The organism is Myxococcus sp. RHSTA-1-4, assembly GCF_020037125.1.
Taxonomy (GTDB): domain Bacteria; phylum Myxococcota; class Myxococcia; order Myxococcales; family Myxococcaceae; genus Myxococcus.
The window spans coordinates 1-57,671 of record NZ_JAIQDG010000032.1 but is presented as its reverse complement, the minus strand read 5'-3'; the positions used below and the strand labels follow the sequence as shown (position 1 = coordinate 57,671).

36 protein-coding genes (1 of these 36 running past the window's edge) are annotated in these 57,671 nt (G+C 70.9%); 19 read left to right on the top strand and 17 right to left on the bottom strand.

The genetic code is table 11. The features are described 5' to 3' along the window. From rplC to K8638_RS34105, 6 genes are all read right to left on the bottom strand, one after another. Positions 1-177 carry the 5' portion of a 50S ribosomal protein L3 gene (gene rplC / locus K8638_RS34130; RefSeq protein WP_223758879.1) on the bottom strand. Its footprint begins 495 nt before the window's first position, so only the first 177 of its 672 coding nucleotides appear in the window; it begins with the start codon at positions 175-177; its stop codon lies off the left edge, out of view. A gap of 150 nt (positions 178-327) precedes the next feature. Further along, positions 328-1,098, bottom strand: coding sequence for a hypothetical protein (locus tag K8638_RS34125; RefSeq protein ID WP_223758878.1), 771 nt, complete (start codon positions 1,096-1,098; stop codon positions 328-330). A gap of 70 nt (positions 1,099-1,168) precedes the next feature. Further along, the gene (locus tag K8638_RS34120) at positions 1,169-1,642 is read right to left on the bottom strand and encodes a hypothetical protein (protein ID WP_223758877.1); all 474 of its coding nucleotides are present in this window, start codon (positions 1,640-1,642) and stop codon (positions 1,169-1,171) included. 57 nt (positions 1,643-1,699) lie between these two features. Then, positions 1,700-2,818: a HupE/UreJ family protein gene (locus K8638_RS34115; protein ID WP_223758876.1), complete on the bottom strand. Its 1,119-nt coding sequence runs from the start codon at positions 2,816-2,818 to the stop codon at positions 1,700-1,702. Positions 2,819-2,870: 52 nt separating this feature from the next. Then, positions 2,871-3,437, bottom strand: coding sequence for a hypothetical protein (locus K8638_RS34110; RefSeq protein WP_223758875.1), 567 nt, complete (start codon positions 3,435-3,437; stop codon positions 2,871-2,873). Then, positions 3,434-3,592 (bottom strand): lmo0937 family membrane protein, encoded by a 159-nt coding sequence (locus tag K8638_RS34105; protein ID WP_223758874.1) that lies wholly within the window; start codon positions 3,590-3,592, stop codon positions 3,434-3,436. Before K8638_RS34105 ends, K8638_RS34110 begins: the two co-directional genes overlap by 4 nt. Positions 3,593-3,844: 252 nt before the next feature. Here K8638_RS34105 and K8638_RS34100 point away from each other — a divergent pair, with 252 nt between their 5' ends. The 7 genes from K8638_RS34100 to K8638_RS34070 all read left to right on the top strand — a co-directional run bounded on the left by K8638_RS34100 (position 3,845) and on the right by K8638_RS34070 (position 13,202). Continuing rightward, positions 3,845-4,582, top strand: a complete 738-nt coding sequence (locus tag K8638_RS34100; protein WP_223758873.1) for a lytic transglycosylase domain-containing protein — start codon at positions 3,845-3,847, stop codon at positions 4,580-4,582. 234 nt (positions 4,583-4,816) lie between these two features. Then, on the top strand, positions 4,817-5,140 hold the full coding sequence (locus K8638_RS34095; RefSeq protein WP_223758872.1) for an STAS domain-containing protein: 324 nt from the start codon (positions 4,817-4,819) through the stop codon (positions 5,138-5,140). A 109-nt stretch (positions 5,141-5,249) separates the two neighbouring features. Continuing rightward, on the top strand, positions 5,250-6,230 hold the full coding sequence (locus K8638_RS34090; RefSeq protein WP_223758871.1) for a MoxR family ATPase: 981 nt from the start codon (positions 5,250-5,252) through the stop codon (positions 6,228-6,230). Further along, on the top strand, positions 6,227-7,195 hold the full coding sequence (locus tag K8638_RS34085; protein WP_370644194.1) for a DUF58 domain-containing protein: 969 nt from the start codon (positions 6,227-6,229) through the stop codon (positions 7,193-7,195). The genes K8638_RS34090 and K8638_RS34085 overlap by 4 nt, the downstream gene beginning before the upstream one ends. Beyond that, a complete protein-coding gene (locus K8638_RS34080) occupies positions 7,192-9,213 on the top strand; it encodes a DUF3488 and transglutaminase-like domain-containing protein (RefSeq protein ID WP_223758870.1) in 2,022 nt (673 codons plus the stop codon). The genes K8638_RS34085 and K8638_RS34080 overlap by 4 nt, the downstream gene beginning before the upstream one ends. Positions 9,214-9,667: 454 nt before the next feature. After that, a complete protein-coding gene (locus K8638_RS34075) occupies positions 9,668-10,555 on the top strand; it encodes an RNA polymerase factor sigma-32 (protein WP_223758869.1) in 888 nt (295 codons plus the stop codon). A gap of 169 nt (positions 10,556-10,724) precedes the next feature. Then, complete coding sequence (locus K8638_RS34070; protein WP_223758868.1) at positions 10,725-13,202, top strand: OPT family oligopeptide transporter; 2,478 nt, start codon at positions 10,725-10,727, stop codon at positions 13,200-13,202. An 87-nt stretch (positions 13,203-13,289) separates the two neighbouring features. On the opposite strand, the gene K8638_RS34065 is transcribed toward K8638_RS34070, so the two are convergent. Continuing rightward, on the bottom strand, positions 13,290-13,661 hold the full coding sequence (locus tag K8638_RS34065; protein ID WP_223758867.1) for a hypothetical protein: 372 nt from the start codon (positions 13,659-13,661) through the stop codon (positions 13,290-13,292). Positions 13,662-13,842: 181 nt separating this feature from the next. Here K8638_RS34065 and K8638_RS34060 point away from each other — a divergent pair, with 181 nt between their 5' ends. Together K8638_RS34060 and K8638_RS34055 are read left to right on the top strand one after the other, a co-directional pair. Then, the gene (locus tag K8638_RS34060; RefSeq protein WP_223758866.1) at positions 13,843-15,609 is read left to right on the top strand and encodes a HEAT repeat domain-containing protein; all 1,767 of its coding nucleotides are present in this window, start codon (positions 13,843-13,845) and stop codon (positions 15,607-15,609) included. Between the two features lie 3 nt (positions 15,610-15,612). Next, complete coding sequence (locus K8638_RS34055; RefSeq protein WP_223758865.1) at positions 15,613-16,923, top strand: HD-GYP domain-containing protein; 1,311 nt, start codon at positions 15,613-15,615, stop codon at positions 16,921-16,923. Here the strand turns inward: K8638_RS34055 and K8638_RS34050 are convergent. The 9 genes from K8638_RS34050 to K8638_RS34010 form a co-directional block, all read right to left on the bottom strand. Further along, entirely contained in the window at positions 16,904-17,923 is a 1,020-nt protein-coding gene (locus tag K8638_RS34050; RefSeq protein WP_223758864.1) for an RluA family pseudouridine synthase, read from the bottom strand. The two genes, K8638_RS34055 and K8638_RS34050, sit on opposite strands and share 20 nt — an antisense overlap. A gap of 11 nt (positions 17,924-17,934) precedes the next feature. Then, positions 17,935-18,198 (bottom strand): hypothetical protein, encoded by a 264-nt coding sequence (locus tag K8638_RS34045; protein WP_011553384.1) that lies wholly within the window; start codon positions 18,196-18,198, stop codon positions 17,935-17,937. An 81-nt stretch (positions 18,199-18,279) separates the two neighbouring features. Continuing rightward, positions 18,280-20,040, bottom strand: coding sequence for a helix-turn-helix domain-containing protein (locus K8638_RS34040; RefSeq protein WP_223758863.1), 1,761 nt, complete (start codon positions 20,038-20,040; stop codon positions 18,280-18,282). After that, complete coding sequence (locus tag K8638_RS34035) at positions 20,037-21,014, bottom strand: P-loop NTPase (RefSeq protein WP_223758862.1); 978 nt, start codon at positions 21,012-21,014, stop codon at positions 20,037-20,039. Before K8638_RS34035 ends, K8638_RS34040 begins: the two co-directional genes overlap by 4 nt. A gap of 137 nt (positions 21,015-21,151) precedes the next feature. Continuing rightward, positions 21,152-22,834: a hypothetical protein gene (locus tag K8638_RS34030; RefSeq protein ID WP_223758861.1), complete on the bottom strand. Its 1,683-nt coding sequence runs from the start codon at positions 22,832-22,834 to the stop codon at positions 21,152-21,154. Between the two features lie 167 nt (positions 22,835-23,001). Then, positions 23,002-23,595, bottom strand: coding sequence for an HNH endonuclease (locus K8638_RS34025; RefSeq protein ID WP_223758860.1), 594 nt, complete (start codon positions 23,593-23,595; stop codon positions 23,002-23,004). Continuing rightward, the gene (gene selA / locus K8638_RS34020; protein WP_223758859.1) at positions 23,592-24,989 is read right to left on the bottom strand and encodes an L-seryl-tRNA(Sec) selenium transferase; all 1,398 of its coding nucleotides are present in this window, start codon (positions 24,987-24,989) and stop codon (positions 23,592-23,594) included. The genes K8638_RS34025 and selA overlap by 4 nt, the downstream gene beginning before the upstream one ends. A gap of 140 nt (positions 24,990-25,129) precedes the next feature. After that, on the bottom strand, positions 25,130-25,333 hold the full coding sequence (locus K8638_RS34015; RefSeq protein WP_223758858.1) for a cold-shock protein: 204 nt from the start codon (positions 25,331-25,333) through the stop codon (positions 25,130-25,132). A gap of 216 nt (positions 25,334-25,549) precedes the next feature. Beyond that, positions 25,550-27,958 (bottom strand): transglycosylase SLT domain-containing protein, encoded by a 2,409-nt coding sequence (locus tag K8638_RS34010; protein ID WP_223758857.1) that lies wholly within the window; start codon positions 27,956-27,958, stop codon positions 25,550-25,552. Positions 27,959-28,062: 104 nt separating this feature from the next. Between K8638_RS34010 and K8638_RS34005 the strand changes: the two genes are divergently transcribed. Then, the gene (locus K8638_RS34005; protein ID WP_223758856.1) at positions 28,063-30,303 is read left to right on the top strand and encodes an ATP-binding protein; all 2,241 of its coding nucleotides are present in this window, start codon (positions 28,063-28,065) and stop codon (positions 30,301-30,303) included. A 23-nt stretch (positions 30,304-30,326) separates the two neighbouring features. On the opposite strand, the gene K8638_RS34000 is transcribed toward K8638_RS34005, so the two are convergent. After that, positions 30,327-31,265, bottom strand: a complete 939-nt coding sequence (locus K8638_RS34000) for a hypothetical protein (protein WP_223758855.1) — start codon at positions 31,263-31,265, stop codon at positions 30,327-30,329. A 73-nt stretch (positions 31,266-31,338) separates the two neighbouring features. Between K8638_RS34000 and K8638_RS33995 the strand changes: the two genes are divergently transcribed. The 9 genes from K8638_RS33995 to K8638_RS33955 all read left to right on the top strand — a co-directional run. Continuing rightward, positions 31,339-32,079 carry a zf-TFIIB domain-containing protein gene (locus K8638_RS33995; protein ID WP_223758854.1) on the top strand — a complete coding sequence of 247 codons (741 nt, stop codon included), beginning with the start codon at positions 31,339-31,341 and terminating at the stop codon, positions 32,077-32,079. A gap of 859 nt (positions 32,080-32,938) precedes the next feature. Beyond that, positions 32,939-33,238, top strand: coding sequence for a hypothetical protein (locus K8638_RS33990; protein ID WP_370644193.1), 300 nt, complete (start codon positions 32,939-32,941; stop codon positions 33,236-33,238). Positions 33,239-33,385: 147 nt separating this feature from the next. Beyond that, a complete protein-coding gene (locus tag K8638_RS33985) occupies positions 33,386-33,826 on the top strand; it encodes a hypothetical protein (protein WP_223758852.1) in 441 nt (146 codons plus the stop codon). Between the two features lie 117 nt (positions 33,827-33,943). Continuing rightward, on the top strand, positions 33,944-36,562 hold the full coding sequence (locus tag K8638_RS33980; RefSeq protein WP_223758851.1) for a MupA/Atu3671 family FMN-dependent luciferase-like monooxygenase: 2,619 nt from the start codon (positions 33,944-33,946) through the stop codon (positions 36,560-36,562). Between the two features lie 254 nt (positions 36,563-36,816). Then, a complete protein-coding gene (locus K8638_RS33975) occupies positions 36,817-40,362 on the top strand; it encodes a condensation domain-containing protein (RefSeq protein ID WP_223758850.1) in 3,546 nt (1,181 codons plus the stop codon). Continuing rightward, the gene (locus K8638_RS33970; protein WP_223758849.1) at positions 40,359-41,414 is read left to right on the top strand and encodes a TauD/TfdA family dioxygenase; all 1,056 of its coding nucleotides are present in this window, start codon (positions 40,359-40,361) and stop codon (positions 41,412-41,414) included. Before K8638_RS33975 ends, K8638_RS33970 begins: the two co-directional genes overlap by 4 nt. Positions 41,415-41,469: 55 nt before the next feature. Beyond that, positions 41,470-44,718, top strand: a complete 3,249-nt coding sequence (locus tag K8638_RS33965; protein WP_223758848.1) for a non-ribosomal peptide synthetase — start codon at positions 41,470-41,472, stop codon at positions 44,716-44,718. Continuing rightward, on the top strand, positions 44,715-51,506 hold the full coding sequence (locus tag K8638_RS33960) for a type I polyketide synthase (RefSeq protein ID WP_223758847.1): 6,792 nt from the start codon (positions 44,715-44,717) through the stop codon (positions 51,504-51,506). The genes K8638_RS33965 and K8638_RS33960 overlap by 4 nt, the downstream gene beginning before the upstream one ends. Positions 51,507-51,527: 21 nt before the next feature. After that, the coding region (locus K8638_RS33955; protein ID WP_223758846.1) for a non-ribosomal peptide synthetase at positions 51,528-57,671 on the top strand (6,144 nt) is incomplete at its 3' end.

Here is a 57,671-nt window from a genome sequence, read left to right as displayed (position 1 = left end):
AATCTTCTCGCGGATCTCACCAAAGCCCAGGGTCACCGCGGAGTACTTGTCCTTCTCCGGGGTGCGCTTGCCCACGACCTGGCAGGTGCCCACATCGATCACGGTGACCGGGACGAGGTTGCCCTCCTCGTTGAACACCTGGGTCATGCCGATCTTCTTGCCAATCAGACCCTTCACGTCGTCCTCACACTGCCAGCGCGCGTCGTGGCGCGGAAAAACCCAATAAAATCAATGACCTGGACTGCTCGCGTCCCCGCGGTTGCCAGGAAGCGGCGCAATGTAGCAAACGCGCCCCTCACGTCAAGCACTACGGGCGGGGGGGCTCCCTCACTGGGCGCGATCCAGCCGGGGGTAGAACGGTGCGAGCTGCGGATCAGAGAGGCGCTGAGCGTACACGTCCTCGCCGAGCAGGAACAGCGCCTGGTCCAGATAATCCTCCGCGGCCTTGACCTGTTCCTCCTTGGCCGCGATTGCCTGGTCGAGCTCCGCCATCCGCCCGTCGTGCTCCAGCCTGCGTGCCTCCTCCTCGTCCTCCATCTCCAGCATGCGCTTGTGCGCCAGGATGCCGGGCGCACCGGGCTGGCCGGGCTGGGGGGTGAGGGCGTTGGACACGCGGATCTCCAGGTCCTCCACCTCGCGGGCCAGGCGCATCTGCGCGAGCCGGCTCTTCTTGAGGTTGGTGCGGGCCAGGTCGATCTTGGCCGGGTCCTGCCCGGTCAGCTCCATGTCCTTGATCTTCGCCTCCAGCTTCTTGAGGCCGTCGTGGGAGTAGCGCAGCTCGGCGCGGCGGGTGGACAGCGTCTTGCGCAGGTCCTTCACCTTGCCCTCGATGGCGTCCACCGCCTTCTTCCATTTCTTCACGATGGCCTGATGCCCGACGCGCTCCTCGTCCTGCTGGGCGAGGAAGTCCTGGAACGCCGCGTCCTCGTCGTTCATCTCCTGCTCAAGCGCGGCCAGCTCGTCCCGGCGCGCCACCACCGCCTCCTCGGCGCGGTAGACGCGGTCCATGGAGCGCGGGCAGTTGGGCTTGCCGGGCAGCCTGTCTCGCGCCAGGTCGCCGAGCTGGAAGATGAGGTCGTTGTAGCTCTCCTTCGCCATGGGCGGGTTTCTACGCCCAACGCGCGGGGACTGTCACCGGGAGAGCAACCGGAAGGCGGCGTTCCGCGCCTCAGGAGCCGGCGGGCGCGTCCGCGGCCGGGGACGCACCATGGGAGACGGCGGCCAGGGCGCCTTCGGCCAGGGCGAGCAGCTCGCGGGCCCGGTCCTGCTCCTCGGTGCGGTTGAGCTCGCAGACCCAGGCGGAGGACAGGTCCGCCTGCTGGCGGGCCAGCTCGGCGGTCGTCTCGTAGCGGGCGGCGGAGGCGCGGGCGAAGCAGCCCTCGCGGCGCAGCTCGAGGATGGTGTCGGGGTCCAGCTCGATGTCCTCCGGCGGGACGGGCAGCGGCCCCCGTCCCAGCGCGGCCAGCCGGGCCAGCAGGCGCGAAGCGTGCGCGCGGCAGAACGCGGCCAGCACCATCAGCCGCGCGCGGACCCGCGCGTCTCCGATGCGCTCCGCGAGCGCTGTCATCCGCCGGGCGGAGACGACCTCCGCCTCCCATGCGGCGGCCAGCGCAGCGGCCAGCCGGGTATGCCTCGCACCCATGGACGTCCCCCGTTCCCTACCCTTATGCCGGCAACGTAGGGACGCCCTCCGCCGGATTCAACCGAGTGCCCGCTCGATCATCCAGTACCCACCAGCAGCGAGGATGCACACCGACAAGACGCGCACAGTCCGGAGGTGGAGCGCGGGCCGGCGGCGCACCATGCGCAGGACGGGCAGCAGGACGGCCACCACCACCGCCTGCCCCAGCTCCACGCCGAGGTTGAAGCCCAGGAGCCCCGTCACCACCGAGTCCCCCAGGCCGTACCCGGCCAGCACGCTGGCGAAGCCGAAGCCGTGCACCAGTCCGAAGAGGAAGGTGATGAGGACACGGTGGCGGTGCTCACGCAGGACGAGGTTCTCCACCGCCACATAGATGATGGAGGCGGCGATGGCGGCCTCCACCCAGCGCGCCCGCTCGCCGTCCAGCACCACCCAGCCCAGCGCGGTGGCTCCCAGCGTGAGGGAGTGCGCCACGGTGAAGGACGTCACCAGCAGCAGCACCCGCCTGAGGCCGCCCCCCACCAGCAGCACCGCCAGCAGGAAGGCCAGGTGGTCCACGCCCGCGAAGATGTGGCGCACGCCCAGCGACACCCAACCGCCGAAGCCGCTGACCGCCCCGGCGCCCTCCCCTCCTGCTTCCGCGGGGCCGGCAATGGCCACGCTCGGCTGCGCGGCGTCCGCGAAGATGGCGCCGGGGACCTCTCCGTCCAGGGAGCTGCCCAGGATCACCCGGTAGCCCGCCGGCAGCACCGACAGCACGGTGTACGTCTGCCGCAGCGGGCCCGGTGGACAGTGGAAGGTGGCGGACAGCTCCACGTACGTCTGGCGCAGCAGCGCGGAGTGGGCGGTGCGCGTGCAGGGCTGCCCGCCGGCGGTGAGGGGCATCGCATCCCATACGCCCACCTCGAGCGCCGCGCGGCGGGCGTCCAGGTCCGCCTGGGACACCGAGCCGTCCCCGTCCGCATCGGCGGGCAGCAGCAGGCCGAGCGTGCCCGCCGTCAGGGTGAGCACCTGGCGGACCTCCGGAGCCTCGGGCGGAGCCTCGGGCGAAGCCCGGGCGGCGTCCGGAGTGACGCGGCGGACCTGTGAATAGAGGATGTCCGCGTCGTGCGCGGAGGCCGCGCCCGCGGCGAGCAGCAGCGCCGCGAGCACCACCCGGGGGGAGGCCCTCGTCATGGACGCGCAGCCTGCCGTCATGGCGGGCCCGCGTCCACCACCCCGCTTCCGGCTACTCCTGGATGAAGCGCAGCTGCACCTGCTGACGGCCGCTCAGCCCCCCGTGCCGCGTGCCGCAGTAGGGGCAGTAGAGGGGCTGGTCCCAGTCCCACAGCACCTTCAGGTCCTCCCCGCAGCACAGCATGGGCAGGGTGCGCAGCAACTCGTCCGGCTCCGGGTCCATGGGCCCGGGCAGCGACTCCGGGGCCACCGCGACGAAGGTGGGCCGGGGGTTGAGCGACAGCGTGCGGGCCACGTGGGCCAGTTGCTCGTAGCGCACGTGGTTGGCCCAGGCGCGCGCCACCCCCTCCAGGTGCGTCTGCTGCGCGGGGGTGAGGAAGTCGTCCGCCGGGGCGCTCTGGCCGCAGTAGGGGCAGCGCCACCGCGGCAGCCCCTCCTCGCCCTCGTGCGCGTTCTCCAGGGTGAAGAAGGCCTGCAGCTTGTGCAGCACCGCGCGGGCGTCGAATGGGCCCGGCCGCATCTTGAAGGGGCGTGAGCAGTGCGGGCACTCGCGCCGCGTGAAGCCCGCGGTGTCCCGGGGCAGCTCCAGGCCGGTGACCTCCGGGCCGGTGCCGCTCATGACGTCGCCGTCCTGCGGCCGTGGGACGCCACCGCCAGCAGGAAGGCCACCATCGAGAACAGCAGCAGCAGGTGGACCCAGTACCCCTCCGTGGAGCCGGCCGTCAGCCCCAGGCACCACAGCACCAGCAGGATCATCCCCATCGTCCAGTACACGCCACACCTCCACGCCCCACACCCTGGCGCGGGCAAAGGTAGGAACGGGTACCGGACCGGGCAACCCGGTCCTTTTCACAGCCCCGGGCTGGGTAGAGCACTGCCCAACCCGGGCATTTTTTCCGGCCCGCGGAGGCACGTTCCGGCCCTTGCGTGGGGAGATCTTAAGGAGAGACAGGCGGTGAAGGGACGTGGCACGCCGCCTGCTTTGCCGCCAGACCATCCGAGGTGTCCTTGGATGGGGAGGGCGGGATGCGGGGCTGGACGGTGGCGATGACAACGGCGGCGATGCTGATGGGAACGGGAGCGCTCGCCTTTCCGGTGCAGGTTCCCGAGGGCCCCCAGGGCGAGGCGCCGGAGGTGACGGAGCTGCGCGCCCGGTTGTCCGAGCGCGAGGCCGAGCTCAAGGCGGCCCTGGCGAAGCTGCAGGTGTACGAGGACGAGGCCGACCTGGCCGAGGCGGACCGGCTGGGGGTGACGGAGCTGGTGAAGGCCTCCGGGCTGCCGGAGCGGCAGCAGCGGCGGCTGGCGGTGGCCATCGTCCGCGAGGCCCGGCGCAACAACATCGACCCGCTGCTGGTGGTGGCGGTCATCCGCTGCGAGAGCAGCTTCAACAACTACGCGGTGTCCCACGTGGGGGCCATGGGGCTGATGCAGGTGATGCCGGATACCGGCAAGTACCTGGCGGACAAGGCAGGCTTCCGGCTGGGGCGCTCCAGCAACCTCTTCGACGCGGAGACGAACGTGGAGCTCGGCACCGCGTACCTGGCGGACCTCATCCAGCGCTTCGGCACCGTGGAGCGGGCCCTCGTCGCCTACAACGCGGGCCCCGGGCTGGCCAGGCGCATCCTCGCCAGACCCGAGTCGCGCAAGAAGTTCATGGCCGGCTACCCCACCAAGGTGGTGAAGGAGTTCCGGAAGCTGAAGGCGCGGCAGGAGCGACAGCTCACCCTCCGCGCTCAGCAGGCAACGGACGACCGGCGGGGTTGACCGCTGCGCGACACGGGGGACGCCCGCTGCCTGACAGTCACCCTGGATTGAAGTCCAGGGGGGCTGACCTTCCTACGAGTCGGAGTGCAGTGTTTGCGCCCGGCTGAAGGCACTCCACGGGTTGTCTCCCTGCTGGAGCTTCGGGACCACGGTTGGCCCGGAGTGTGCTTGCAGCCGCCGTGCCCATCTCAACGGCACACCGTGCACACAGCATCTACTTGGGAGAGCACAGCAATGGCGGGTCTCCAGATCCACCGTGAAGAAGTCGCAGGCCGTGTCACCCTCCGTCTGGAAGGCATCCTGGACGGCAGGACAGCGCAGGAAGTGCACACCTCGCTGGCGTCCCTGAGTGGGCATGAAGTCGTCCTGGACTTCACGCACCTGAGGGAGTTCAAGGACAGCGCCGTGGGGGTGCTGACGAGGGACCTGGTGGAGCGGCCGGTGCAGCTTCGCGGCCTGGCCACCCACCACGAGCGGATGTTCCGGTACTTCGGCGTGGGCACGGGCACGTCCCCGCGCCGCGCGTACTACACGCCCGAGGACGTCCTCCCGGCGTGAGCGGGGCCCACGCCCCGAGAGAGCAGGCGGGCGTCCTGGATGGAACGAAAGAACGCCGCTCCTCCGGGGCGTGACCGTTCCGGGGGGGAGTCGGCTAGAGTGGCGGCGGATGAACCAGCCCGCCCGCGTCCTGTCCCCCGTCCCCTCCCCTGCTTCCGCGCGCTCGGTGATGGAACGGATCGCCACCCAACTGGGGCGGGCGGTCCAGGGCAAGGAAGCCCAGACCCAGCTCGTGGTGACCTGCCTGGTGTCAGGAGGCCACATCCTCCTGGAGGACGTGCCGGGGGTGGGCAAGACGACACTCGCCGAGGCGCTGGCCCGGGCCTGTGGGCTGAGCTTCGCCCGCGTCCAGTTCACCGCGGACCTGATGCCCGCCGACATCCTCGGGGCCCAGGTCTTCCACGCGCAGACGGCCACCTTCCAGTTCCGGCCCGGTCCCCTCTTCCGGCAGCTCGTGCTGGCGGATGAGCTGAACCGCGCCCCGCCGCGCACCCAGTCCGCGCTGCTGGAGGCCATGGCGCAGGGCCAGGTGTCGCTGGACGGGGCCACGTACGCCCTGCCCGGTCCCTTCATCGTGGTGGCCACGCAGAACCCGGTGGACTTCTCCGGCACCTACCCGCTGCCGGACTCGCAGCTGGACCGCTTCATGGTGCGCATGTCGCTGGGCCACCCGGCGCCGGACGTGGAGGCGCGGCTGCTGGCCACGCGGAGCAGCCTGCCGCCCCTGGACGGGGTGGAGACGGTGTCCGGGCCGGAGGAGGTGGCGTCGCTGCGCACCCTGGCCGCGGAGCTGAAGCTGGACGGGACGGTGGCGGACTACGTGGTGCGGCTGGCGAAGGCCACGCGTGAGCACGGCGACATCGAGCGGGGCGCCTCCACGCGCGCGGTGCTGGCGCTGGGCGCGGCGGCCCGGGCGCAGGCGCTGTGGGACTCCCGGGACTTCGTGACGCCGGGGGACGTGCGGGCGGTGCTGGTGCCCTGCTGGGCGCACCGCGTGCTGCTGCGCAGCGCCGTGCAGGGCGTGACGGCTCGCGACGAGGCGGCCCACCTTCTGGAGGAGATTTCCCGGAAGGTCCCGGCGCCCCGGTGAGACTGCGTCCCAGGCAGTGGTGGTCCCGGCTGCGCGCGCGGTTCCGGCTGCCGCGCACCCTCAAGGTGACGCGCATCGGCCGCACGTACCTCGTGGTGACGTTCGGCGTGGGCCTGGGCGCCCTCAACACCGGCAACAACCTCCTCTACCTCCTGCTGGGCATGCTGCTGAGCATGGTGGTGGTGTCCGGCGTCCTGTCGGAGCGCTGCCTGAGGGACTTGTCGGTGCGGCGCGTGGGCACCGACGCGGCCTTCGCCGGCGAGCCCTTCGCCTTCCGCTGGGCGGTGACGAAGAAGCGGGGCCATGGCTTCGCGCTCACCCTGTCGGAGGCGGACTCGCCGCTGTCGGGCGAGGGTGGCGTGGGCTACCTGCCCTCGGGCGTGGACCACGTGGTGCGGGCGGACCTCACCGCGCCGAAGCGGGGGCCGGTGCCGCTGGCGGGCGTGCGCGTCACCACCACGTGGCCGCTGGGCCTGTTCGCCAAGACGCGCGTCTTCCCGCTGAAGGGCATGCTGCTCGTCTACCCGCGGCGCGGCTACGCCTGCGTGGACCCGGGTGAGGCGGAGCGTGGGCCGGTGGGTGACGCGGGCAACCCGCGCCGCAACGACGGCACCGGGGACGTGGCGGGCCTTCGCGAGCTGATGCAGGGCGAGGACGCGCGCCGCATCCACTGGCGCAAGAGCGCCGCCCTGGGGAAGCTGCTGCGGGTGGAGCGCGAGCGCGAGGAGCGCCGCACCTGGGTGCTGGCCGTGGAGGCCGGGCTCGAGGGCGACGCGCTGGAGCGCCGCTGCGAGGAGGTGGCCGCGCTGGCCCACCGGCTCATCGAGGAAGGGCACGAGGTGGGGCTGGACACGGTGGACGGACGCCTGCGTCCGGCGGCGGGCTCCGCGCAGGAGCGGCGGCTGCTCCGGGCGCTGGCGTGGCTGGGCCATGAGGGGCCTCGCGGGGAAGAGGAGGCGGCATGAGGCCGGGCACGCGGCTGCGGTTGGCGCTGAGGGACCTGGGCTCCGGGGCCGCGTTCGCCTCCATGGCGGTGTCCGGGCAGCTCCCGGTGTGGACGCTGGTGCTGTACGCGCTGTCGCTGGTGTGCGCGCTGGCGGGGCGGCGCCTGTTCGCGAAGCGGGCGAAGCTCACCGCGCTGCTGCTGCTCGTCGTCGCCGCGGTGCTGGGGATGAACGTGCTGGCGGGCGCCATCAACCTCGTGGTGGCGGCGTGCTCCTTCGCGGGCCTCATCTCCGCGCACCGGCTCCTGTCCGCGCCGGAGCCCGCCACCGACGGGCAGGTCCACCTGTCCGGGCTGCTGATGGTGGCGGGTGGCGCGGCCCTGTCCGGCGAGCTCGTCTACGGCCTCTTCCTGGTGGCCTTCGGCGTGCTCTCCAGCATGGCGCTGGCGCTGGGCGTGGTGGAGGCCTCGGTGCCGGAGGGCGAGCCGGTGCCGGTGCGCCAGGTGATGCGCCCGCTGGCGACGGGCGTGGGCTTCGCGGTGGCCGGCGCCGTGGCCTTCTTCATCCTCTTCCCGCGCCTGAACTGGAACATGATGGGCCCGCGCGCGTCGCCGGGCCTGGGCCCCGCGACCACGGGCCTCTCCGACACGGTGCGGCTGGGCGGCGCGGGCACCATCAAGGGCAACCCGCGCATCGTGCTGCGCGCCACCCTCTCCCCGGACCCGGGGAAGGAGGCGCTGGACGCGTACTGGCTGGGCCGCACCTACGACGTCTTCGACGGGCAGGAGTGGACGAGCGTGGGCCGCCCGCCCCGTGGCGCCATGTACATGGTGACGCTGCGGCCGGGGGGCGACGACCTCGTCCACCAGCGCGTGGAGTTGCTGCCCGCGTACGGAGCCCGCACGCTGGTGGCCCTGGAGACGCCCTCCCGGCTGGGCAACGCGGTGGCCCACCAGCAGTCGGGAAGCCGGCGCGTCGGCCTCCAGGAGATGGGCGGCGGCGAGGTGCGCCTCCAGGACCCCGGCATCTCCTACGCCTACGAGGCCTACAGCCTGCCTCCCGGCGGCAGCGGCCACGACCTGCGGGACCTCCCTCCCGACGAGCAGGACGCGCTGCTGACGATTCCGGAGGAACTGGACCCCCGCGTCGCGCAGACGGCCGCGCGCGTGCTCAACGGAGAGCGCGAGCCGCTGGCCGCAGCGAGGAAGCTGGCCGCGTGGCTGCAGCAGGAGCTCACGTACACGCTGGAGCTGAGCGGGGACGTGGACGACCCGCTGGCGGACTTCCTCTTCGTGCGCAAGGCGGGACACTGCGAGCACTTCGCCACCGCGCTCACCCTGATGCTGCGCACGCAGGGCATCCGCGCCCGGCTGGCCACCGGCTTCTTCGGCGGCGAGCGGGTGGACGAGGCCTACATCGTCCGCGCCGGTGACGCGCACGCCTGGACACACGTGCTGGTGCCAGGGCGCGGCTTCGTCACCGTGGACGCGACGCCCCCGGCCCACCGCGCGAGCCAGTCCTCCGTCGTCCTCCAGAAGCTCATCAGCTTCTACGAGGCGGTGGAGGCGCGGTGGCGCAGCGCCGTCGTCGACTACTCCTTCCGGGACCAGATGGACGTGGCACGCGCGCTCGTCCGCCCGCCCCGGCGCCGCGGGGGAGAGGAGTCTCCCAGCCGCCTGCCGCCGCTGCGCGCATGGGGCGCCGCGCTGGTCGCCGGGATGGGCGCGTATGCCGCCTGGCGCATGCTCACCCGCGTCCTCGCTCGCGAGCGCCCTCACGAGGCCACCCGCTTCGTGGACGCGGTGGAGGCCCAGCTCGCCGCCGCGCGCGTCGAGCGCCTCGAGGGCGAGACACTGGAGGACCTGGACGCGCGGCTCACGCGTGAGGGCCACCCCCTCTCCCCCGCCCTGACGCCCGTCACCCGCCGCTACCTGGAGGCCCGCTTCGGCGGCCGCCCGCTGCGGCAGGGCGAGGCCTCACAGCTGCTCGGAAGCCTGAAGCGCGCCATCTCCGCCGAGGCGCGCCGCCGGGCTTCCTGAGCCCACGCTGGGGCTGGCGGGCAGGTGGGCGCCGGGCATCGCGCCCGCTGCCCGGCCGTCCTGGCGCACCCGGGAAAAGGCACCTGTCATCCGCCGGGGGCGTCGTTACGCCTTTTTCGCGGCGGGGCGGCCGGCTTGTTCTGGCGTTCGCCCCGCCGTGTCGAATCCACGTCGCCCGGGAGGAAGACACCCGGGCCCTCATGCGGGAGGCCTCGTGCGGATGGCTCTGAAGTTCCTACCGCTCCGTTTCCGCGGCCCGCGTCCAGGAGAGTTGTAACGGTTACAGGTTCCCCGCCTTGTGCACGCGTCCAGGCTTCGCCAACCCCCTAGAGACATTGGGGAAGACGCACAGCGGCAAGTTGGCACCGGCGTTGCTCAAGACACCCTTCGTCAAGTTGTCAGGCGGTCCGAAAACCTTTTCGGCCTCCCCAGAGAGGCCCCGTCGGGAGACACCATGCAGGCTTCCACCGAGCAGTCGTCCAACTCCGGCTCTCTGGCGATGTACCTGTCGGAGATCAACCACTACGCCCTTCTCACGGTGGAGGAGGAGCAGGAGCTGGCACGGCGCTTCATCAAGGGCGACCTGGCCGCGGGCCACCGCCTGGTGACCTCCAACCTGCGCTTCGTGGTGAAGGTGGCGTACGAGTACCGCTCCTACGGCATCAAGATGTCCGACCTCATCCAGGAGGGGAACATCGGCCTGATGAAGGCGGTGCAGAAGTTCGACCCGGACAAGGGCATCCGCCTCATCTCCTACGCCGTGTGGTGGATCCGCGCGTACATCCAGAACTACATCCTCAAGAGCTGGTCGCTGGTGAAGCTCGGAACCACCCAGGCGCAGCGCAAGCTGTTCTTCAGCCTGGCCCGCACCCGGCGCGAGCTGGAGAAGTTCGGCAGCGGCGACGCGGTGGTGAACGTGGACGACATCGCCCGCCGGCTGCACGTGAAGCCCGGCGAGGTGCGGGAGATGGAGCAGCGCATGGGCGGCAGGGACCTGTCCCTGGACGCGCCCATGGGTGAGGACGGCGGCAACAGCCACGTGGACTTCGTGGTGAGCGCCTCCGCGCCGCAGGACGACGAGTTCGCGGACAAGGAGGAGGCGGGCCTCATCAACGCCCGCGTCCGCACCGCGCTGATGCGGCTGGACCCGCGCGAGCGCTTCATCATCGAGCAGCGCGTCATGAACGAGCGGCCGATGACGCTCAAGGAGCTGGGCGAGCACTTCGGCTTCTCGCGCGAGCGCGCCCGCCAGCTCGAGATCCGCGCCAAGGACAAGCTGAAGTCCGAGCTGGCCGCGCTGATGGCCGAGGTGGACCCCGAGGCCGCCGCCATGCAGCAATGAGCCGCGCCTGACGCGGCGGGTCGTCCCGGCCCGACCGGGCACGTCCCCCCTTCCGAGCGCCTCCGCCCCCCTGCCGGGCGGAGGCGTTTGTCATTCGAGGGCTCTGTTTCGCGGTGGCTCGGCTCCCTGCTAGAAGGAGCCCGATTCCCTTCGTGAAGGAGCTTCACGCTTGGCCCACGGAACCCCACCGGTCGTCGACGAGCGCGTACCTGTCGCACAGGTACACACGCCGCACGCCCATACGCCGTACATCCCCCCTGACAAGTCTCCCGCGGAGATGACCCTTCGCGGCCTGGTGCTGGGCTCGGTGCTCGGCATCGTGTTCGCCGCCTCGTCCGTGTACCTGGCCATCAAGGTCGGCCTCACGGTGTCCGCGTCCATCCCCGTGGCGGTGCTGTCCATCGCCATCTTCCGGGCCCTGGGCAACTCCAGCATCCTGGAGAACACCATCGTCCAGACGACGGGCTCGGCCGGCGAGTCGCTCGCCTTCGGCGTGGCGGCGGCGCTGCCCGCGCTGCTCCTGCTGGGCTACGACATCAGCCTCACCCACGCGTTCCTCACCGCGGCGCTGGGCGGCGTGCTCGGCGTGTTGATGATGATTCCGCTGCGCCAGGGCCTCATCGTCCAGGAGCACGGCAAGCTCCCCTACCCGGAGGGAACGGCCAGCGCGGACGTGCTCATCGTGGGTGAGCAGGGCGGCACCAACGCGCGCACGGTCATCATCGGCTTCCTGGTGGGCGGCATCTACAAGTTCGCGTACTCGGGCATGAAGCTGTTCCGCGAGGTGCTGAGCACGCCCCTCAAGGGCCTGAAGAGCGCGACGGTGTCCACCGAGGTGAGCCCGGAGCTGCTGGGCGTGGGCTACATCATCGGCCCGCGCGTGGCGTCCATCACCTTCGCGGGCGGCGTGCTGAGCTACCTCATCCTCATCCCCGCCATCTCCTTCTTCGGCAGCGGGCTGGACACGCCGCTGCTGGTGCACAACGGCCAGCTCATCCGGGACATGTCTCCGGACCAGATCCGCAACGCCTACGTGCTCTACATCGGCGCGGGCGCGGTGGCGACCGGCGGCCTCATCTCCCTCATCCGCTCGCTGCCCACCATCGTCGGCGCCTTCAAGCGCAGCGTGGAGACGCTGAAGGCCTCGCGCACGCATGGCACCGCGCCGCAGCTGCTTCGCACCGAGCAGGACCTGCCCATCACCGTGGTGCTCGTGGGCAGCGCGCTGCTCATCCTGGCCATCTGGCTGTCGCCCCCGCTGGAGGTGAACTTCATCTCCGCCATCCTCATCGTCATCTTCGGCTTCTTCTTCGTGACGGTGAGCGCGCGCATCACCGGTGAGATTGGCAGCTCGTCCAACCCCATCTCCGGCATGGTGGTGGCCACGCTGCTCGTCACCTGCCTCGTCTATCTGTTGATGGGGTGGACGTCCTCCGAGGACCGCTTCATGGCGCTGACCACGGCGGCCATCGTTGGCATCGCCGCGTCCAACGGCGGCACCACCGCGCAGGATTTGAAGACGGCCTTCCTGGTGGGCGGCACGCCGAAGCGGCAGCAGGTGGCGCTCTTCGTGGGCGTGCTGACCAGCGCCATGTTCATCGGCCTGGTGCTGGTGACGCTCAACCGCGGCGCCACCGTCACCATCCCCGAGCCGCACCCGGGCGTGCAGGTGTCCGAGCTGACGCAGGAGTCCCGCGTCCAGTACACCTTCCCCTGGGCCGTCACTCCCGAGGCGCTGGCGTCGCGAGGCCTGGACGAGGCGGCGCTGCGCAAGGCCGTGTGGGCGCAGGGCTATGAGCTGAACACGCAGCCCGGCGGCGCGCTGGAGCTGCGGAGCTGGCGCGAGGTGGCGCCGCAGGACCTGGGCGCCGTGACGCTCAGCCCCACCAGCGGCAAGCAGGTGAAGGTGGCGGACCTGGGCGCCGTCACGCAGGGCCCCCAGCGCACGTACAAGGAGGGCTTCGTGCGCGGCGCGGACACGCCGGTGCCCGCGGGCAAGTACCTGGTCGACGAGGCGGGCACCATCCAGTACGTGGTGGACCCGGGCATCGGCGGCCGCGTCAGCGTGTACGAGGGACAGCAGCTCACCCGCTACGCCGCGCCCAAGGCGCAGCTCTTCTCGCTCATCATCGACGGCATCCTCACCCAGCGGCTGCCGTGGGACCTGGTGCTCCTGGGCGTGTTCATCGCGCTGATGCTGGAGCTGTGCGGCGTGTCCGCCCTGCCCTTCGCGGTGGGCGTGTACCTGCCCATCAGCAGCAGCGCCCCGCTCTTCGTGGGCGGCATGGTCCGCTACGTCGTGGACCGCGTGCGCGGCGGCAGCGCGGCCGAGTCCGAGTTCTCCCCGGGCACCCTGCTGTCCTCCGGCTACATCGCCGGTGGCTCCATCGCCGGCGTGCTCATCGCCTTCCTGGAGATCGCCACGGACGGCGCCGGCACGCGCGCCATCAACCTGCCCGCCATGCTGGGCCACGAGGGCGGCCTGGGCGCCTTCCTCAACACGGTGGGTGAGAGCGAGCTGGCGCACCCGCTCTGGTCCAACCTCTGGGGCCTGCTCTTCTTCGCCGGTCTCACCGTCTTCCTGCTGCGCTCCGCCATCAAGGGACCGAGCGCCGCGGTGGCCCCGCCGCCCCAGAAGGGGGCCTGACCCCCTCCCGGTCAGGGACTGTGAGTGAGCCGAGGCGGCGTGGGAGCTTCCCGCGCCGCCTCGTGTTCTTCAGCCCACCCGCGCGGCTCAGAGCGGCGGATGGGAAGGCGGCACGGCGCTGTCGCCGTCGCCTTCCTCGTCGCCGGCCTCCGAGGCGTCGAGCGGGGCGGAGGGCATACCCGGAGCCTCGGCGCAGACGTACTCGGCGCGAAGGGGCGCGACGATGCCGAAGCTGAAGAAGTAGACGATGGGGCCCCAGGCGGGCCAGTACACATCCACCCGGGACAGTCCGTGGGGGCACTCCCTCGCGGCCACGTTCGACGTGGTGAGGCCGTACGCCAGGCTCACCCCGCCCCGCCCCCGGGCCTCGCCCGACCGAGGCGCCCCCGTCCGCACGCTCATCCGGAAACACCCCGTCAGCGACAGCACCATCGCCCCACAGGCCAGCAGCCGTTTCATGCGTTGCAGACTCCCTCGATGGATGGCGCGGCTCGTACCACACCCGGAAATCCCGGCCATTCCAGACGCTGTTACGTGCATGTCACTCCAAGCCCCCGAACTTCCACCAGTCCGCCGAGTGGGTGACAGGATGAAATCAGGGTAGGCTCGGGATACCGCCCGAGCGGAGAGTTTCAGACGCATGGCCCAGCCCCAAAAAGCCAACCCAGCCGCGAGTGGTGACGCCGAGCTCTCCCCCGAGGCACGTGAGAAGGTGGAGATGGCGAAGACGTTCGCCTTCCATCTGCTCAAGGGCATCAAGCAGATCGGCATGTACCGCCACAACGAGTCGCGCTTCCCGGAGTTCCTCGGCAAGGCGCTCGAGTCCGTGGTCGCGTACAACGACAAGTTCGGCCCGCTGTCCATGAAGGTGGAGCAGCAGAACCTGACGCTGCATGGCGAGTCGCTGTTCTCCGAGGACACGCCGCTGCCCTACAAGTTCTTCCGGGACGGCATCCGGCAGCTCATCTTCCGCCCCGGCCTGCAGATCGAGGAGCTGGTCACCTTCACGCTCATTGCCCTGTCCGAGCCGGAGCGCGGCGCGGAGGACGTGCTGGCGCAGTTGTGGCGCGCGAGCATGGAGCACGTGGAGTACGTCGTGGTGGAAGGCTTCTCCATGGAGACGGCCTCCGAGGAGGAGGTGCAGGTCGAGGTGGACAAGGTGGTGGGCTACCTCTACTCGCGGCTGACGACGAACTCGGATGACTACCTGCGCTTCGCGCGCGTGTCCGCGGAGGACCTGGACTCCAAGCTGGACGGCGTGGAGCAGATCCGCGGCCTCGTGGTGAGCGGGCGTCACGCGTCCGACGAGCTGAAGGCGAAGCTGCAGCGCGAAGTCACGGAGGAGGAGAACGCGCGGCTCTTCCCCAAGCTGGTGAGCGCGGTGTTCCAGGTGGTGGAAGGGGGCGTGGAGGACGCGGCGCTGCTCGAGGAGATCTTCGTACAGCTGCTGGACATGCTCCTCATCCAGGACGACTTCGCCACCATCAACCAGATCGTCCTCAAGCTGCGCGCGCTGTCCCAGCGCGACAGCGGCGCGAGCCTGGGGAAGATGCTGGACAACTTCCTGCACAAGATGGGCGAGGAGCAACGCCTGATGCGCATGGGCGAGGCGCTGAAGACGACGCGCCCGAAGAACCCGGCGGACGTGACGCGCTACCTGCAGGCGTTGGACCGGGACGCCATCTTCCCGCTGCTGGCGGTGCTGGAGACCCTCGAGGTACCGGAGAACCGCGTGCTGCTGGGCGACGTGCTGGCGGGCTTCGCGCGCGAGGTGCCGGAGCCCTTCGTCGCGCGGCTGTCGTCGGACCGGCCGCAGACCGTGCGCGACATGGTCTACATCCTGGAGAAGAGCAACCACCCCGAGCGCATCAAGATGTTCGGCCAGGTGCTCAAGAGCCCCAACCTGGTGGTGAAGCTGGAGGTCCTCCACATCATCGGCAAGGGCCGCACCGGCGAGTCGCGCCGGATGATCGCCGACGCGCTGAATGACCCCATCTCCCAGGTGCGCATGCTGGCGGCGAAGCTGCTGCCTGAGTTCGACCGCGACAAGGCCTACTCGGACCTGGTGCGGGCGGTGCGTGACGCCTCGTTCGACAAGAAGACGCCGGACGAGCGCGCGGCGTTCTACTCGGCCATCGGCTCCACCGGCACTCCCGGGGCGCTGTCGATGATGCAGCAGATGCTGGCGGTGAAGCCCTCGCTGCTCAACAAGAAGCGGGTCATGGACGACAAGCTGCTGGCCATCCACGGGCTGGCCGGCGCGTGTTCCATCCAGGCCTACAAGATCCTGCAGGCGGTGGTGGAGGACAAGAGCCAGCCACTGGAGGTCCTCACCGCGGCACGCAAGGCGATGTACCAGACGCGCAAGACGCTGTTCGGGGACTCCGCGCTCCCGGAGGAGGCTTAGCCCATGGCCGAGAACCTGAAGATCAGCCAGGCCCAGGAAGAGAACATCAACGAGTACGGCCGCGAGCACAACGAGAAGCTCCAGGTCCTCGCGCGCTCCATGGTGGCCGGCCTCTACATGCTGATCCGCTCCGTGAAGATGTATGACCCGGAGAACTCGGTCTTCCAGAAGCCGCTGCACCAGCTCCAGGACATCGTCAATCAGATCATCGGCAAGGAAGGCCGGCTGGAGCTGACGGGCGTCAAGGAGTCCTTCTACCTGAACGGCATGCTGGTGAAGGTGGACCTGAACTCCATCGAGAACCAGCGCTACCTGCTGGCGGAGCTGCGCTCCAAGGACGTGGGCGGCTTCACGCTCACCAAGCCGGTGACGGTGGCCGAGCTGAAGAACTTCATCTGGATCTTCGCCAAGGAGCAGTCGGCCACGGCGGAGGAGGACGGGCTGGCGGGCCGCAAGCTGCTCAACATGCGGGTGGCCAAGTTCTCCAAGCTCAAGGAGAAGCTGAACAAGGACATGGACAACCCGGGCGACCTGAAGGTCGATCGCAAGAAGTACGCGATGACCATCTACGCGCGCGCGGTGTTCTTCCTCACGAAGTACCTGGAGTCCGTGCGCGCCGGAAAGCCCATCAACGCGTCCAAGGCGCTGCGGCTGGTGCAGGACTTCGTGGACATCTGCTACGAGCAGCGGACGCACTTCCTGGGCATGACGACCATGCGGCGCGAGGACGAGTACCTCGTGTACCACCAGGTCAACGTGTGCCTGATGTGCATCGTCTTCGGCGCGGAGCTGGGGCTGACGAAGGCGCAGCTTCGCGACCTGGGCTACATCGCCCTCTTCCACGACGCGGGCATGGCGACGCTGCCGGAGGAGCTGTCCACCAAGCGGGGCGCGCTGTCCCAGGACGAGCGGCTGACGGTGCAGAAGGCGCCGCTCATCTCCGTGCGCAACATCCTGATGGAGAAGGGCTTCAGCCGCTCCACGCTGCTGCGCGTGGTGACGACGTTCGAGCACAAGACGGACTTCGGCACCGCGGTGCGCGACTCGCGCGGCAACATCCAGATGATCATCCCGAAGACGAACCTCGGGGTGTACTCGAAGATCATCGCCATCTGCGACGCGTACGACGCCCTCACCTCCAAGCGCCCGTACCGGGACGCCTACGGCCCGGAGGTGGCGCTGATGCTGATGTGGACGGAGATGCGCAACAAGTTCGACCCGGAGCTGCTCGAGGTCTTCATGCGCGTCATGGCGATTCAGCCGGTGAAGGTGCTGTCCAAGCGGCAGCAGTCCCTCAGCGTGTCCGGCCTGTAGCCCGCTTCGCCGCCGCCTTCTTCCGGGCCGCGGGCTTCTCGGGCTCCGGCTGGGAGACGGTGCCGCGCAGCAGCGCCAGCGCGGCGGTGAAGTCCGCGGGGATGGGTGCCTCCAGCTCCAGCACCTTGCCCGTGCGCGGGTGCGCGAAGGACAGGCGCCAGGCGTGCAGCGCCTGCCGGCCCAGCAGCTCCTGGGCCTCCGCCGCGAGCCCCTTCGCCTTGCGGCCCGCGCCGTAGAGCGCGTCGCCCAGCAGGGGGTGGCCGGACTCCGCCATGTGCACGCGAATCTGGTGCGTGCGGCCGGTGAACAGGTCCACCTCCACCAGCGACGCGCCGTCGAACGTCTCCAGCGTGCGGAAGGCGGTGATGGCCGGCTTGCCCTCCTTCACCTTCCCGGTGAAGCGCTGGCGGTGGACGGGGTGGCGGCCGTAGAGCGTCTCGATGCGGCCCTCGGCCGGCGGCGCGCCGTGGACGAGCGCCAGGTACGTCTTCTCCACCGCGCGCGTCTTGAAGGACTTCTGCAAGGCCACCAGCGCCTGCTCGTTCTTGGCCACCACGAGGCAGCCGGTGGTGTCCTTGTCCAGGCGGTGGACGATGCCCGGGCGCAGCTCGCCGCCCACGCCGGCCAGGTCCTTCACGCGGTGCAGCAGCGCGTTGACCAGGGTGCCGGAGGCGTGCCCCGCGCCCGGGTGCACCACCATGCCCGCGGCCTTGTCCACCACGACGAGGTCGCGGTCCTCGTGCAGCACGGCGAGCGGTAGCTCCTCCGCCACTGGAATGGCGGCCACGGGCGCGGGGACATGGAGGGTGAGCATTTCCCCGCCGCGCAGGCGCCGCGCCGTCTTGGCCGGCTGGCCGTCGACGAGCACATGCCCGGCCTCGATGAGGCCCTGGATGCGGGAACGGGTGAATTCCGGGAACGCCCGGGCGAGGTACTGGTCCACGCGCTCTCCGCGGGCTTCGGGCGGGGCGCGGTGCTCTCGCGTGTCGGGCGCTACCACGTTCGGCGGAGCTACCAGATCTTCGACTTCACGTGCGCCTTGGAGCGCAGGACGATGTCGTTGATGGCTCGCTCGAAGAAGTTCATCTTCGTGAAGATCTCCTGGCTGACGCGGCTCTTGTAGAGCTCGCGGCCCTCTTCCAGCTCCTCCTTGAGGACCTCGAAGAGGTTGTCCTGCTCGATGCCCTTGATGATCTTCTGCTCGTTGTAGAGTGAGATATCCGAGGCAATCGCACGGGCGAGCCGCATCGCCTTGACCTTTTCCTCGTCCGTCATCGTCCTACCTACTTAGGCACCGGCATGGGGGGAGTCAACTTTCCTTGTACCCCCAGCCGATGAATAGGACGCCCGACGAAATCACTTCTTCCCCGACTTCTCAGAAGCCAGGGCGAGGTAGCTCCGGGAGACCCGGAGTGGATCCAGTCCCAGCTCGCGGGCCAGATTCATGAGGATGCCGCGCAGGTACACCTGGGCCGGGAGGGCGGAGTAGCGGTCCGCCTCCACGTTCTCCAGGTGGGCCTTGGAGATGCGGGTACGATCGGCGACCTGCTGGAGGGACTGCCCCCGGGCCTCGCGCACGCGGCGCAGGAGTTCGCCGTTGAACTCGGCGTCCGCCGGGATGTCGGGGGTACGGGGGCGCGGGGGCGGCTCGCGCACCCGGGCCGCCACCTGCGCCAGCGCCGCCTCAGCGGTGGCGATGGCCGAGTCCTGGGCGATGACCTGGGCGTCACCGAGTTGACGCCCGGCGGCCGGACGCGCTGGCGGCCGGGCCTGCTCCGGGGGCTGAGGAGGAACCGAGGGCTCGGCGGAGGCGCGGGCAGCCGCCGCTCGGGCGCTCGGCAGGGGTGGAGGCACGGCGCGGGGCATGGGAGCCGCGGGAACCTCCGTGCGGGCGGGCACGGCGGTGACCGCGGTGCTCGCTGGCGCGGAGGCAACGGTGCCGGAGGCGGGCGCGGAGGAGGTGCTCGGACTCGCCTGGGCGGGAGCGATGGGCGCGCTCGTGGCGGTGGAACTGGGAGGCGCGCTCGGGCCCTCCTGGGCGGGAGCGATGGGCGCGCTCGCGGCGGAAACGGGTGTGCTGCGTGCCGGCTCGGCGGCTGCGCTCGCGGTGGCCGAAACAGGCGTGCTGGAAGTCAGCTCGGCGGAGACACTCGCGGGGGCCGAAACAGGCGTGCTGGTGGGAGTCGGCTCGGCAGCGGCACTCGCGGTGGTGAGCGAAGGCGTGCTGCGTGCCGGCTCGGCGGAGACGCTCGGGGTACCCGAGACGAGCGTGCTGGAGGCCGGCTCGGCGGCGACACTCGCCGGAGTCGAAGCAGGCGTGCCGCGTGCCGATTCGGCGGAGACACTCTCCGGAGTCGAAGCAGGCGTGCCGGTGGGAGCCGGCTCGGCGGAGACACTCGCGGGAGCCGAAGCAGGCGCGCTGGGCGCCGATTCAGCGGACTCAGCACGGTCGGCGACGGGCGGCTGCGCGCTGGACGCAGGCTCGCTCGCGGCGGGAGCCGGTGCACTGGCGGCCGGCCTTGCGGGAATGCTCGCGGTGCTTGGAGCGGGCGTGCTGGAGGTTGCCTCGGCGGGCACGGGCGCTGCGGAGGCAACCGGCGGCAGGCTCACCGCGCTGCCCACGAACTGCGTGTCCTGGATGGAGCTGGACACGTACGCGAAGGAGAACCCGCGGAAGAACGTGGCGCGGAAGTCCTCCGGCCCCGAAGACGTCGTCGCGGGCTGTTCGGGCGGGGGCGTCGCGCTCGAGGCCGCGCCCTCCTCCACCGCCGCATTGGCGAGCGCCTCGGCGGCATGGGCCACCGTGCCCGCTTCGGGCGGGGCCTCGGGCGAGGGCTGCCCCCCGGCCGCGACGGCCTCCACCATCCGCCGGGCGGGCAGCCCCAGCTCCTGGTCGTACTCGGCCCGCAGCTCCGCGTCGGTGAGGATCTCCAGCGCCTCGGTCAGCCGGGCGCGCAGTGCGTCCACCTGCTCCGGCTCCACCAGCGCGTACACGGCGATGGAGTCCGGCGCATACAGCTCCATCAACCGCGAGTACGACGCGCGAATGTCGTCCACCGGCGCGGTGACGGGAACCTCCAGGATCTCGTAATAGGTCTGCTGCTCGAAGGGCTTCATGGCGAAGAAGGATCAGTGGTGCCGTCGAGGGCGAGGAGGCGGGCTGCGATTCGCTGGATGGCCGTGGACGCCGGGGAGTCGGGCCGCTCGATGAGGACGGGCCGGCGCTTGCGCACCGAGCGCCAGGCCTCGTCGTCGTAGCGGATGGCCCCCAGGTCATCCATCTCGATGCCGAAGAACTTCTTCCACGCGGAGGCGACGGCCGCGCCCACGTTGAGGTCCGCGTCGGTGCGCGCTTGATTCACCACCAGCCGGATGCGGAAGGAGGCCAGCTCGCGCTCCAGCCGCTCCGCGCTCGCGGGGTCCTTGCGCCGCGCCTGCGCCAGCACGTCGTGCAGCGTGCGCAGCGAGCCCTCGCGGGTGGTGAGCGCGCTCTCGACGATGTCCTCGATGCCGTACTGCGACTCCACCTGCTGGAGCCGCCGGAAGAAGGCCGCCTTCGCGAAGCGGTAGGCGTTCTCCACCGACGTGGGCTCGGGCAGCACCACCAGCACGCCGTGGTCCGCGAGGATGAAGAAGTCGATGGTGTTGAAGCTGGTGCCCGCGCCCAGGTCCAGGATGAGGTAGTCCGCCGAGGCGCCCATCAGCGTCTTCAGCAGCTTCTGCTTCTGCGCGTACTTGAGGTTGGCGGCGTCCAGCGCGTCCTGCGCGCCGGCGATCAGCGACAGCCGGGGCACGCCCGTGGGGATGATGACCTCGTCGAGCTGCGCCTTGTTCTTCCGCAGGAAGTCGGACAGCGTGGCCGAGGGCTGCCCCACCCCCAGGCACGTGTGCAGGTTGGCGCCACCGAGGTCCGCGTCCACCAGCAGCACGTTCAGCCCCGCCTGTGCGAGCGCGACGCCGAGGTTGGCGGACACCATGGACTTGCCGATGCCGCCCTTGCCGCCGCCCACCGCGATGATGCGCCGCGGGCGGGGACGACGGGACAGCCCCGGCGGTCCGGAGACCGCCGGAACCGAAGCCGTGGGGGCCATGGCTCGGGCTTCGGCCAGGGGAGCTCGCGAGGGTTCGGACATGGGGGACAGTGGGGCGGGCTTCAATGGAGCTCCCATCAAAGCCCGTCCTACCGCCCGAGTCGACTCCCCGCCAGTCCCCGTCCGTCAGCTGCCTGTCACCGGATGATCACGGCGCAGGTGCAGGGCTCGGAGCCCGTGCAGGCGTTGCCCGTGGCCGTCTCGCACGACAGGCCGGTGCAGCACGGGCTGCTGGTCGAGCACGCCTGGCCGGCGGCCGAGCAGGTAGACCCGGCCTCGCAGGTGCCCACGGTGCTCCCACCCGGGATGCGGCAGCCCAGGCCCGAGCAGCAATCCGCGGCCGAGGTGCAGGCCGTGCCCTGCGGCTGGCACGCCTGCGGCGCCTGGCAGGTGCCGCTGGTGCAGATGCCCGAGCAGCAGCCCGCGCCCGTGGAGCAGCTCTGCCCGTTGGCCGAGCAGACCGTGCCCGCGTCCGTACCGCCGGTGCCAGCATCCGTACCGCCGGTGCCAGCGTCGGCGCCGCCACCCGGGGTGGCCGGAGGACGGCAGGCGAAGCTCAGCTCGCCCACGGACACGCAGGAGGTGCCCGCGCAGCACGCGGAGTTGGCCGGGTCGCACGAGGTGCCCACCGGATCACAGGTGGGGGCCGCCTGGCAGGTGAAGGCACCACCATCCGCCCCGGGCAGGCAGCGGTTGCCGTTGCAGCACTGGTCGCTGAACTGGCAGGTGTTGCCCGCGGCGATGCAGCAGCCCGCCTCGCCGGTGTAGCCGGTGGGGCAGTTGGTGGGGCACTGGCCGTTGGGGCAGCCGCCGAAGCAGCGCGGCACGCCGGAGGAGTCCACCTTGCACACGGACTTCTGGCCGTCGCAGCAGGCCTCGCGCGCGTTCACGTCGATGATGCCGCCGTCGGGGAGCATGCCGGTGCCGCAGATGTTGCCCACCGGGTTGCAGCCGTTGGGGTTGTCGCAGCGGTTCTCGCGGCAGTCCACCGCGTTCTGGAGCTTCTCGCCGCCGCAGCAGGCGCCGTCGTTGGTGCAGTAGTTGCCCGTGGGGCGGCAGCCGTTCACCGGCTGGCACACCGTGGCGCCATAGCCCAGGTCCACGCAGGTGCGCGAGCAGCAGGTGCTGGCGCCGGAGCACGGGTTGCCGTCCTGAACGCAGTTGCCACCGCCGGCGCCGCCCACCACCACGCAGCGGCCCGGGGTGCCAGTACCGTTCTGCGAGCACACGCCGCCGCAGCAGTCCTCGTTCTTCAGGCAGATGTCGTCATTGGCCTGGCACGAGTACGCCGGCTTGCAGAGGCCGGCCTGGCAGTTGGTGGAGCAGCAGTCGCCGTCCGCGGCGCAGGCCTGGCCCGGCACCTTGCAGGACGTGGAGCCCGCGGGCAGCGCCGCGCACTTGCCGTCACTGCCGCAGATCTTCGTGCAGCACTCCTCCGCGTTGGAGCAGCTGCCGCCCACGTCGTGGCACTGCAGGGTGGAGCACTTCCCGCCCAGGCAACTCTGGGTGCAGCACTCGATGCCGCTGGAGCAGGACTCACCGGCCGGCGTGCACTGCTCGCTCGGCTGCGGACACAGGCCGTCCGCGCCACAGATGCCCGTACAGCACGCGGCGCCCTCGGCGCTGCACGACGCGCCCGCCTCGATGCACTGGGAGCCCGGGCCCGCGTCTGGCGGGGGCGGCGTCCCGGAGTCCTCGCCTCCAGGGCCGGCATCCGTGGTGTCCCCGGGCGGTCCTCCCGGTGGCTTGTCGTCAGAGCACCCTGCAACCCCCAGGGCCAGGACCATGCCCACCAGCACCAGCCAGCGGTTCGCCTTCATCCGGAAACTCCCCTTCCGGTCCGGCGCCTTCCGCGACGGGGGGCGGTGCACCGGGCCGCATATGAGCGCGCGCGGAAACCCCGCGCGTGCTGGGGTGGACCCGGCCACCCCGGGAAGCGGCCACGGAAAATCGTCAGGGAGCCGTCAGAAAAAACCGGGGGGGTCCGCTATTCGTCAAGAAGTTCGACGTTCCAGTACGAGGCATCCGCAAGGTGTAGGAAGGGCAGCCACTCCCGGTACGTCACCTTGCGGGTGGCACCGCGGAACAGGGGCGTCCAGCGGGGGCGGACGGGCTTCTTGAGCAGCCTCATGTCCGCCTGTTCGGGGGTACGCCCGCCCTTCTTCAGGTTGCAGGGCACACAGGAGCAGACGACGTTCTCCCAGGTCGTCTTGCCCCCCTGGGAGCGCGGCATGACGTGGTCCAGGTTCAGCTCGCTGCGGGGCAGACTCTTGCCGCAGTACTGGCAGGTGTCGTTGTCACGCGCGTAGATGTTGAGCCGGGAGAAGCGCACCCGGCCGCGAGGCAGGTGGTCATACGCGCTGAGCACCAGCACGCGGGGGACGCGGATGGTGCGGTTGATGGTGGTGATGCAGTCCTGGGTCGCACTCAGCGCCGCCCAGTCGTCGAACTCATAGAGCCGGTACTGCGCGTCGATGGCCTTGGCCACGCCCTGGTACAGCAGCGAAAACGCCCGCTTCACCGAGGTGACGTGCACCGGCTGGTAGTACCGGTTGAGGACGAGGACGGCGCTGTTGATCATGGCGGGTTCCCTGGAATGGCCGCCACGACGGCATGGGCGACCGACTCGAGCTCCTCCTCCGAGAGACAGCGGACGTCGAGGACGACCTCTCCATCCGCGATCCTGCCAATAACCGGCACGTCCCCGCCGCGCAGGCGGTCGAGGAATGTTTCCGGCCTCTCTAGGTTGAGGATGCAGGCAAAGGACGGCAACCGGGCCAGCGGCATGGCCCCCCCACCCACCTGCCCCCCCCCCCCCTCCATCCGGGCGGCCACGCCTTGCTCGGCCAGCAGCCCCTGGAGCCGCAGCGCGCGGGCGCGCAGCTCGTCAGGCCCCTGGGTGAGCAACCTGTACGTGGGAACGGCTCGCGGGCGGCCGTCCCGGTACAGCTCCAGGGTGGCCTCCAGCGCGGCCACCGTCATCTTGTCCACGCGCAGGGCCCGGGTGAGCGGGTGCGCCTTGATGCGCGACAGCAGCGCCGCGCGTCCCACCACGATGCCCGCCTGGGGCCCGCCCAGCAGCTTGTCCCCCGAGAAGGCGATGACGTCCGCCCCCGCCGCCACCGCCTGGGGCACGGTGGGCTCCTGCGTGAGCCCCTCCCCTTCCAGCGGCACCAGCGCGCCCGAGCCCAGGTCCTGGAACACCGCCACCCCGCGCTCGCGGCCCAGCGAGGCCAGGGCCGCCACGTCGACTTCCTCGGTGAAGCCCACCAGCGCGAAGTTGGAGCGGTGCACCTTCACCAGCAGCCCCGTCTCCGGCCCCACCGCCGAGGCGTAGTCCGACAGGCGCGTGCGGTTGGTGGTGCCCACCTCCACCAGCTTCGCGCCGGACTGGCGCATGACATCCGGCACGCGGAAGCCGCCGCCAATCTCCACCAGCTCGCCGCGGGACACCACGCACTCGCGGCCGGACGCCAGCGCCGCCAGCACCAGCAGCGCCGCGCCCGCGCAGTTGTTGACGACGAGCGCGTCCTCCGCACCGGTCAGCGCGCGCAGCAGGCCGACGACGGGGGCGTAGCGGCTGCCCCGCTCTCCCTCGTCCAGGTCGTACTCGAGGTTGGAATAGCCACGGGCCACGGCGGCCACGCGGGCCACGGCCTCCGGGGCCAGGGGGGCGCGGCCGAGGTTGGTGTGCAGCACCACGCCGGTGGCGTTGAGCACGGGCCGCAGGTTCGGCGTGGCCAGCGTGCCCAGGGCCTCCGCGACGTCGTCGTCGGTAAATGGCCGGGTCTCGCCCCGGAGCAGCCGGGCGCGCGTGCGGTCGACCGCGAGCCGGAGCGCGGCCACGGCCCGGGCCCGGGGGACTCCGGCCAGCAGCGGCTCCAGCGACGGGCGGCGCAGGAGTTGCTCGATGGAGGGGAGCGCGCGCAACAGCGCGTTCTTCCCACCGTCTGCGTTGTTCGACGGTGCGCCCACACCATGAGTCTAGGGGAACCTCCCGCCGGGCGCCAAGCCGGGGGCCGGGACGGGAAGGTGACAAAAAGGAAAAGGCCCAGCCTCCGGGTAGGAGACTGAGCCTTCATGACTGAACGCGACGAGGCGCGCTCAGTGCGGCATCAGATGGGGCGCACGTTCTGAGCCTGGAGACCCTTGGGGCCCCGGGCCACGTCGAACTCCACCTTCTGGCCTTCCTGCAGGGTGCGGAAGCCCTGGGTCTGGATCGCAGTGTGGTGGCAGAAGAGGTCCTCGCCCCCGCCGTCCTGCGTGATGAACCCAAAGCCCTTCGCGTCGTTGAACCACTTCACGGTACCAGTCGCCATTACTCTTCTCTTCTTCTTTCTCTTCCCAGCTTCATGAATTGAGCTGGATGCCACCCCTGGTAAAGGTGAGGCCCCCGCCGTTTGGCACGTTTCCATCCGGTTGCATAGGGGGGTACACCATCCCAGGTGCCCTTTTTTGTCAGGACGTCGATAAAACACGCAGCTTCTGCGTTCGATTCCGGACAATTTCCCCCGTTTTCCGGCTGCCGCGAAAATCTACTTCGCGGCTGCACTCTTCAGGACGGGCAGCTTGGGGGCCCGGCCATAGAGGAGCTGGTACGTGTTGAAGGAGCGGAGCACGCGCTTGATGTAGCCGCGCGTCTCGGAGATGGGGATTTCCTCCACCCAGGCGTCCAGCGGCAGCTCCGGCCGCTCCGAGCGCCAGCGGTTCACCGCGCCAGGGCCCGCGTTGTAGCTGCCCACCGCGTACGGCGTGTGCCCGTCGAACTTCTTCAAGAGGCCGCCGAGGTAGTGCGCCCCCAGGCGGATGTTGAGGTCCGGCTGCAGCAGGTGGTCCACGCTGAATCGCTTGAGGTTCAGCTGGCGCGCCACGCTCTTCGCCGTGGACGGCATGAGCTGCGTGAGCCCCAGCGCGCCCGCCCAGGACAGGGCCTTGGGGTCCAGCGCGCTCTCCTCGCGCATCAGCGCCTGGAGCAGGTCCGGCTCCACGCCCGCGTCCGCGGTGTGCTTCTCGATGAGCTCCCGGAACGCGTTGGGATAGGCCACCTCCCACACCACGCGCGTCTGCGGGGTGATGCGCCCGCTCAGGTCCTTGCGCAGCGCCAGCCGCGCCACCGCGTGCGCGGAGCGCTCGTCCCCCGCCTCGTGCAGCACGAGCACCAGCAGGCGGACGGACTCCGCGGGGAGGTTCGTCCGGTTCACCGCGAGCAGCTCGGATGAGACGGCCTCGTTGAAGCCCAGGCGGTACAGCTCCACGCCCGCGCGGAAGTGCGGGTCCTCGCCCATGGGGCCGGCGAACAGCGGCCAGGGGCTGGCCGCCTCCGGCACCTTGAAGATTTCAGGGGCGACCCGCTCCAGGCGCGCCGGGTCCACCTTGGCGAGCTGCGAGCGCGCCATCAGCCCGTAGTACGTGGCCGGGTGGTCCACCGCGAGCGTCTCGAACAGCTCCGCCGCGCCCTGGATGTTGCCCTTGTCCTGCATCGTCCGGGCCCGCCAGTAGCGCGCGCGCTCCACGTCGTAGCTCTCGTCCGCCTGGGCGAACCGGGCCTCGATGCGGTCCAGGAACGACAGGCCCGAGTCCTCCGCGCCGGTGGTGCGGGCAATCCAGTACGCCTTGAAGAGCGCCTCGCCGAGGAAGTCCCCCTGCGGGTACAGGCGGGCCAGCGCGTCGAGCTGGACCATGGCCTCCTTGGGGCGGCCCGTCTTGAGGTACAGGTCCGCCGCGTAGAAGAGGCCGTCGTCCGCGAAGGAGTGGTCGGGGAACTCGCGGGCCAGCCGCTCGTACGTCTCCGTGCCGCGCGCCTGGTCCACGATGGAGCGCGACGAGCCGAGCACGTACAGCGCGCGCGCCAGCAGGTCGCGGTCCTGGCACTTCTCCACCACGGGCGTCAGCACCTGGATGGCGCGCGTGTGCTGGCGCTCCTTGCGCTGGCCCTTGCCGTAGGCGAAGTGCGCGCGGCAGGCCAGCGGGTCCGGGAGCTGGAGCTGGCCCATGAGCGGCTCCAGCACCGCCAGGCCCTGCTTGTTGCGGTGCAGCTCCACCAGCGCCTCGCCCCGCCCCACCCTGGCGTCCGCCGGAGGCGTCTGGCCCTTGAGGCGCTTCTCGGCCTGCTTCGCCAGGGGGGACAGCGGGTGCGCGGCCCACAGGCGCCACAGCGCGGCGCGCTCGGCGGCCTTGTCCTTCTTCTCCGCGGCGATGTCGGCGATGGCCATCAGCGCCTCGGCGCCCACGTTGCGGCCCCAGCTCGGCGCGGCGCGGCCGGTGAGCGGCTCCAGCGCGGCCATGGCGCCCGCGGCGTCCTTCTTCTTGCGCAGCACGCGCGACAGCCCCAGGCGCGCGTCCACGTACAGGCGGGACTCCGGGGACACCTGAGACAGCAGCTCGGCGGCCTCGTCGAAGCGGCGCAGACCCTCCAGGGCCACGCCGGCGTGGGTGAGGCACCTGTCACGCAGCGCGGGGTAGTCCGGCGCCAGCGCGGCGAACTCCTTCGCGGCGGCCTCGTCGTCTCCGGTTCGCACGGCGGCCAGGGCGCGCAGGTAGCGCACCGGGGCGCTGTCACCCTCGTCCTTCAGCAGCTCGCGGGCGCGGGTGTACTGGCCGCGGTCGAAGGCCTCGCGGGCCTCCTTCTTCTTCCCCTCCGAGAAGTACGGGGTGATGTCCTCCAGCCCGTAGCGGCGCCCGCGGTGCACCACCGGCGTCGGGGGGGCCGGGTTGGGGAACGCGGGGTTGAGCACCTCCACGTAGCCCGGAGGCACCGGGGCCTTCTCCGAGTCCGGAGGCGGCGAGAGCTGGGCTTCCGACGGGGCGCTGTCCGGGCGCTGGACGGGGGCCTCCGAGGCCTCCGGCGCGGGCGGCTCGGACGCGGAGCCCTGGGGAGTGGGAGCCTGTCCGGACAGGAGCAGCGCGGAGGCGAGGAGGGCGAGCTTGGGAAGGAAGGGCTTCATACGCGGGGCCGACCCTGAGAGATGCGCGCGGGCGCGACACAGGACAACCGGGACTGCATGGAAAATTTCCGGCCGTGGACACAGGTTAGACTGTCCGCCCGCATATGGACATCCGGACTCAAAGCGCTCTGCTGGCATCCATCATCGGGCTCGCGTTGGGCGTGTCCATGTTGCTGCGCGCCGGCCGGCCGAGGGTGCTGACGCTCTACTCCGTCTTCGCCCTGACGGTGGCCGGGTACTACCTCTCCCTCTTCTTCCACAGCATCTTCCCGGCGGCGGATTACGGGTGGGCGTCCCGCATCACCCTGGGGACCACCATCCTCCTGGCCTCCCTGGTGCCCGGGGCCGCCGTGGCCTTCTTCCTGGAGTTCCTGGGTGTCAGCAAGGGAACCCACCTGCTTGGCCGGCGGCTTGCCCTGCTCTCGGCCGTGCTGGGGCTGGCCGTGGCCGTCACCCCCCTGGCCGACAAGGGGTGGGCCCGGGTGGCCATGGGGGTGTGGGTGCTCGGCACGCTGCTGACCTGCGGTTCGTTGCTGGTCCATCGAGTTCGGACGACCGAGTCGCGCATCGAACAGCTCCGGCTGACCTACCTCGCCATCGGGGCGGGGGCGGCCATCCTCTTCTCCGCGCTCGACTTCCTGAGCCGCTACGGGATTCCGTTTCCGACGCTCGGGCCCGTCTTCACCACCCTGTACCTCTTCTTCCTGGCGCAGACGCTGCTGCGGCTGCGGCTGATGGACCTGCACGAGCTGCTGGGGAAGATTGCCTCGCAGACGGTGCTGGCCGTCATCCTCGCGGCCGTCTTCACGGTGCTCACCGCGTGGGTGGACGAGGACACGGGGCTGTTCGTCTTCAACACGGTGGTGGCGGCGTTCGTCATCCTGATTCTGTTGGACCCGCTGCGGGCGAAGGTGGAGGAGATGGTGGTGCGCATCTTCTTCCGTGAGCGGTTCGCGCTGCTGGACTCGCTGGGCACGCTGCGGGCGCGCATGGCGAACGTGATTGAAATCTCCGAGCTGGCGCGGCTGGTGCTGGACACGCTGCACGAGACGGGGCGCGTGACACACGCGTCGGTGTACCTGCTGGCGGAGGACCGGCCCGGGTACCGGCTGCTGGACTCGCGGGGGCCGCATCCGGTGCCGTTCCTGGACACGGCGGTGGCGCGAGGCCTGCTGTTCGCGGCGGCCAGCGGGCAGAAGGCGGTGCTGCGGGAGAACGTGGAGCGGCGCATCGCGACGATGCGGCTGCAGGTGGTGGAGGGAAAGCGCTACCGCGACGAGCTGAAGCGCCTGAACGACACGCGGGCGGCGCTGGTGCAGGTGAAGGCGGGCATCACCGTGCCGCTGATGGGCAATGACCGGGTCATCGGGTTCCTGAACCTGTGGGACGAGCGGGTGCCGGAGGCGTACGCGTCCGACGAGATTGCCCTGATTCTGGAGGTGGGCGAGCGGCTGGCGACGGTGCTGGAGAACTCGAAGCTGTACGAGAAGATTCGCGAGCGGGATCGCCTGGCGGCGCTGGGTGAGATGGCGGCGGGCCTGGCGCATGAGATTCGCAACCCGCTGGGGGCCATCAAGGGCGCGGCGCAGTGCCTGGACCCGAAGCGGCTGCCGGGCGAGGACGGCGAGTTCCTGGACGTCATCGTCGAGGAGGTCAACCGGCTCAACGGCGTGGTGACGGCGTTCCTGGACTACGCGCGCCCGCTGAAGCAGAGCTTCGGGCCCACGGATTTGAACGAGGTGGTGACGCGCACCATGCGCCTCATCCAGAACGACGTGCCCCCGAACATCTCGCTGGCGGTGGAGCTGGACCTGCTCCTGCCCCGGGTGGACGGGGACGCGGAGCAGCTCAAGCAGGTGCTCATCAACCTGGTGCAGAACGCGGTGCAGGCGCTGGGGAGCCGGGAGGGGCGCATCACCGTGCGCACCGACAAGCCGGAGCGGTTCGGAGAGATCCGGAACGCGGGCGGCGAGTTCGTGGAGGTGCACGTGTCCGACACGGGGCCGGGCATCCCGTCGGACCAGCAGCAGCACATCTTCGTGCCGTTCTACACGACGAAGCAGAAGGGCACCGGGCTGGGGCTCGCCATCTGCCAGCGCATCGTGAAGAACCACGGAGGGAGCATCTCCGTGCAGAGCAAGGTGAGCGAGGGGTCGTCATTCGTGATTCGCCTCCCCGCCCTGCCTTCGGAGCAGCCCGTGGAGGGGGCGAGCGTGGACGGAACGCCCTACCCCGCCACGCGCCCGTCGCTGTCACTGCCCATGCCGGATGAGCTGCGAGAGGTGCCCAAGCCGACGCCACCGGAGCCGGGTCGTAAACGGGAGCGGCGGCGCCGGGCTGGGTAGCGGTCCGTCCTGACTGGTGCCTGTCAGAAGAAGCGCACGATGTCGAAGTTCCCCGACGCCGAGCCCGCGGCGTTGGACGCCGTGAGCGTGTACCGGCCCGAGGGCACCGAGAGCAGGTTGGACAGGACCAGGATGGCGCTGGAGGGATTCGGGACCGCCAGAGACAGGCCGATCTGCGGCGATGACACGGAGAAGCCCGAGAGGCTCGTCGGCAGGTTGTTGCCGCCGACGATGAGCTGCCGCGTCGGCCCGCTGTTGTCCGGGTAGATGATGCTCGGGTCGAGGTAGCTGATGGTGGGCGCCTGCAGTGCCGTCGCGATGTAGATCGGCACCGAGGTGCTTCCTGCCTGATTGGTGACCCGGAGCAGGTACTGCCCCGGCGGCACGTTGGAGGCGACGTAGAGGGGCAGGCTCACGGAGTTGGAGCTGCCCGACGGGAAGCCCGTTCCGGTGCCCAGGATGGGCTGCCCGTACGGGTTGGTGATGGCGTACCCGAAGGACAGCGGGAGGTTCGCCCCCTGGATCATGACGACGGTCGTTCCGGCCCGAAGCGTGCCAGGCTGAACCGAGCTGATGCTCGGCGCGCCCGTCACCCTGATGGCCTGGCCGTCGGACAGCCGCCGCTGTGCCGCCTCTCGTGCACCCGCGCCGTCGGGGAGCTCCATCCACGGGCCGAGCCCCTGCATCATCCCACCATTCCCGGTCTGTATGCCGACCACCTGGATGCGCGCCTTCCCGGAGGCCGCCGCCCCGGAGACCAGCTCGTGGACGCCCGCGGGCAGCCCCTGCGCCAGTTGCAGCACCCGGCCATTCTCCAGGACCAGATTGACGTCGTAGGCGGAGAGCCCGTCCCCCGCCCCCTCGCTGTCCCAACGGACCCACACGCCCCTTCCGGCGGCCCCCGCCAGTTCCATCTCCTGCACGGAGACCTGAAGCGCCGACTTCTGCTGATTCGTTTCCATCTGTGCCTCTTCGCTCTGGGGCCTGGGACATCCAGGTCCCTCTCCTGGGGCTACGCGGCGGCGCTGGAGCTGGATGCGGGTGCTCATCGCGGACATCGCTCCAGGTGAGGCCTCCTCCGGCCGAGCCCTGGTAGGCTCGGCCGGCATGAGCGCCTGCCCCTTCTGCCGGATGACCATGCGGTCCACCTTCATCGGCGGCCTGTCCCGCGAGGAGTGCGGCGGCTGCGGCTCCGTGTGGTTCGAGGGCGAGGCACTGGTGAAGGTGATGGGCGGCTCCGTCTCGGACGCGCTGCTCCGGCGCGCGAAGGGGCAGCCCGGCATCTGCAAGGGCTGCCATGCGAAGCTCCAGTACGTGCCGAGCTGCCCTGACTGTGGCGCGCATGCGCCGACGTGTCCCCGGTGCGGCCATGGCCCCCTGCCGGTGGTGGAGGCACTCGGAGTGGCCGTGGAGGTGTGCTCCGACTGCGCCGGCGTGGCGCTGGACCCGGGCGAGCTGCGGCAACTCCAGCGTGCGGCGGAGGCGTACCGGAATGAGCCGCTGGACGTGCGGCCCAGGCTGCGGCTCGGCGTGACGCCGGGGTGCGCCGCATGCAGGCGCAACGTCAAACCGAAGTACGGCTTCGTCTGGGAGGAGAAGCTCTACTGCGGAAGCTGCGCGCCCGAGGGCTCCGTGCCCTTCTCCGATGACCTGTCGAAGGCCGAGCCCAGCGCCGGGTACTTCGCGCAGCACGATTCCGGGTACACCGCCGCCAGCGGCACGGATGCCACCGGCTCCGCGTTGATGTGGCTGTTCTCGCGCGTGTTCGGTCGCTGAAGGGACCTACGGCATATGAACATGCGACTGCCCCTGCGCAGATGGAAGGCGCACCTTGTGCAACTCGCTGGCCCTGCCACCCTGAGCCTCTTCATGCTCCTTGCGGGATGCGCCACTACACAACCCGGATCCGGGGAGTCGACCAACTACGGCCTGATTGGCGACACCCGCACTGTATGGGTCCGTGGTCCATGGGAGGACATCAAGCCATCTTCGGACGCTGACGCAATAATCGACCAACTCTGCCCTGCGATCATGCAATTGCCGCGCGCGAGTGATCGAGGGTACGGCCAGGAGTATTGCGGAGTCATCTACTCGCTCGACGGCCTGTTCTACGCAAGCCATGCATCTCCACTAGGGCCAACCGTGTTGATCTACCCGGAGAAGAGGAAGCAGTGCTACTTCCCCGCCAAAGTCAGGGACGCACGTGGCAGACCAGCAATCTTGGCTGATTACCACAGCCACCCCTGGTTTCCTTCCGCCATGTCTCGTGATGACAGACGGTCATCAAATCTTCGCTGGTTCATTCGCGTCCAATTCGACACATCCTGCCGGGTAATGAAGCTTGCCCCCTATCTCCATGAGAATCGACCTGGAGAGGTGTATGTGCGTGATGGATCCATCTGGAGGTTGATCGGCTACATCCGGCCTGAAGACAAGGCATCGGGAATCATGACGCCCATCGATGGCTGATATCCCTTCCGCCATGCGACCACAATCGACACACACTCCAGGATCGTAAATGAGACGGCTTCTGTTTCCCTTGCTGACGATTCCCCTCATCGGGTGTTCGCTCTTCCAGCGATACCCTCGTCCCCCCCGGGCTCCACCTGAAGAAGCAGCCCAGGTGCGATTCCCCATGGAACTGCCGTCCGAGGGGCGCCAGCAGCTTTCCGGGGTCATGGCCAGGGCAATCCAGTTGGCCTCAGACGATTTTCGTCCTCTAGACGCGAAGCCCCACCGCGGAGCCAACCCGTTGGAGGAGTGTCTGTATCGCCGAGAGTCGTTTGACGTCCTCGCCGCGCCCGGTCCGGACGGCATCATGTTTGTCAGCTTCTCATTCAACGCGGATGCCTGTCCTCCTGGCGGACCCATCGCGGATGCCGGCGCAACGTATGCCATTGATGTAAAGCGGTGGCGTATTCTCGCGGTAGAGTAGCGTCGCCGAAAGGAGACAACAGGCCAGTACATCATCAACTTCCGTGCCTTCATGCTTTCTGACCACTGGTGGCGCCTGGGTTCCAATCGGCAGGGCCGAGGGTGAATGGGGAGACCTCAAGATCTTTGAAGGACAGGACTGGCTGCCATGAGCAATGACGCCATCATGAGACACTTGACCCTTGTCGCCTGCTGTCTCAGCACCCTGAGCGGATGCTCGCTCCTGGGCTACTACAAATACGAGAAAGCGGAATGGGTGCCTCCAGGGGCATCAGCGGAGGTGAACTTCCCCTCCTCCTTCGAGGATGGAGTCCATCTGACCGGCCCCATGATGGCCGCGCTCGAAGTGGCGATGAGGGAGTTCCTTCCGCCAGGTCACAAGGTGAAGGGGCATGGCACTGACAAGCGACTGGATGAATGCCTCTCGCGAAGGAGTACCTACGAAACATTCGTGCTGCAGGCCAGTGATGACCTGTTCTTCGTCCGATTCTCGCCCGTGTTGAAAAGATGCGGCCTCGATACTCCGCTCCTCGATGGCGGCGCGACCTACGCCATCGACGGCAGTGGACGTATCGTCGACATGCTCTGAAATCCCCGGGCACCTTCCCGGCCGTGGGAGGCCCCGTGTTAGCGTCCCGCTCGGACTTCTGCCCTCACCTTCGAAGCGGGTGGCCGGACACGGCCCGCGGGACCCGCGCCCTACATCATGAAGAACGTCGAGGACGTCTACCGCTTCACTGCCTCGCAGCGAGAGCTGCTGTCTCAACGGCAGCCCCCTCCCGAATCCCGCATCGAGCACCTCCATTCCTCCTTCCGCGGCGCCGTGGAGGAGCCCGCCCTCGAAGAGGCCCTGCGCGAGCTGGTTCGCCGGCACACCGCCCTGCGCACCGCCTTCTTCATGCAGGGCCTCGCCGAGCCCATGCAGGTGGTGCGCGAGAAGGTGTCCCCCTCCCTGGAGCGAGTGGACGCCACCGCGCTGACGGGCGGGCTCGACGCGTGGCTGGAGGCGGACCGCCGACGCGGGATGAACCTCACCGCCGCTCCGTTGGTGCGGCTGTCGCTGCTGCGCACCGGACCAGACACGGGCGTGCTCGTCTTCGGCTACCACGCCGCGGTGCTCGACGCGGGCTCGGCCCGGCTGTGCCTCGAAGAGCTGCTGCGCCTCTACAAGGCCCGTCGCGAGCAGGGCGACACGGGGCTCGAGAAGTCCCGCGCCTTCCGTGAGTACCTCTCCTGGACGGAGCAACAGGCCACTCCCGAAACGGAGGCACGCTGGCGCGAGCTGCTGCGCGGTGTTCGCCCCACCCTGCTTCCGGAGCTGCCCGCCACCAGGGAGACGGCCTCCCTTCCCAGGGTCCAGCAGCAGCTCCTCTCTCCCACGGAGACCGGCAACATCCAGGCGTTCCTGCGCAAGCACAAGCTGGAGCTGAGCACGCTCGTCCAGGCCGCATGGGCACTGCAACTGCGACACCTCACCGGCAGCCAGGACGTGGTGTTCGGCGCGCTCGTTCCAGGCCGGCCCGCCTCGCTGTCCCAGGGCCGACCGATGCTCGGCAGCTTCGCGCATGTGCTGCCCAGGCGCTTCACCGTCCCGGCCGATGGCAGCCCCGTGCGCTGGTTCCGTGGACTCCAGGCCGAGCTCACCGAAGCCCAGCGCCATGAGCACGTCTCCACCGCACAGGTACGTCAGTGGCTTGGACTCCCTGAAGAAGCGCCCCTCTTCCAGAGCGCCGTCTCCGTCTGGGATGCCCCCGAGGAGGACCCGCTCAAGCCGCTCGCTCGCGGGCTCGGGTTCCACGGCTTCTCTCGCTCCGCGCCGTCACCCGCCTTCCCACTGTGCCTGGAAGTCATGGCCGGGCCTCGCCTGTCGCTGCGCCTCCACCATGACTCCCGTCGCTTCGCGCCCCTCGACGTCATCCGCCTGTCGGGGCAGCTCGTGGCACTGCTGGACATCCTCGTCTCCCAGCCGGACCGCGACGTGTCCTCCCTGGGCGAAGTCCTGGAGGCCGCCGGCAAGGCCGTGGGCAGCGACACACGAGGCACCGTCACCGCCGGTTCCACTCCCGAACCCGGCGAGCTCCGTGCCCTGCTGTCCCAACATCCAGAGGTCCGCGCGGTGGCCGTGCGCGTCGAGGGGAACTCCCTGGTCGCCCACGTCGTCCCGGCCCGCCGGCGCGCCCGGAAGCTGGACTTCGGCCTCTTCTTCTTCGCGGACGAGGACGCCGGCACCGGCGACAAGTACCACCTGCTCATCGAGGCGGCGAAGTTCGCGGACCAGCACGGCTTCACCTCCGTATCCACCCCGGAGCGCCACTTCCACGAGCACGGCGGCATCTACCCGAACCCCGCCATGCTCGCCTCCGCGCTGGCCACCATCACCCGCAACGTCAGCCTGCGCGCCGGTAGCGTCGTGCTCCCCCTCCAGAGCCCGTTCCGCGTCGCCGAGGAGTGGTCCATCGTCGACAACCTCTCCGGCGGACGCGCGGGCATCTCCATCGCCTCCGGTTGGGTGCCCAACGACTTCGCCTTCTTCCCGGAGAACTTCGCGCGCAAGCGCGACGTCATGTGGGAGAACCTCGAGAAGGTCGAGCGCCTGTGGCGCGGCGAGGCCGTGGCCACCAAGGACGGCGTCGGCAAGGACGTCCACCTCAAGGTCTTCCCCCGCCCCATCCAGCCCCGGCTCCCCACCTGGGTGACGTGCGCCACGGACCCCGCCCTCTTCGAGCGCACCGGCGCCAGCGGCTACAACGTCCTCACCTCCCTCCTGGGCCAGTCCCTGGAGGAAGCCCTGGAGCGAATCGGCCTCTTCCACGCGGCCGCCGACAAGGCCGGGCACGCTCGGGGCTCGCGAGTCGCCACCCTCATGATGCACACCTTCGTCGGCCAGGACGCGGACGACGTCCTCGACAAGGTCCGCGCCCCCCTCACCACGTACCTGCGCGCGCACGTGGCGCTGATGCAGACCCTGGTGAAGAGCCTCGACCTCCAGGTGGACATCAACGAGCCCAAGTGGGCGGACTACCTCGCCTCCTACGCCTTCGAGCGCTACTACCGCTCCGGCGCGCTCATCGGCACCGTGACGTCCTGCCTGCCCATGGTGGACCGGCTGTACGACGGCGACGTGGACGAGGTCGCGTGCCTCATCGACTTCGGCGTGGACACCGCCTCCGTGCTCGACAGCCTCACCCACCTCGCCGAGCTCAAGAAACTGGCCCAGGATGACGCGCTGCGCATGGAGCGCGTCCTCACCGAGTACCTCGATGAGCGTGTGATCGGCGCCAGGCCGCGCCTTCACATCCGGCTCGTGGACGCCCTGCCGGCCTGAGCCGGCACCCCGCCGCTGTCGGAGCGGCGAAGCAGAATCCGGTTATCCGCGACTATTCCACCCTTCGTGGACATGAGTCAGTCCACTGTGTTAGCTAATTTGCACTTAAGCGAGAGTTTGAGCGCATCTGGTCGCGGGAGACCGCGCACCGCTCGGCGTTGACCAGGTCACGGGAGACCGTGAGCCGCCAGGGGAAGAGGGACTCGCAGGGCCGGACCGGGCGCGGTTGTCCCGGGAGGGCGGGCGCGGAACGTATGAGCACGACCCATCTGCTGCTGGAGTGCCCGACGCTCGTGGAGCTGTCGCGGCGCCGGGCGGAGCTTCAAGCTGATCAGCGGGCCTACACGTTCCTCCTGGATGGCGAAGGGGAAGAAGCCCACCTCACGTACGCGGAGCTGGACCGCCGGGCGCGCGCCATTGGCGGCTTCCTGCAAGGGCTGGGCGCCCGGGGCGAGCGCGTGCTGCTGCTCTACCCTCCGGGTCTCGACTACGTGGCCGCCTTCGTGGGCTGCCTGTATGCCGGCGCCGTGGCCGTGCCGGCCTATCCGCCGGACCCGATGCGGGTGGCGCGCACCCTGCCCCGCCTGGAGGCGGTGATCCAGGACGCACGGGCCCGCTTCGCACTCACCACGGGGTTCATCCAGTCCGTGGCGGAGTCCCTGGGCGAGCAGTCCGCGGCGCTCGCCGGGCTGACGTGGATCGCCACCGACACGGTGGAGGACAGCGCCGCGGACGGGTGGAAGGACCCGGGCGCCGCGCGCGAGTCGCTGGCGTTCCTCCAGTACACGTCCGGCTCCACGGGCACGCCTCGCGGCGTGACGCTGAGCCACGGCAACCTGCTGCACAACTCGCTGGCCATCCACCGGTGCTTCGAGCACTCGGAGTCCAGCCGCGGTGTCATCTGGCTGCCGCCGTACCACGACATGGGGCTCATCGGCGGCGTGCTTCAGCCGTTGGCGGGCGGCTTCCCCGTGGTGCTGATGTCGCCGCTGGACTTCCTCAAGCGCCCGGCGCGGTGGCTGGAGGCCATCTCCCGCTACAAGGCGACCACGAGCGGCGGGCCCAACTTCGCCTTCGACCTCTGCGTACGGAAGACGACGCCCGAGCAGCGGGCGGCGCTGGACCTGAGCAGCTGGGACGTGGCCTTCAACGGCGCCGAGCCGGTGCGCGCGGAGACGATGGAGCGCTTCGCCCGCGCCTTCGCCGTGTCGGGCTTCCGCAAGGAGGCTTTCTACCCGTGCTACGGGCTCGCCGAGGCCACGCTGATCGCCTCCGGAGGCCGCAAGGCAGCGCCGCCGGTGGAGCGGGTGTACTCGCGCGAGGCCATCCAGCAGGGCCGGGCCGAAGCGGCGGAGCCCGGGGCATCCGGCGCGAGCGTGCTCGTGGGCTGCGGCCAGAGCGTGCTCGAACAGGAACTGCTCATCATGGACCCCGAGTCGCGCCTGCCCGCGCCGTCCGGGCGGCTGGGCGAAATCTGGGTGCGCGGCGCGAGCGTGGCCTCCAGCTACTGGGAGCGGTCCGAGGAGAGCGAGGCCACCTTCCGCGCCCACCGCGCCGACACCGGCGAGGGGCCCTACCTGCGCACGGGCGACCTGGGCTTCATGGAAGGCGGCGAGCTGTTCGTCGCGGGCCGCATCAAGGACCTCATCATCCTGCGCGGCCGCAACCACTACCCGCAGGACCTGGAGCTGACGGCGGAGGGCAGCCACCCCGCGATGCGGCCCGGCTGCTCGGCGGCGTTCTCCGTGGAGACCGGCGGCGAGGAGCGGCTGGTCGTGGTGATGGAGGTGGACCGCAAGCAACTGGCGGAGCCCGCCGAGGCCATCGACGCCATCCGCCGCGCCATCGCCAGCACGCATGAGGTCTCGGCCGGCACCGTGGTGCTCATTCCCGCCGGTGGCCTTCCGAAGACGTCCAGCGGCAAGGTGCAGCGGCGCGCGTGCCGCGCCATGTACCTGGGCGGAGAGCTGGAGGTCCTCGCGGAGGACCGCGGCTCGGGGGCCGTGGAAGCGTCCGAGCCTCCGTCTCAGGCAGAGCCGGAGCTGACCCGGGACGCGCTGCTGGCGGCGTCCGAGGAGGAGTGCTCGCGGCTGCTGGGCACGTGGCTCCGGAGCAGGTTGGCGCGGGCACTCTCCGTGCCGGCCTCCGCGCTGGATTCGACCCGGCCGCTCACCGCGCTGGGCCTGGACTCCATCCATGCCGTCGAGCTGAAGGGCGCGCTGGAAGAGGAGCTGGGCATCGCCCTGCCGGTGTCGCTGCTCCTGGAAGGCGTGCACCTGGAGGCGCTCACGGCCCGGGCGCTCGCGGAGCTGCGCGACCCGACCGCCGTGATGCCTCCGCTCGAGGCGGGGGCTCGCGGGGACTCGCCGCCGCTGTCGTATGCACAGGAGCGGCTGCTGTTCCTGGAGCAGCTCGCGTCGGGCAGCGCGGCCTACAACATCCCCGCCGCCGTGGAGCTGGACGGCGCGCTGGACGTGGCGGTGCTGGGCCGCGCGCTGGAGGCCATCATCCACCGGCACGAAGTCCTGCGCACGCGATTCCCCCGGGTGTCCGGGCGGCACACGCAGGTCATCCTGAAGCCGGAGCAGGTGCCCGCGCCGCTGTCCGCGTCCGACGCGGTGGTGGACCTGGGCGCGCTGCCCGAGGCGGAGCGGCAGGCGGAGGCCGAGCGCCTCACCACCGCCGAGGCCCGGCGGCCCTTCGACCTGGAGCATGGGCTGCCGCTGCGCGCGCAGCTGCTGCGGCTGTCGGAGCGCAAGCACCGGCTGCTGCTGACGCTGCACCACGTGGTGTCCGATGGATGGACCATGGGTGTGCTGGTGCGCGAGCTGGGCGCGCTCTACGCGGCCTTCGCGCAGGGGCGGCCCTCACCCCTGCCTCCGCTGCCCGTGCAGTACGCCGACCATGCCGCGTGGCTGCGGCGGTGGCTGGAGGGCGGCGAGCTGGAGACCGAGCTGGCGTGGTGGAAGGAGCGCCTCGCGGGCGCGCCTCCGCTGCTGGAGCTGCCCACCGACAGGCCCCGTCCGGAGCGGCAGCGCTTCGAGGGCGCGCGCCATCCTGTCTCGCTCTCCCCTGCCCTCACCGCCGGACTTCGCCAGTTGGGCCAGGCCGAGGGCGCCACGCCCTTCATGTCGCTGCTGGCGGGCTTCCTCGTGGTGCTGCACGCACGCACCGGCCGCACCGACCTGGTGGTGGGCACGGACGTGGCCAACCGCGAGCACGCCCGCACGCAGGGCCTGGTCGGCCTCTTCGTCAATCAGCTCGTGCTGCGCGTGGGCCTGGAGGGCAACCCCACCTTCCGCGCGGTGCTCGGGCGCGTGCGCGAGGTGGCGCTCGGTGGTTATGCGCGCCCGCACGTCCCCTTCGACAAGCTGGTGGAGGCGCTGCGCCCGCCGCGTGACGCCCGCTACAACCCGCTCTTCCAGGTGATGTTCGTGCTGGAGAACGCGCCCCTGCCCGCGCTCAAGCTGCCGGGACTGGAGCTGCGGCAGTTGGACGTGGACGATGGGGGCTCGCCCTTCGACCTGTCCGTGCTGCTGTCCGAGTCCAGCGGGCGGTTCCACGGGGTGCTGCGCTACGCCACCTCCCTGTTCGATGCGCCCACCATCGCCCGGCTGGCCTCGGACTACGAGGTGGTGCTGAGCACGGTGGTGGCTCGGCCGGACGCCACGGTGGAGGAGCTGCGGCAGGTGCTGGCCGAGCACGAGCGCCAGCGGCAGCAGGCCCGGGCCCAGGAGCTTCAGTCGGCGCGCAAGGAGCTGTTCCGCAACGTGCGCCGCCGCGGTGGGAGTGAGTCATGACGACGAGTGGCCCGACGAAACGCGCACTGCCCCAGGTGAGGCGGCGCGAGGTGGACAGCTCCGGCCAGGACTGGGTTCGCTTCGAGGAGCTCCGGCCCGGCCTGCACCTTCCGGTGGTGGCCCGGCCCACGCTGCCGGACGTGGACCTGGTCGCCTGGGCTCGCGCGCATCGCGCCCGCATAGAAGAGCACGTGCACCGCCATGGCGCCGTCCTCTTCCGTGGCTTCGACGTGGTGACGCCCGAGGCCATGGACCGGGCCATCCAGGCGATGGCGGACGCGGCGCTGCCTTACGAGGAGCGCTCGTCGCCGCGCTCACAGGTCAGCGGCAACATCTACACGTCCACCGACCACCCGGCGGCCGAGCGCATCTACCTGCACAACGAGCAGTCCTACAACCAGACCTTCCCGCTGCGCCTCTTCTTCGCCTGCGTGACACCCGCGCAGCAGGGCGGCGAGACGCCGCTGGCGGACTCGCGCCGTGTCTTCCAGCGACTGCCCGCGGAGCTGCGCGCCCGCTTCCTGGAGCAGGGCTATATGTACGTCCGCAACTTCGGCCACCAGCTGGGGCTGAGCTGGCAGACGGCGTTCCAGACCGAGGACCGCGCCGAGGTGGAGGCGTACTGCCGCCGCAACGGCATCGACTTCGAGTGGCTCGACGGCAACCGCCTGCGCACGCGCCAGGTGCGCCGCGCCGCGGGGCTCCACCCCGTCACGGGCGAGCCCGTCTGGTTCAACCACGCCACGTTCTTCCACGTCTCCACGCTGCCCGCGCACGTGGGCTCGGTGCTGCTGGCCGAGCTGGGCGAGGAAGGGCTGCCCAACAACACGTACTACGGCGACGGCTCTCCGATTGAGCCCGCCACGCTGGAGGTCCTGCGCGCCGCGTACGAGGCGGAGCAGGTCTCCTTCCCGTGGGAGCGAGGGGACCTGCTCGTCGTGGACAACATGCTGGCCGCCCACGCGCGCTCGCCCTTCTCCGGGCCCAGGAAGGTGCTGGCCGGCATGGCTCGGCCCTTCGCGTGGAGCGATGTCGCCGAACCGCCTCGCTGAGCGTCACCGTCACCTCACATTCCGCGCCGCCGTCCCCTCGAGGAGCTTCCTCCCCGTGACCCACTCCCCTGGTTTCCGGCTCTCTCCCCAGCAAGCCCGGCTGTGGTCGCTGCTCGCGGCCACCCCTTCCGCGTCCTCGCGCGCTCGCGCGGTGCTGTCGCTCGAAGGCCCGCTCGACACGGCGCGGCTGGAGCGCGCCGTGCGGGAGCTGCTCTCCCGCCATGAGGTCCTCCGCACCATCTACCGCCACCTCCCGGGCACGGGGGCCGCGGTGCAGCTCATCGGCGACATGCCGGCCACGGTGCTGGAGGTCGTCGACTGGAGCGCGCGCTCCCCCTCCGAAGCGCAGGCGGGGCTGGAGGCGCTGCTGTCCGCCGAGGCTGCTCCGGAGGACGGGCCTGCATCGTTGAAGCTGCTCGTGCTCGGCGCGGAGCGGCACGCGCTGGTGGTGGACCTGCCTGCGCCCTCCATGGATCGGCAGAGCCTGATCCTCTTCTCCCGCGAGCTGGGCCAGGCGTTGCTCTCGCCGGACCTGGGGGCGGCGGAGCCTCCACCCCAGTACGCGGACGTGGCGGAGATCTTCCACCAGCTCCTCGAGTCCGAGGAGACCGGGGACGGCCGGCGCTACTGGCGGTCTCGCGACCTGTCGGACGCCACCGGCACCGTGCTGCCCACGCGCCGCCCCGGCGTGAGTGGGCCCTGGTCACGGCCGGGGCGCCAGTCGCTTCCGCTGAGCGCGCGAACGGCTCCCGCCCTGGAGTCCCTGGCCGGGCGCCTGGGCGCGCGGCTGGCGGACGTGGTGCTGGCCGGGTGGATGTTGCTGCTGCGCCGCATGGGCGGGCGTGACGAGGCCTGTGTGGCGGTGCGCTACGACGGGCGCACCTACGACGGACTGGACGTGGCGCTCGGCCTCTTCGAGCGCTGGCTGCCCCTGCGCAGTCCGCCCCGCACGCAGACCCGCTTCGAGGAATGGGCCCGCGAGGTGGCGCGGGAGTGCCGGGAGGCCGAGGCCTGGCAGGACTACTACGATGCCTCCGCCGTCCTTCCCCCCGGGGCTCCAGGGATGGCTCCTCCCCCGCTCTCCTTCTCGTTCGCGGAGGCGGTGCGTCCCGCCCCCATCCACGCCGGCACGCTGGCGGTGTCCGTCACCCACGTGGAGGCACGGACCGAGCGCGCCGAGCTGGCGCTGACCTTGGTCCGCGGCGAGCCCGGGGCGCTGTCGCTGGTGCTGGAGCACGACTCCAGCGCGTACACGTCCACCGAGGCGGCCCGGATGCTGGAGCGGCTGGAGGCGCTGCTCTCCGAGGCGACGTCCGCGCCGGAGCGCTCGCTGGAGTCGCTGCCGTGGGTGGGCGCCTCCGAGCTGAGCGCGCTGGCGGGCTTCAACGACACGGCCCGAGACCAAGACACGGCCGGCACCCTCCCCGCCCGCTTCGATGCGTGGGCCCGGGAGCGGCCGGACGCGGTGGCGGTGGCCTTCGAAGACGAGCGGCTGTCGTTCTCCACGCTGGCCGAGCGCTCCAACCGGCTGGCGTGGCACCTTCGCGCGAAGGGCGTGGGCCCCGAGGTGCGCGTGGCGGTGTGCCTGGAGCGCTCGGTGGAGCAGCTCGTGGTGCTGCTCGGCATCCTCAAGGCGGGCGGCGCCTTCGTTCCGCTGGACCCCACGTATCCGCGCGAGCGGCTGTCCTACGTCATCCAGCAGTCCGGCGCGCCGCTCGTCATCACCCGCGCGCACCTGCGCGGAGCGGTGGTTCCCGAGGGTTCGCACACCTTCCTCTGCCTGGACCAGGAGTCGGAGCCCATTGCCGCGTCACCCGCGCACGCGCCCGAGGTGGCGCTGGCTCCGGAGAACGTGGCGTACGTCATCTTCACCTCGGGCTCCACGGGCCGGCCCAAGGGCGTGATGATTCCACACCGCTCGGCGCTCAACCTGGCGGCGACGCTGCGCGACACCGTGTACCAGGGACGTGGCCCCGGGCTGCGGGTGAGCGTCAACGCGCCGCTCGTCTTCGACGCCTCGGTGAAGCAGTGGCTGCAGCTCCTCAACGGGCACTCGCTCCACATCGTCCCGGAGGAGGTGCGGCCGGACGCCGAGCGCATGAGGGCCTGGGTGCGCCGGCACGCGGTGGACGTGGTGGACTGCACGCCCTCGCTCCTGGTGCCCATGCTGGCGCAGGGACTGGGGCGCGAGCCGGACTTCTCTCCCTCGCTGGTGCTGGTGGGCGGAGAGGCCATCGACGCTCGCACCTGGGCGGAGCTGGCGGCCCGCCCGGGCACCCGATTCGTCAACATGTACGGCCCCACCGAGTGCACGGTGAACGCCACCACGTGCCCCATCTCCGACTCCGCCGAGCCGAGCATCGGCGGGCCGCTGGGCAACGTGCGCGTGCACGTGCTGGACGCGCGGCTGAATCCCGTCCCCCTGGGCGTGCCGGGAGAGCTGTTCATCGGCGGGGCCGGCGTGGGCCGGGGTTATGACGGCCGTCCGGACCTGACGGCCGAGCGCTTCGTGCCGGACCCGTTCAGCCCCGTGCCGGGCGCGCGGCTGTACCGCACCGGAGACGTGGGCCGCTACCGCGATGACGGACGCATCGAGTTCTCCGGCCGCGCCGACTTCCAGGTGAAGGTGCGCGGCTACCGCATCGAGCTGGGAGAAATCGAGTCGCTGATGCGCACGCACCCCGAGATTGGCGAGGTGGTGGCGATGGTGCGCGAATCGAAGCCAGGCGAGGCGCGGCTGGTCGCGTACTTCGTGCCTCGACGCGGGCTGTCGTCCGGAGGCGTGGACGCGGAGCTGGCGGCCCAGCTGCGCGGCTTCCTGCGGGAGATGCTGCCCGAGTACATGCTGCCGTCGGTGCTGGTGCCCCTGGCGCGGATGCCGCTCACGCGCAACGGCAAGGTGGACCGAGGCGCGCTGCCGGACCCGGCCACGGTGCAGCGGGAGGCGGTGCCCTACGAGGCCCCCACCTCGGAGCTGGAGCAGCGCATCGCCGCCATCTGGCAGGAGGCGCTCAAGGTGGAGCGCGTGGGCCTCCACGGGAACTTCTTCGACCTGGGGGGACACTCGCTCCTCATGGTGCAGGTGCACGAGAAGCTGTCCGCCGCGTTCGGCCGGCGCTTCTCCATGGTGGAGCTGTTCCAGCACCCCACGGTGGCGTCGCTGGCGAAATACATCGCCCAGCAGTCCACGCCAGACACGGCGGGAGACGCGAAGCAGCAGGCGCGGGACGAGCGGGCCCGGAAGCAACTTCAGGCAATGCAGCAGCAGGCTCTCAAGGCGAAGGCCGGTAGGGGGAAGCGATGAGCGGCGAGCAGGAGTCCCCTCAGCTCGAGGGTGTGGCGATCATCGGCATGGCATGCCGGTTCCCGGGCGCGGGTACGCCCGAGGCCTTCTGGAAGAACCTCCAGGAGGGCGTCGAGTCCATCACCTTCTTCAAGGACGAGGAGCTGGACCGCGCCGCCATTGCCCCCGAGGAGCTGAAGGACCCGAAGTACGTCAAGGCCCGGGCCACGCTGGACGGCATCGACCAGTTCGACGCGCGCTTCTTCGACTTCTCCCCACGTGAGGCGGAAATCACCGACCCGCAGCAGCGCCTCTTCCTGGAGTGCGTCTGGGAGGCGCTGGAGTCGGCCGGGCATGACCCGAGCCGCGCGACGGGTCCCATCGGCATCTACGCGGGCGCGGGCGCCAACGGCTACCTGCTCTACAACCTGTCCTCGGCCGGGCACCTGGTGGGCACCATCAACGCCTTCCAGGCCGTCATCCACAACAAGAACGACCACCTGGCCACGCGCGTCGCCTACAAGCTGGACCTCAAGGGCCCCGCGGTGACGGTGCAGACGGCGTGCTCCACGTCGCTCGTCGCCATCCACCACGCGTGCCAGAGCCTGCTGAGCCACCAGTGCGACATGGCGCTGGCGGGCGGCGTCACCCTCACCGTGCCGCAGAAGACGGGCTACCTCTACACGGAGCGCGGAATCGGTTCTCCGGACGGGCACTGCCGCCCCTTCGACGCCAACGCCCAGGGCACCGTGGGCGGCAGCGGCGCGGGCGTGGTGGTACTCAAGCGCCTGGCTGACGCCATCGCCGATGGAGACGTCATCCACGCCGTCATCCGCGGCACCGCCATCAACAACGACGGCACCGACAAGGTGGGCTACACGGCCCCCAGCGTCAGCGGGCAGGCGGACGTCATCGGCATGGCGCAGGCGCTGGCCGGCGTGGAGCCGGAGTCCATCACCTACGTGGAGGCCCACGGCACGGGTACTCCCATGGGGGACCCGATTGAGGTGAAGGCCCTCACCCAGGCCTTCCGCGCGGGCGGCGCGGAGCGCAAGGGGTTCTGCGGCCTGGGCTCGGTGAAGGGCAACGTGGGCCACCTGGACACCGCGGCGGGCGTGGCGGGTCTCATCAAGACGACGCTCGCGCTGAAGCACCGGCAGCTCCCGCCGAGCATCGGCTTCGAGCGGCCCAACCCCGAAATCGACTTCGCGGACAGCCCCTTCTACGTCAACGCGAAGCTGCGTTCGTGGGAGGCGGCGGGAGCCCGGCGCGCGGGCGTCAGCTCGTTCGGCCTGGGCGGCACCAACGCCCACGCCATCCTGGAAGAAGCGCCGGAGCGTGCGCCTTCCGGGCCCTCGCGTGAGCACCAGTTGCTGGTGGTGTCGGCGCGCTCGGCCGCGGCGCTGGAGGCGGCGACGAGCCGGCTGGCGGAGCACCTGAAGGCGAACCCCGGGCTGAGTCTGGCGGACGTGGCCTACACGCTCCAGACGGGCCGCAAGGGCTTCGAGCACCGTCGCTACGTGGTGTGCCGTACGGTGGAGGAAGCGGCCCAGGCGCTGGGCACGTTGTCGCCGGACCGGGTCATCACCCGCGTGCAGGAGCCGGTGCGCCGGCCGCTGGTGTTCATGTTCCCCGGCCAGGGTTCGCAGCACCCGGGCATGGCCGCGGGCCTCTACCGCGCGGAGGCCACCTTCCGTGAGGAGGCGGACCGGTGCCTGGACTTGCTGAAGCGCCGGTTTGACCTGGACCTGAAGCCGCTGCTGTTCGGCTCGGACACCCAGGACGCCCAGGCCGCCTCGAAGCTGGAGCAGACGGCCCTCACCCAGCCCGCGCTCTTCGTCGTGGAGTACGCGCTGGCGAAGCTGCTGATGTCGTGGGGCCTGGAGCCCGCGTCGATGATTGGCCACAGCGTGGGCGAGTACGTCGCGGCCTGTCTGGCCGGTGTCTTCTCGCTGGAGGACGCGCTGGAGCTGGTGGCCACGCGCGGGCGCCTCATGCAGTCGTGCCCGCCGGGCGCCATGCTGTCCGTGCAGCTCCCCGAGGCGGAGCTGCGCCCGCTGCTGGAGCCGGGGCTGGAGATCGCCGCCACCAACGCGCCGGGCTCGTGCGTGGTGGCGGGCTCGCACGCCGGGATTGACGCGCTGGAGAAGCGGCTCGCCGCGAAGGACGTGCTGGCCCGCAGGCTGCGGACGTCGCATGCCTTCCACTCCGCGATGATGGACCCCATCGTCTCCGCCTTCCGCGACACGGTGGCGAAGGCCCGCCCGGCCGCGCCGAAGCTGCGCTTCATCTCCAACGTGACGGGCACGTGGATCACCGCCGAGCAGGCCACCTCGCCGGACTATTGGGCGGCGCACCTGCGCCAGCCGGTGCGGTTCGCGGACGGCGTCGAGGAGCTGCTGAAGGACTCCGAGGCGGTGCTGCTGGAGGTGGGCCCGGGCAAGGCGCTCCAGTCGCTGGCGCGCTGGCACCCGCGCAAGAAGCAGGGCCAGTTCATGCTCACCTCGCTGCCGCCCGTGGGCGAGGCCACCGCCGAGCCCGAGTACCTGCTGCGCACCCTGGGCCAGCTCTGGCTGCTGGGCGTGGAGGCTCCGCACCTCTTCGCGGGCGAGAAGCGGCGCCGCGAGGTGCTGCCCACCTACCCGTTCGACCGCCAGCGATACTGGGTAGACCTGCGCTCCGCGCCCGGCACGCAGGCCGCCCGCCGGGGCACGCTGGACAAGCGCCAGGACGTGGCGAACTGGTTCTGGCTGCCGGTGTGGAAGGAGTCCGCGCCCAAGGTGGCGCCCGCCGTGGCCGTGGACCCGAAGGCGGCGCCGTGGCTGCTCTTGCAGGACCGCGCGGGCCTGGGCGCGAAGCTGGCCGCTCGGCTGCGCCAGGCGGGCCGGCCGCTGGTGGAGGTGTCGCTGGCGCGTGAGTTCCGGCGCACCGGCGCGGACTCGTATGAGCTGAACCCCGGCCGCCGCGAGGACCAGGCCACGCTGCTGTCGGAGCTGGCGGCGGATGGCCGGCTGCCGGAGCACATCGTCCACCTGGGCGGCATCACCGCAGAGGGCTCGGGCGCGACGGCGGAGGACGTGCTGGAGCGCTCCTTCTTCAGCCTGCTGCACCTGGGACAGGCGCTCGGTGGCCACGCGGCGGACAAGCCGGTGCACCTGACGGTGGTGTCCAACGGCATGCAGGAGGTGACGGGCGGAGACCTCGTCTCGCCGGAGCAGGCGACGGCGCTGGGACCGTGCGCCGTGATTCCTCGCGAGCTACCGCACGTGCGCTGCCGCAGCGTGGACGTCACCCTGCCCCCCTCGGGCAGCTTCCAGGCCGGACGGCTGGTGGAGCTGCTGGCGGCGGAGCTGATGGCGGAGGCCGAGGAGCCCGTGGTGGCCCTGCGCGGCGGGCGCCGCTGGGTGCGCGACTTCGAGGAGGTGCGCCTGGACGAGGGCCCCACCTCCGCGGTGCCGCTGCGCGAGGGCGGCGTGTACCTCATCACCGGCGGCCTGGGCGGCATGGGCCTGTCCTTCGCCGAGGCGCTGGCGGAGAAGTGCCGCGCGAAGCTGGTGCTCACCGGCCGCGCCGCCGTGCCGCCGCGTGAGGAGTGGGCGAAGCACCTGGAGTCCGGGGACGAGGCCACGCGTCGCCGCATCCAGGCCGTGTTGCGCCTGGAGGAGAGGGGCGCGCAGGTGCTGGCGCTGAGCGCGGACGTGACGGACCTGGAGCGGATGCGTGCCGTGGTGGAGACGGCGCGTGCTCGCTTCGGTGCCATCCATGGTGTCATCCACGCGGCCGGCGTCGCGGGCGGAGGCATGCTCCAGCTCAAGACGCGCGAGGCGGCGGCGGCGGTGCTCGCGCCCAAGGTGACGGGCTCGCGTGTGCTGGCGGCGGTGCTGGAGGGTGAGCGGCCGGACTTCTTCGTGGCCTGCTCGTCGCTCTCCTCCGTGGTCGGCCGCTTCGGACAGGTGGACTACACGGCGGCCAACACGTTCCTGGACGCCTTCACGCGTGCGTACCAGGCGCGCACCGGCACGTACGCGGTCACCATCAACTGGGGCGCCTGGGACGAGGTGGGCATGGCGGCTCGGCCCGCCGCGCAGGCCGGCGAGGGCCGGGCCCTGTCGCACCCGTTCGTCCACCGCTGCCTGGTGGACACGCCGCAGCGCAAGGTCTTCGCCGGCACCTTCGGCGAGCCGCGCTCCAACTGGGTGACGGACGAGCACCGCATCCTCGGCAACCCCACGGTGCCGGGCGTGACGTACTTCGAGATGGTGCGCGCCGCGATGGCGGACGAGGCGCAGGGCCGCGTCATCGAGCTGCTGGACAACTACTTCCTCGCCCCGCTGCGCGTGCCGGAGAACGAGACGCGCGAGGTGCGCCTCATCCTGGAGAAGGATGGGGATGGCTGGCGCTGGGTGGTGCGCAGCCTGCCGCCCGGGGGGGTGGGCAAGGGCACGGACCACTCGGCGGGACGCGTGCGCTTCGGTGGGCCGAAGGTGCCGCGCTTCGAGGACCTGGAGGCGCTGCGCAAGCGGTGCGACAAGCCGCGTCCCCAGTCACTGGAGGCCGAGTACGAGCAGGAGCTGGGGCCGCGCTGGAAGAGCGTGCAGGCCATCCTCCCCGGCGAGCACGAGCTGCTCATGGTGCTGGAGCTGATGCCGGAGTTCTCCGGGGACTTCGAGGAGCTGCGCTTCCACCCGTCGCTCATCGACCGCACGTCCGGCATCGCCAAGAGCTTCCTCGCGGAGCACGGCTACTACCTGCCCTTCGGCTACAAGGTGCTGCGCCTGCACGGCGAGCTGCCCCGCCGCGTCTACAGCCACGCGCGCTTCCGGGCGAACGAGACGACGGATGGCGGTGAGACGCTCGCCTTCGACCTCACGATGATGGACGAGCAGGGCCGCGTGCTGGTGGAAGTGGAGCGGCTGACGCAGAAGCGCGTCAACGACCCCGCCGCCGAGCTGCGCGCCCTGGCCGCCGCGGCCCGCGAGTCCGCCCTCGCCAGGGTGCTGCCCACCGAGGAGCGGCAGGAGATCGCCCCGCGCGAGGGCGTGGTGGCGCTGGAGCGCATCCTCGCCTCCGGCATCGCGCCGCAGGTGGTGGTGTCCGTGCGCGACCTGCACGCCACCATCGCCCACACCGACGAGGTGGTACGTGAGCGCGTCCTCCAGGCCGTGAGCGAGACGCGCGCCTCCGGCGAGCAGCAGCCCCGGCCGGAGCTGAAGACGCCGTACGTGGCGCCGCGCAATGAAATCGAGCAGCGCATCGCGGAGGCCTGGCAGTCGGTGCTCGGCATCGACCGCGTGGGCGTGAATGACAACTTCTTCGAGCTGGGCGGCGACTCGGTGCAGGCCATCCAGATCATCGCTCGCGGAAGCCAGTCCGGCCTGCAGCTCAGCCCGCAGCAGTTCTTCCAGTACTCCACCATCGCGGAGCTGGCGGAGATGATTGCCGGCGTGCTGGCGAAGCAGGCCGAGCAGGGCCCCGTGGTCGGCCCCGCGCCGCTCACGCCGGAGCAGCGCCGCCTGCTGGAGACACCCGCCACTGCATCCGTCCGGGTGGCCCGGCTGCCGATGGCCGGTGGTGTGGAGGCCGCCGCGCTGTCGCAGTCCCTGGGCGCGCTGCTGGCGCACCATGACGCGCTCCGGCTGCGCTTCACGAAAGGAGTCTCCGGCTGGCAGCAGGTGGGAACGCCTCCGGGCACCGACGTGCCCTTCGCGGAGGTGGACCTGCGCGCGTTGCCGGCCACCGAGCATGAGGCCGCGCTCCGCGGTGAAGAGGAGAAGCTGCGCGGCAGGCTGGACGTTGGCGCGGGCGCGCTGCTGGCGGCCACGCTGGTCCGGCTGGAGGGCGGTGCGGGCAGCCAGTTGCTGGTGGCGGCGCACGGGCTGGCCGTGGATGGCGGCTCGTGGCGGCTGCTGATGGAAGACCTGCGCCCGTCCCAGGGCGGCGCGCGGGTGAAGACGACGTCCTTCAAGCGCTGGGCGGAGCGGCTCGCCGAGGAGTCCTCCTCCGAGTCGCTGCGCAGGGAGGAGCCGGTGTGGCTCGGTGCGCCCTGGGAGGGCGCGGTGAAGCTGCCGGTGGAGCGCGCGGGCGGTGCCTCGGGCGCGGCTCGCTCGGTGGAGGTCGCGCTGACGGAGGACGAGACGCGCGGGCTCACCGAGCGGCTCGCCGCGACGTGGCGCGCGGACGTGGCGGAGGGCGCTGTGGCGTCGCTCGCACGGTCGCTGGCGGCCTGGGCGGGCGGCGACCGGCTGCGTCTGGACGTGGTGGCCGACGGGCGCGAGGCGTTCGACGGCGTGGACTGCTCGCGCACGGTGGGCTGCTTCGACGTCACGTGGCCGCTGCTGGTGGAAGTCCCCAACGGGCAGGACGTGGCGGAGTCGCTCAAGGCGGTGAAGGAGCGCATGCGCCGCGTGCCGCGCCGGGGCATCGGCTTCGGGCTGCTGCGCGACGGCCCGCACGGTGAGCTATCCGAGCGGCTGAAGCGCCTGCCTCGCGCGGAATTGGTGTTCCGCCACCTGGGCACGGTGGAGTCCGTGCCGGGAGCCTACCGTGGCCTGGGCGGGTACTCGCTGGCGGTGGAGACGTTCCTGTCCGGCGGGCGGCTGCACGTGCGCTGCGCCTTCGACGACGGGGCGTACACGCAGGCCACGGCCTCGCGGCTGGCCGGAGACGTGCTCGCCGCGCTGCGGGCGCTGGGCAGCGAGCCACAGGACACGCGCGCCGCGCTGTCCTCCGTGGACTTCCCGCTGGCCGGGCTGGACGACTCGCAGCTGGGCGCGCTCGCGGCCCTCATCGACGAAGCGGACGGGAACTAGGGCCAGGGGCGGAAGCGACACATGAAGAACGTAGAGGACATCTACCGGCTGTCGCCGATGCAGCAGGGCATGCTGTTCCACACCCTGGGCGCCCCGGGAGCGGGCACCTACGTGGAGCAGGTCTACTGGACCTGGCGTGGCCCGCTGGACCTGCCCACGCTCCAGCGGGCGTGGCAGCGGCTGGTGGACCGCCACACGCCCCTGCGCACGGCGTTCTTCTGGGAGAACATGAAGGAGCCGCTCCAGGCGGTGCGCCGCAAGGTGGACGCGGCCCCTCGTCTCGAGGACTGGTCCGACGTTCCTCCCGAGGCGCGCGAGGCCCGCTTCGCGGAGCTGCTGGAGCGGGAGCAGCGCCAGGACTTCACGCTGTCCACGGCGCCGCTGGTGCGCTTCACCGTGGTGCGCCTGGGCCCTGCCCTGTCCCGGTGCATCGTCAGCTACCACCACCTGGTGATGGATGGCTGGTCCCTGCCGGTATGCCTGCGCGAGTTGTTCCTCACGTATGACGCGCTGACTCGCGGCGACGAGCCGGCGCTGGAGCCGGCCCGCGGCTACCGGGACTACATCGTCTGGCTGTCGAAGCAGGAGCGAGCCGACGCGGAGCGCTTCTGGCGCGAGCGGCTGCGGGGCTTCACCACGGCCACGCCGCTGGCGGCGGACCGGCCCGCCGAGCCCGGCGCGAAGGTGGAGGCGTACACCTCCGAGTCGCTGGGCCTGGGCACGGCCCTCACGGCGCGGCTGATGGCCTTCACCCGGCAGCACCAGGTGACACTGAGCACGCTGGTGCAGGGCGCATGGGCGCTGCTGCTCGGCCGCTACAGCGGGCAGGACGACGTGGCCTTCGGCACCGTGGTGTCCGGCCGCCCCCCTGCCCTTCCCGGCGTGGACACCATGCTGGGCACCTTCATCAACACCCAGGTCAGCCGCCTGTCCCTGCCCTCCGACGGCACCGTGCTGCCGTGGCTGAGGGCACTCCAGGCGGAGCAGCTCGCGGCCCGTGCCTTCGAGCACGTGTCGCTGGTGGACGTGCAGGGCTGGAGCGAGGTGCCTCGCGGGCAGCCGCTGTTCGAGAGCCTGCTCGTCTTCGAGAACCTGCCGCGCCGCGGCCTGTCCCCCGAAGCCACGGCCCGGCTGCCCGTGGACGGCTTCGCGCGGACGGACGCCCGCACGGGCTACCCGCTCATCTTCGTGGTGCTGCCGGATGCCACGGAGACGGAGCTGCGCTTCACCTATGACGTGGGCCGCTTCGATGCGGTCACCGTGCGGCGGATGCTGGGCCACATGGCCACGCTGTTGCAGTCCCTGGTGGACGCACCCGCGGGCAGGCTCGCGGACGTGTCCATGGTGTCGCCGGAAGAGTTCCGGCGGCTCGCGGAGTGGAACGACACGCGGGTGGAGTTCCCCTCCGGAGACAGCCTGCACTCGCTGTTCGAGGCCCAGGCGCGCCGCACCCCGGAGGCCGTGGCCCTGGAGTTCGAGGGCTCGCGGCTCACCTATGCCCAGCTCGATGCGCGCGCCAACCAGCTCGCCTGGCACCTGCGCTCCCTGGGCGTCGGGCCGGAGTCCCGGGTGGGTGTCTGCCTGGAGCGTTCGCTGGAATTGGTCATCGCCCTGCTGGGCACGCTCAAGGCCGGGGCCGCCTATGTGCCGCTCGACCCGGGCTACCCCCAGGAGCGGCTGGCCTTCATGCTGGCCGACTCCGCGCCTCGCGTGCTCCTCACGCAGGAGCACCTGCTTCCGCGGCTGCCCGCGTCCTCCGTTCCCAGGCTCTGCCTCGATTCGCAGTGGCCGCTCGTCTCCGGCCAGCCCACCGAGGCCGTGCACGCCCACGTCACGCCTCGGAGCCTCGCCTACGTCATCTACACCTCGGGCTCCACCGGCCGCCCCAAGGGCGCCATGAACGAGCACGGCGCGGTCTGCAACCGCCTGCACTGGATGCAGAAGGCGTATGGGCTCGGGCACGCGGATGCCGTCCTCCAGAAGACGCCGTTCAGCTTCGACGTCTCCGTCTGGGAGTTCATCTGGCCGCTGATGACGGGCGCGCGGCTGGTGATGGCCCGGCCGGGTGGCCACCAGGACCCCGCCTACCTCGGCGGCCTCATCTCCTCGGCGGGCATCACCACGCTGCACTTCGTGCCGTCCATGCTGCGCGCGTTCCTGGAGGAGCCCGGGCTGGGGGAGACGTGTGCCTCGGTGCGCCGGATTGTCTGCTCGGGCGAGGCGCTGCCGGCGGAGCTGGCGCGGCGGTGCCTGGAGCGGCTGCCCGAAGCGGGGCTGCACAACCTCTACGGCCCCACCGAAGCGGCCGTTGACGTCACCGCGTGGCAGTGCCGACCGGGCGACGCGCGCGCATCGGTGCCCATCGGCCGTCCCATCGCCAACACGCGCATCCACCTGCTGGACGCGGCGCTTCGCCCGGTGCCGGTGGGTGTGCCCGGAGAGCTCTTCATCGCCGGGGTGCAGGTGGGCCGCGGCTACCACGCGCGGCCGGAGCTGACGGCGGAGCGCTTCGTTCCGGACCCGTTCTCCCCGGAGCCGGGTGCTCGCATGTACCGCACCGGCGACCTGGCGCGGTGGCTGCCGGATGGGACGGTGGACTACCTGGGCCGGCTCGACTTCCAGGTGAAGGTGCGCGGGCTGCGCATCGAGCTGGGCGAAATCGAGGCGGCGCTGATGGCGCGGCTCTCGGTGAAGCAGGCGGTGGTGCTGGCGCGCGAGGACGTGCCCGGCCAGCAGCGGCTGGTGGCCTATGTCGTACCGGGTGACGGCGGCGCGGTGGACGCCGACGAACTGCGCCAGGCCCTGCTGCGCGCGCTGCCCGAGTACATGGTGCCCTCGGCCTTCGTCGCCCTCCAGACACTGCCTCTCTCCGCCAACGGCAAGCTGGACCGCAAGGCCCTGCCCGTTCCGGACGCGTACGGCACCGAGCCCTCGCACGAGTACGTCGCGCCTCGCGATGAGCGCGAGCAGGCCCTGGCCGACATCTGGGCCCAGGTGCTCGGCCGCCCGCGCGTGGGCATCCACGACAACTTCTTCGAGCTGGGTGGCGACTCCATCATCAGCCTCCAGGTCATCGCCCGCGCCCGGCAGGCCGGCATGCGCCTGACGCCGCACCACGTGTTCCAGCACCGCACCGTGGCCGAGCTGGCACGGGTCGCCCAGGCCGAGCAGCCCTCGCGCGGCGCGGAGGGCCCGCTGCAGGGCCCCGTGCCGCTGACGCCCATCCAGCGCTTCTTCCTGGAACGGCCGCTGCCCCGGCCCCACCACTTCAATCAAGCGGTGCTGCTGGAGATGCGCGAGCCGCTGGACGCGGCGCTGCTGGAGCGGGCGCTGCGCCACCTCGTCGACCACCATGATGCGCTGCGCATGCGCCTGTCTCTCGCGAGCGGGCACTGGGAGCAGCACAACGCGCCTCCGGGCGCGGTGCTGGTGCTGAAGCGAGTGGACCTTTCCTCGGTGCCGGAGGCCGGGCAGGCCGCGGCCCTGGAGTCCGAGGCGAACAAGGTCCAGGCCAGCCTGGACCTGTCCGAGGGCCTGCTGCTACGCGCGGCCTTCCTCGAGCGTGGCCCGGGGCGCACGGCGCGGTTGCTGCTGGTGGCGCACCACCTGGTCGTGGACGGCGTCTCGTGGCGCGTGCTGCTGGAGGACCTGGAGACGGCGTGCGAGCAGCTCCGTCGCGGCAACGCGGTGGCCCTGCCTCCGCGGAGCACTTCGTTCCAGACGTGGGCCCGGCGGCTGGAAGAGCTGGCGCGCACGGAGGCGCTGGAGGCGGAGCTGCCCGTGTGGCTCGCGCAGCTCCAGTCGTCCGCGGTGAAGCTCCCGGTCGATGGGCCGGGGGCGGGCTCCGGCGTGGTGACGGTGGAGCTGGACGCGGAGCAGACGCGGCTGCTGCTGCGCGAGGTGCCGTCGGCGTACCGTTCGCGGCCGGAGGAAGCACTGCTCGCGACGCTGGCGCAGGTGCTCGGCCGCTGGGCGGGCCCGGGCCCGCTGCGTGTGGCGCTGGAGGGCCACGGCCGCGAGGACTTGTTCGACGACGTGGATGTCTCCCGCACGGTGGGCTGGTTCACCAGCCTCTACCCCGTGTGCCTGCAGGTGCCACCGGGAGCAACGCCCGGTGAGGCGCTGCGCTCCGTTCGCGAGTCGCTGCGCGCCCTGCCCCGCCGTGGCGTGGGATACGGCCTGCTGCGCTACCTGGGCCGCGAGGAGGTGGCCTCGAAGCTGGCCGCCCTGCCGGAGCCCGAAGTCGCCTTCAACTACCTGGGCCAGCTCGACGCCCAGTCCTCCACCCTCTTCGCGCTGTCTACGGAGCCGTCAGGCACCTCGCGAGACACGGGCGGTGCACGGCGGTACGCCATCGAAGTCGACGCCATGGTGGTGGGCGGGAAACTGCGCGTCTCGTGGACTCACAGCGAGCACCTGCACTCGCGGACCACCATCGAGTCGCTCGCCCGGCAGCATCTGGAGACGCTGCGAGCGGTGGTGGCGGACCGGGGCTCCGCGGATGCGGCGCGGTACGTGCCCTCCGACTTTCCCTGGGTCCAACTGGATGCGGCGACGCTGGAGCGGCTCCTCCCGCCGGGCACGGCCGTGGAGGACATCTTCCCGCTGTCGCCATTGCAGCAGGGCCTGCTCTTCCACGCCCTGATGGCACCCGGCGAGGACCTGTACCTGGAGCAGCTCTCCTGGGCCATCCGCTCGCCGCTGGACGCACGCGCGCTGAAGCGGGCCTGGGAGCTGGTGGTGGCACACGACGCCATGCTCCGGGCGCGCTTCGCGTGGGACGGGCTGATTGAGCCGGTGCAGGTGGTCCTCTCCCACGTGGAGCTGCCCTGGACGGAGCTGGACTGGCGTGACGTGCCGGAGGCCGGACAGCCGGCGCGGCTGGAAGCGTTCCTGAAGGAGGACCGCGCGCGGAGCTTCGACCTGGACGACGCGCCGCTGCTGCGGGTGGCGCTCATCCGCCTGGGCCAGGACTCCTGGCACTGCGTCTGGAGCTTCCACCACCTGCTGCTCGACGGATGGAGCATGAGCCGGGTGCTCCAGCAGCTCTTCACCGCGTACGCGGCCCTGGCACGCGGGCAGGCGCCCCGGCTGGCGCCCCTGCCTCCCCATCGCGACTACGTTGCCTGGCTGCGGAAGCAGGACCTGGCCCGCTCCGAGTCCTGGTGGCGCCGGACACTGGAGGGCTTCACCACCCCCACGCCGCTGCCCGCTGTCCGCACCGCATCTCCGGGCACGGCGGCGGAAGGGCGTGAGCTGGAGCTTCGACTGTCAGCGGAGACCACCTCCGCCCTCCAGTCCTTCGCGCGGCGGCAGGAAGTGACGCTCAACACCCTGGCGCAGGCGGCCTGGGCGCTCGTGCTTTCCCGCCATGGTGGCGGGGAGGACGTGGTCTTCGGCGTCACCGTCTCCGGACGTCCGGCGGAGCTGCCGGGCGCGGAGGAGCGGGTCGGCCTGTTCATCAACTCGCTGCCCGCGCGGGTGCGGGTGGAGCCGGACGCCGAGCCAGGGCCCTGGCTGCGTCAGCTCCAGGCGCGGCAGGTGGAGCTGCGCCAGCATGAGCACTGCCCGCTGGCGCGGGTGCAGACGTGGAGCGGTGTGCCGCGCGGCACGCCTCTCTTCGAGAGCCTCCTCGTCTTCGAGAACTACCCGGTGGACGCGGCGCTGCGTGAGCGCTCCCTCGGCGTGACGGTGACGGACGTGCGCATGCGGGAGCGCACCCACTACCCGCTGCTGCTGGCGGTGACTCCCGGGCAGGAGCTGCGCCTCCAGCTCGCGTACGAGACTCCACGCCACGACGAGGCCACGGCGGCGAGGTTGCTGGACCAGGTGCGGCTCGCGCTGGAAGGACTGGCCGCGCGGGACACGCGGCGGCTGCGCGATGTCTCGCTCCTTTCCGCGGAGGAGCGGCGGCGCGTGCTGGTGGACTGGAACGCCACCGCCTCCGAGTACCCACGTGCATCCACCCTGCCCGAGGTCTTCGCACAGGTGGTGGCCCGATACGCCGACAAGGTCGCCGTCGAGTTCGGGGACTCGAAGCTCACCTACCGGCAGCTCGATGAGCGTGCCAATCAGCTCGCGCATCACTTGCGCGGCCTGGGTGTGTCCACCGACTCGCGCGTGGCCATCGCACTGGAGCGCTCGCTGGAGCTGATTGTTTCGCTG

Bases quoted from the DNA above. Each gene is read 5' to 3' on its own strand.
- K8638_RS34055 (WP_223758865.1), top strand. From the start codon at position 15,613: ATGGCCGAGAACCTGAAGATCAGCCAGGCCCAGGAAGAGAACATCAAC.
- K8638_RS34100 (WP_223758873.1), top strand. From the start codon at position 3,845: ATGCGGGGCTGGACGGTGGCGATGACAACGGCGGCGATGCTGATGGGA.
- K8638_RS34025 (WP_223758860.1), bottom strand. From the start codon at position 23,595: ATGATCAACAGCGCCGTCCTCGTCCTCAACCGGTACTACCAGCCGGTG.
- K8638_RS34035 (WP_223758862.1), bottom strand. From the start codon at position 21,014: ATGGCCCCCACGGCTTCGGTTCCGGCGGTCTCCGGACCGCCGGGGCTG.
- K8638_RS34005 (WP_223758856.1), top strand. From the start codon at position 28,063: ATGGACATCCGGACTCAAAGCGCTCTGCTGGCATCCATCATCGGGCTC.
- K8638_RS34090 (WP_223758871.1), top strand. From the start codon at position 5,250: ATGAACCAGCCCGCCCGCGTCCTGTCCCCCGTCCCCTCCCCTGCTTCC.
- K8638_RS34010 (WP_223758857.1), bottom strand. From the start codon at position 27,958: ATGAAGCCCTTCCTTCCCAAGCTCGCCCTCCTCGCCTCCGCGCTGCTC.
- K8638_RS33985 (WP_223758852.1), top strand. From the start codon at position 33,386: ATGAGCAATGACGCCATCATGAGACACTTGACCCTTGTCGCCTGCTGT.
- K8638_RS34125 (WP_223758878.1), bottom strand. From the start codon at position 1,098: ATGGCGAAGGAGAGCTACAACGACCTCATCTTCCAGCTCGGCGACCTG.
- K8638_RS34030 (WP_223758861.1), bottom strand. From the start codon at position 22,834: ATGAAGGCGAACCGCTGGCTGGTGCTGGTGGGCATGGTCCTGGCCCTG.
- K8638_RS34040 (WP_223758863.1), bottom strand. From the start codon at position 20,040: ATGAAGCCCTTCGAGCAGCAGACCTATTACGAGATCCTGGAGGTTCCC.
- K8638_RS33975 (WP_223758850.1), top strand. From the start codon at position 36,817: ATGAGCACGACCCATCTGCTGCTGGAGTGCCCGACGCTCGTGGAGCTG.
- K8638_RS34120 (WP_223758877.1), bottom strand. From the start codon at position 1,642: ATGGGTGCGAGGCATACCCGGCTGGCCGCTGCGCTGGCCGCCGCATGG.
- K8638_RS34060 (WP_223758866.1), top strand. From the start codon at position 13,843: ATGGCCCAGCCCCAAAAAGCCAACCCAGCCGCGAGTGGTGACGCCGAG.
- K8638_RS34075 (WP_223758869.1), top strand. From the start codon at position 9,668: ATGCAGGCTTCCACCGAGCAGTCGTCCAACTCCGGCTCTCTGGCGATG.
- K8638_RS34045 (WP_011553384.1), bottom strand. From the start codon at position 18,198: ATGACGGACGAGGAAAAGGTCAAGGCGATGCGGCTCGCCCGTGCGATT.
- K8638_RS33980 (WP_223758851.1), top strand. From the start codon at position 33,944: ATGAAGAACGTCGAGGACGTCTACCGCTTCACTGCCTCGCAGCGAGAG.
- K8638_RS33990 (WP_370644193.1), top strand. From the start codon at position 32,939: ATGGAACTGCCGTCCGAGGGGCGCCAGCAGCTTTCCGGGGTCATGGCC.
- K8638_RS34065 (WP_223758867.1), bottom strand. From the start codon at position 13,661: ATGAAACGGCTGCTGGCCTGTGGGGCGATGGTGCTGTCGCTGACGGGG.
- K8638_RS33960 (WP_223758847.1), top strand. From the start codon at position 44,715: ATGAGCGGCGAGCAGGAGTCCCCTCAGCTCGAGGGTGTGGCGATCATC.
- K8638_RS34115 (WP_223758876.1), bottom strand. From the start codon at position 2,818: ATGACGAGGGCCTCCCCCCGGGTGGTGCTCGCGGCGCTGCTGCTCGCC.
- K8638_RS34095 (WP_223758872.1), top strand. From the start codon at position 4,817: ATGGCGGGTCTCCAGATCCACCGTGAAGAAGTCGCAGGCCGTGTCACC.
- K8638_RS34110 (WP_223758875.1), bottom strand. From the start codon at position 3,437: ATGAGCGGCACCGGCCCGGAGGTCACCGGCCTGGAGCTGCCCCGGGAC.
- K8638_RS34080 (WP_223758870.1), top strand. From the start codon at position 7,192: ATGAGGCCGGGCACGCGGCTGCGGTTGGCGCTGAGGGACCTGGGCTCC.
- K8638_RS33995 (WP_223758854.1), top strand. From the start codon at position 31,339: ATGCGGGTGCTCATCGCGGACATCGCTCCAGGTGAGGCCTCCTCCGGC.
- K8638_RS34015 (WP_223758858.1), bottom strand. From the start codon at position 25,333: ATGGCGACTGGTACCGTGAAGTGGTTCAACGACGCGAAGGGCTTTGGG.
- K8638_RS33970 (WP_223758849.1), top strand. From the start codon at position 40,359: ATGACGACGAGTGGCCCGACGAAACGCGCACTGCCCCAGGTGAGGCGG.
- K8638_RS34000 (WP_223758855.1), bottom strand. From the start codon at position 31,265: ATGGAAACGAATCAGCAGAAGTCGGCGCTTCAGGTCTCCGTGCAGGAG.